This is a genomic window from Streptomyces showdoensis (assembly GCF_039535475.1).
Lineage (GTDB): Bacteria > Actinomycetota > Actinomycetes > Streptomycetales > Streptomycetaceae > Streptomyces > Streptomyces showdoensis.
Genome location: NZ_BAAAXG010000026.1, coordinates 3,109,519 through 3,167,189, shown reverse-complemented (window position 1 = coordinate 3,167,189; position 57,671 = coordinate 3,109,519). Strand labels below are relative to the sequence as shown.

Annotated in this window: 39 protein-coding genes, 3 tRNA genes and 2 pseudogenes (2 of these 44 only partly in view); 22 read left to right on the top strand and 22 right to left on the bottom strand. The window is 71.8% G+C overall.

Features of this window, described 5'->3' with window-relative positions; translation table 11 throughout:
- Positions 1–589, bottom strand: partial view of an NAD(P)-dependent oxidoreductase gene (locus ABD981_RS27275; protein ID WP_123955159.1) — the 5' portion only. It extends 254 nt beyond the left edge of the window; the window shows 589 of its 843 coding nt (coding positions 1–589); its start codon is at positions 587–589; its stop codon lies beyond the left edge, outside the window.
- A 49-nt stretch (positions 590–638) separates the two neighbouring features.
- Here ABD981_RS27275 and ABD981_RS27270 point away from each other — a divergent pair, with 49 nt between their 5' ends.
- Positions 639–1,595, top strand: coding sequence for a LysR family transcriptional regulator (locus ABD981_RS27270; RefSeq protein WP_046911607.1), 957 nt, complete (start codon positions 639–641; stop codon positions 1,593–1,595).
- A 52-nt stretch (positions 1,596–1,647) separates the two neighbouring features.
- Positions 1,648–2,370, top strand: coding sequence for a carbon-nitrogen hydrolase family protein (locus ABD981_RS27265; RefSeq protein ID WP_046911618.1), 723 nt, complete (start codon positions 1,648–1,650; stop codon positions 2,368–2,370).
- A gap of 162 nt (positions 2,371–2,532) precedes the next feature.
- Here ABD981_RS27265 and ABD981_RS27260 read toward each other — a convergent pair whose 3' ends face one another.
- Positions 2,533–4,722 carry a M4 family metallopeptidase gene (locus ABD981_RS27260; RefSeq protein ID WP_240495466.1) on the bottom strand — a complete coding sequence of 730 codons (2,190 nt, stop codon included), beginning with the start codon at positions 4,720–4,722 and terminating at the stop codon, positions 2,533–2,535.
- A gap of 157 nt (positions 4,723–4,879) precedes the next feature.
- Here ABD981_RS27260 and ABD981_RS27255 point away from each other — a divergent pair, with 157 nt between their 5' ends.
- Entirely contained in the window at positions 4,880–5,839 is a 960-nt protein-coding gene (locus ABD981_RS27255) for a LysR family transcriptional regulator (RefSeq protein ID WP_046911606.1), read from the top strand.
- An 18-nt stretch (positions 5,840–5,857) separates the two neighbouring features.
- Here the strand turns inward: ABD981_RS27255 and ABD981_RS27250 are convergent, their stop codons facing one another.
- Positions 5,858–6,670 (bottom strand): EI24 domain-containing protein, encoded by an 813-nt coding sequence (locus ABD981_RS27250; protein WP_123955162.1) that lies wholly within the window; start codon positions 6,668–6,670, stop codon positions 5,858–5,860.
- Between the two features lie 108 nt (positions 6,671–6,778).
- Between ABD981_RS27250 and ABD981_RS27245 the strand changes: the two are divergent.
- Positions 6,779–9,281 (top strand): annotated as a pseudogene (locus ABD981_RS27245) (M14 family zinc carboxypeptidase).
- Between the two features lie 79 nt (positions 9,282–9,360).
- Here ABD981_RS27245 and ABD981_RS27240 read toward each other — a convergent pair.
- Positions 9,361–9,783: an organic hydroperoxide resistance protein gene (locus ABD981_RS27240; protein WP_046911604.1), complete on the bottom strand. Its 423-nt coding sequence runs from the start codon at positions 9,781–9,783 to the stop codon at positions 9,361–9,363.
- A 63-nt stretch (positions 9,784–9,846) separates the two neighbouring features.
- Positions 9,847–10,866 (bottom strand): NADP-dependent oxidoreductase, encoded by a 1,020-nt coding sequence (locus tag ABD981_RS27235; RefSeq protein WP_046911603.1) that lies wholly within the window; start codon positions 10,864–10,866, stop codon positions 9,847–9,849.
- A gap of 89 nt (positions 10,867–10,955) precedes the next feature.
- Between ABD981_RS27235 and ABD981_RS27230 the strand changes: the two genes are divergently transcribed.
- A complete protein-coding gene (locus tag ABD981_RS27230) occupies positions 10,956–11,384 on the top strand; it encodes a MarR family winged helix-turn-helix transcriptional regulator (protein ID WP_046911602.1) in 429 nt (142 codons plus the stop codon).
- 182 nt (positions 11,385–11,566) lie between these two features.
- On the opposite strand, the gene ABD981_RS27225 is transcribed toward ABD981_RS27230, so the two are convergent.
- Positions 11,567–12,391: an SCO2400 family protein gene (locus ABD981_RS27225; RefSeq protein ID WP_046911601.1), complete on the bottom strand. Its 825-nt coding sequence runs from the start codon at positions 12,389–12,391 to the stop codon at positions 11,567–11,569.
- A 122-nt stretch (positions 12,392–12,513) separates the two neighbouring features.
- Here ABD981_RS27225 and ABD981_RS27220 point away from each other — a divergent pair, with 122 nt between their 5' ends.
- The 6 genes from ABD981_RS27220 to ABD981_RS27195 all read left to right on the top strand — a co-directional run bounded on the left by ABD981_RS27220 (position 12,514) and on the right by ABD981_RS27195 (position 20,030).
- Positions 12,514–13,083, top strand: coding sequence for a hypothetical protein (locus ABD981_RS27220; RefSeq protein WP_046911600.1), 570 nt, complete (start codon positions 12,514–12,516; stop codon positions 13,081–13,083).
- Positions 13,084–13,238: 155 nt separating this feature from the next.
- Positions 13,239–14,282, top strand: a complete 1,044-nt coding sequence (gene mreB, locus ABD981_RS27215; RefSeq protein WP_046911599.1) for a rod shape-determining protein — start codon at positions 13,239–13,241, stop codon at positions 14,280–14,282.
- A 34-nt stretch (positions 14,283–14,316) separates the two neighbouring features.
- Complete coding sequence (locus tag ABD981_RS27210) at positions 14,317–15,894, top strand: GAF domain-containing protein (RefSeq protein ID WP_382748333.1); 1,578 nt, start codon at positions 14,317–14,319, stop codon at positions 15,892–15,894.
- Positions 15,895–15,998: 104 nt separating this feature from the next.
- Complete coding sequence (locus ABD981_RS27205) at positions 15,999–17,183, top strand: MFS transporter (RefSeq protein ID WP_046911615.1); 1,185 nt, start codon at positions 15,999–16,001, stop codon at positions 17,181–17,183.
- A gap of 20 nt (positions 17,184–17,203) precedes the next feature.
- Positions 17,204–18,658, top strand: a complete 1,455-nt coding sequence (locus tag ABD981_RS27200; RefSeq protein WP_046911598.1) for an acyl-CoA synthetase — start codon at positions 17,204–17,206, stop codon at positions 18,656–18,658.
- Positions 18,651–20,030 (top strand): carboxyl transferase domain-containing protein, encoded by a 1,380-nt coding sequence (locus ABD981_RS27195; protein ID WP_046911597.1) that lies wholly within the window; start codon positions 18,651–18,653, stop codon positions 20,028–20,030. Before ABD981_RS27200 ends, ABD981_RS27195 begins: the two co-directional genes overlap by 8 nt.
- A gap of 19 nt (positions 20,031–20,049) precedes the next feature.
- Here ABD981_RS27195 and ABD981_RS27190 read toward each other — a convergent pair whose 3' ends face one another.
- The 5 genes from ABD981_RS27190 to ABD981_RS27170 form a co-directional block, all read right to left on the bottom strand.
- Positions 20,050–20,226 (bottom strand): hypothetical protein, encoded by a 177-nt coding sequence (locus ABD981_RS27190; protein ID WP_165591031.1) that lies wholly within the window; start codon positions 20,224–20,226, stop codon positions 20,050–20,052.
- A 115-nt stretch (positions 20,227–20,341) separates the two neighbouring features.
- A complete protein-coding gene (locus ABD981_RS27185) occupies positions 20,342–24,010 on the bottom strand; it encodes a S8 family serine peptidase (RefSeq protein WP_123955158.1) in 3,669 nt (1,222 codons plus the stop codon).
- Between the two features lie 316 nt (positions 24,011–24,326).
- Positions 24,327–25,577 carry an MFS transporter gene (locus ABD981_RS27180; protein WP_205628100.1) on the bottom strand — a complete coding sequence of 417 codons (1,251 nt, stop codon included), beginning with the start codon at positions 25,575–25,577 and terminating at the stop codon, positions 24,327–24,329.
- Positions 25,574–26,032: a GNAT family N-acetyltransferase gene (locus ABD981_RS27175; RefSeq protein ID WP_046905724.1), complete on the bottom strand. Its 459-nt coding sequence runs from the start codon at positions 26,030–26,032 to the stop codon at positions 25,574–25,576. The genes ABD981_RS27180 and ABD981_RS27175 overlap by 4 nt, the downstream gene beginning before the upstream one ends.
- A gap of 76 nt (positions 26,033–26,108) precedes the next feature.
- Positions 26,109–29,507: an AfsR/SARP family transcriptional regulator gene (locus ABD981_RS27170; protein WP_123954117.1), complete on the bottom strand. Its 3,399-nt coding sequence runs from the start codon at positions 29,505–29,507 to the stop codon at positions 26,109–26,111.
- Between the two features lie 156 nt (positions 29,508–29,663).
- Here ABD981_RS27170 and ABD981_RS27165 point away from each other — a divergent pair, with 156 nt between their 5' ends.
- A complete protein-coding gene (locus ABD981_RS27165; protein ID WP_046905723.1) occupies positions 29,664–30,317 on the top strand; it encodes an NAD(P)H oxidoreductase in 654 nt (217 codons plus the stop codon).
- Between the two features lie 100 nt (positions 30,318–30,417).
- Here ABD981_RS27165 and ABD981_RS27160 read toward each other — a convergent pair whose 3' ends face one another.
- The gene (locus ABD981_RS27160; RefSeq protein ID WP_123954116.1) at positions 30,418–30,906 is read right to left on the bottom strand and encodes a MarR family winged helix-turn-helix transcriptional regulator; all 489 of its coding nucleotides are present in this window, start codon (positions 30,904–30,906) and stop codon (positions 30,418–30,420) included.
- 119 nt (positions 30,907–31,025) lie between these two features.
- On the opposite strand from ABD981_RS27160, the gene ABD981_RS27155 reads away from it, so the two are divergent.
- The 3 genes and pseudogenes from ABD981_RS27155 to ABD981_RS38955 all read left to right on the top strand — a co-directional run bounded on the left by ABD981_RS27155 (position 31,026) and on the right by ABD981_RS38955 (position 35,314).
- The gene (locus tag ABD981_RS27155) at positions 31,026–31,442 is read left to right on the top strand and encodes an organic hydroperoxide resistance protein (protein ID WP_046905721.1); all 417 of its coding nucleotides are present in this window, start codon (positions 31,026–31,028) and stop codon (positions 31,440–31,442) included.
- A 242-nt stretch (positions 31,443–31,684) separates the two neighbouring features.
- Positions 31,685–33,742 (top strand): phosphocholine-specific phospholipase C, encoded by a 2,058-nt coding sequence (locus ABD981_RS27150; protein WP_046905720.1) that lies wholly within the window; start codon positions 31,685–31,687, stop codon positions 33,740–33,742.
- Between the two features lie 257 nt (positions 33,743–33,999).
- Positions 34,000–35,314, top strand: a pseudogene (locus tag ABD981_RS38955) (tyrosine-type recombinase/integrase).
- A gap of 134 nt (positions 35,315–35,448) precedes the next feature.
- Here the strand turns inward: ABD981_RS38955 and ABD981_RS27130 are convergent.
- Both ABD981_RS27130 and ABD981_RS27125 read right to left on the bottom strand, forming a co-directional pair.
- Positions 35,449–35,769, bottom strand: coding sequence for a hypothetical protein (locus ABD981_RS27130; RefSeq protein WP_131723811.1), 321 nt, complete (start codon positions 35,767–35,769; stop codon positions 35,449–35,451).
- A gap of 124 nt (positions 35,770–35,893) precedes the next feature.
- Positions 35,894–42,568: a polymorphic toxin-type HINT domain-containing protein gene (locus ABD981_RS27125; RefSeq protein WP_131723810.1), complete on the bottom strand. Its 6,675-nt coding sequence runs from the start codon at positions 42,566–42,568 to the stop codon at positions 35,894–35,896.
- A 516-nt stretch (positions 42,569–43,084) separates the two neighbouring features.
- Between ABD981_RS27125 and ABD981_RS27120 the strand changes: the two genes are divergently transcribed.
- Positions 43,085–46,843 carry an FG-GAP-like repeat-containing protein gene (locus tag ABD981_RS27120; protein ID WP_165590881.1) on the top strand — a complete coding sequence of 1,253 codons (3,759 nt, stop codon included), beginning with the start codon at positions 43,085–43,087 and terminating at the stop codon, positions 46,841–46,843.
- Here ABD981_RS27120 and ABD981_RS27115 read toward each other — a convergent pair.
- A complete protein-coding gene (locus ABD981_RS27115; RefSeq protein WP_338058621.1) occupies positions 46,831–47,145 on the bottom strand; it encodes a hypothetical protein in 315 nt (104 codons plus the stop codon). The two genes, ABD981_RS27120 and ABD981_RS27115, sit on opposite strands and share 13 nt — an antisense overlap.
- 350 nt (positions 47,146–47,495) lie before the next feature.
- On the opposite strand from ABD981_RS27115, the gene ABD981_RS27110 reads away from it, so the two are divergent.
- On the top strand, positions 47,496–47,804 hold the full coding sequence (locus tag ABD981_RS27110; RefSeq protein ID WP_046905717.1) for a hypothetical protein: 309 nt from the start codon (positions 47,496–47,498) through the stop codon (positions 47,802–47,804).
- On the opposite strand, the gene ABD981_RS27105 is transcribed toward ABD981_RS27110, so the two are convergent.
- From ABD981_RS27105 to ABD981_RS27095, 3 genes are all read right to left on the bottom strand, one after another.
- Positions 47,776–48,575 (bottom strand): IS5 family transposase gene (locus ABD981_RS27105; RefSeq protein ID WP_165590883.1). Its coding sequence is split into 2 segments (ribosomal slippage): positions 47,776–48,236 and positions 48,236–48,575, totalling 801 coding nucleotides; the frame shifts between segments, so codons are not numbered across the junction. The genes ABD981_RS27110 and ABD981_RS27105 overlap by 29 nt on opposite strands.
- A 260-nt stretch (positions 48,576–48,835) precedes the next feature.
- The gene (locus ABD981_RS27100; RefSeq protein WP_131723809.1) at positions 48,836–49,270 is read right to left on the bottom strand and encodes a barstar family protein; all 435 of its coding nucleotides are present in this window, start codon (positions 49,268–49,270) and stop codon (positions 48,836–48,838) included.
- Positions 49,271–49,317: 47 nt separating this feature from the next.
- Positions 49,318–50,046 carry a hypothetical protein gene (locus ABD981_RS27095; protein ID WP_131723808.1) on the bottom strand — a complete coding sequence of 243 codons (729 nt, stop codon included), beginning with the start codon at positions 50,044–50,046 and terminating at the stop codon, positions 49,318–49,320.
- Between the two features lie 143 nt (positions 50,047–50,189).
- Here ABD981_RS27095 and ABD981_RS27090 point away from each other — a divergent pair, with 143 nt between their 5' ends.
- Positions 50,190–50,684 (top strand): hypothetical protein, encoded by a 495-nt coding sequence (locus ABD981_RS27090; RefSeq protein WP_123954112.1) that lies wholly within the window; start codon positions 50,190–50,192, stop codon positions 50,682–50,684.
- 116 nt (positions 50,685–50,800) lie between these two features.
- Here ABD981_RS27090 and ABD981_RS27085 read toward each other — a convergent pair.
- From ABD981_RS27085 to ABD981_RS27075, 3 genes are all read right to left on the bottom strand, one after another.
- Positions 50,801–50,877, bottom strand: a tRNA-Ile gene (locus ABD981_RS27085).
- Positions 50,878–51,043: 166 nt separating this feature from the next.
- Positions 51,044–51,116 (bottom strand) — tRNA-Asn (locus ABD981_RS27080).
- Between the two features lie 5 nt (positions 51,117–51,121).
- Positions 51,122–51,194, bottom strand: a tRNA-Asn gene (locus tag ABD981_RS27075).
- Positions 51,195–51,331: 137 nt separating this feature from the next.
- Between ABD981_RS27075 and ABD981_RS27070 the strand changes: the two genes are divergently transcribed.
- The 4 genes from ABD981_RS27070 to ABD981_RS27055 all read left to right on the top strand — a co-directional run bounded on the left by ABD981_RS27070 (position 51,332) and on the right by ABD981_RS27055 (position 56,910).
- Complete coding sequence (locus tag ABD981_RS27070) at positions 51,332–51,616, top strand: hypothetical protein (protein ID WP_046905713.1); 285 nt, start codon at positions 51,332–51,334, stop codon at positions 51,614–51,616.
- Positions 51,617–51,653: 37 nt separating this feature from the next.
- Positions 51,654–53,093, top strand: coding sequence for an FGGY family carbohydrate kinase (locus tag ABD981_RS27065; RefSeq protein ID WP_046905712.1), 1,440 nt, complete (start codon positions 51,654–51,656; stop codon positions 53,091–53,093).
- A gap of 158 nt (positions 53,094–53,251) precedes the next feature.
- A complete protein-coding gene (locus ABD981_RS27060) occupies positions 53,252–54,985 on the top strand; it encodes an ABC transporter ATP-binding protein (RefSeq protein WP_046905711.1) in 1,734 nt (577 codons plus the stop codon).
- Positions 54,985–56,910: an ABC transporter ATP-binding protein gene (locus ABD981_RS27055; RefSeq protein WP_046905710.1), complete on the top strand. Its 1,926-nt coding sequence runs from the start codon at positions 54,985–54,987 to the stop codon at positions 56,908–56,910. The genes ABD981_RS27060 and ABD981_RS27055 overlap by 1 nt, the downstream gene beginning before the upstream one ends.
- 63 nt (positions 56,911–56,973) lie before the next feature.
- Here ABD981_RS27055 and ABD981_RS27050 read toward each other — a convergent pair whose 3' ends face one another.
- Positions 56,974–57,671, bottom strand: partial view of an RNA polymerase sigma factor gene (locus ABD981_RS27050; protein WP_420865730.1) — the 3' portion only. Its footprint extends 385 nt past the window's final position; the window shows 698 of its 1,083 coding nt (coding positions 386–1,083); its start codon lies off the right edge, out of view; its stop codon occupies positions 56,974–56,976.

Below are 57,671 nucleotides of genomic sequence, written 5' to 3'. Positions count from 1 at the left end.
CGACCAGGGCGACCCCGCCGATGGCCGCGTTGATGAGCACCAGCTTGAGGGCGGCCCCGGTACCCGGGCCGCCGCAGGCCGTGACGGAGCCGAGCAGCTCCAGGACCTCCGCGACGGGCCCGGTGTCGCCGCCCGCGAGGACGAGCAGCTCGCCCGTCGCGGCCCGGTCGACGCTGCCCATGACCGGCGCGTCGATCAGGGTGACGCCCTCGGGCAGCCGCGCGGCGAGGGCGCGCACGGTGTCGGGGCCGACGGTCGAGGTGTCGATCCAGTGCGTGCCGGGGCGCAGGGCCGGGATCATCGCGTCGGCGACGGCGAGCGCGGCGGCCGGGTCGGCCAGCATGGTGACGACGACGTCGGCGTCCGCCACCGCCTCGGCGGGCCCGGTGGCGCGCACGGCCCCGGCGGCGACGAGCCCGTCGGCCTTGGCGGCGGTGCGGTTCCAGACGGTCAGCGGGTGACCGGCGTCGAGGAGGCGGCGGGCCATGGGCAGGCCCATGGAGCCGAGGCCGAGGAAGGCGATCCCGCGGCGGGCGGCGGGCGTGCCGTGCGGGGTGTCCGTACCGTGCGTGGTGTCCGTGGTGTTCATGGCCTCGACGCTAGGCGGGCCCATCCCATGCGACAAGCGAATGTCTAGCATGGCTGCCATGCCCTCTCCTCATGGCTTGTACGAGATCTTCCTCGCCGTCGCCGAGCACGGCTCCTTCACCGCAGCCGCCCGCGCCCTCGGCTACACCCAGTCCGCCGTCTCCCGCCAGATCCAGGCCCTGGAGGACGAGACGGGCGCCGCCCTCTTCGAGCGGCTGCCGCGCGGGGTGCGGCTCAGCGAGGCAGGCCGGGTGCTGCTGCCGCACGCGGAGGCGGTCCGGGACCGGCTGGCCGTCGCCCGCACCGAACTCGCGGCGCTGCGCACCCTGGACGGCGGGCTGCTGCGGCTCGGCGCCTTCTCCAGCGCGGGCGCCGCCCTGGTCCCCCGGGCGCAGGCGGTGTTCCGGGTGCGGCACCCGGGGGTCGTGGTGACCCGGGTCGAGGGGCCCTCGGTCAAGCACCTGGCGCTGGTCGCGGCCGGAGAGGAGGACCTGGCGGTGGTCAGCCCGGCCGCCGGCGGGGCGGCGCCCGAGGGGGTGACGCTCCACCACCTCTTGGACGAACCGATGCTGGTGGCGCTGGCCGCCGGGCATCCGTGCGCGGGCCGGCGGGCGGTCCGGCTCGCGGAGCTGGTCGACGAGGAGTGGATCGTCGGCAACGAGCGCCTGGAGGACACGCTGTTCCGGCCCGCCGTCGCCGCCGGGCTCCGGCCCCGCACGGGCCTGATCGCCCACGACTGGATCGCGAAGCTGGGCGCGGTCGCGGCGGGCCTCGGCATCACCCTTGTACCGGCGCTGGCGGCGGCCTCGGTGCGGCGTGACGTGGCGCTGGTGACGATCCATCCGGACGACGTACCGCAGCGGCGGATCTGCGCGGCGACCCCCGCGGTCCCGACGGCGGCGGCGAGCGCCTTCCTGGCGCTGCTGCGTGCGACGGCGGCGGAACCGGCGGCCGAGTGGGCGGCGGAGCGGGCGGCGGAGCCGGCGCCCGCCGAGCACGACGGTTAACACCCTCAACCGCCTGTTGCTCCTTACCGAGGGAGGCGGGATGATGGCGGCCATGATCGTCGCAGCCACCCAGTTCGCCCCGGTCGCCGGGGACATCGCCGCCAACGTCCGTACCGCCGCCGGACTCGTCCGGGCCGCGGGGGCCGAGGGGGCCAGGGTCGTCGTCTTCGCCGAGCTGGCCCTCACCGGCTACGAGCCGAGCCTGATCCGGGACACCCCGGGCCTGGTGCTCACCGAGGACGACCCGCGCCTCGACCCGCTGCGGGAGGCCTGCCGGGAGGCGTCGGCCGCGGCCGTCGTCAACGGGCCCGTGCGCACCGACTCGGGGCGCCCGGCCATCACCACGCTGGTGATCGGCCCGGACGGCTCCCTGCTGACCCGCTACGACAAGCGGCACCTGTACGGGATCGAGGCGGAGGTCTTCGCGCCCGGCACCGCCGACGGGCGCTTCGCGCTGGACGGCGTCCGGTTCGCGACCGCCACCTGCTACGACAACCGCTTCCCGGAGCTGGCCGAGCGGGCGGCCGCCGACGGCTGCGCGGTCTACCTGGCGAGTTCGGTGCTCGACGCGGCCAACGACTCGTTCGAGAAGGTCTATCCGGTGCGGGCCCGGGACTTCGGCCTGCACGTGGTCCTGGGCAACGTGCTCGGCGCCAACGAGGACGGCGTCGGCGCCGGACGCGCCGGGGCCTGGGCCCCGGACGGGCGCCGGATCGCCGACGCGGGCGGCGAGGAGCCGGGGTACGCGCTGGCGGAGGTGCCGGACGCCCGGTGACGGGGAGGTACCGGGCGTCCGGAGACGGGAAGGTCCGGACGTCGGGGAAGACGTCCGGGACCCGGTGAACGGAAAGACCGGACGGCCGGTGATCGTGGTCACCGGCCGTCCGGCGCGGGGCACCGCCGCGGAACCCCCGGTCCGTGACGGCGCCCCGTCCCCTTACGGGGCGCTCAGGCCCAGCGTGTACGCGCCGGAGCCGCTGTAGGCGTGGACCACATAGCGGTAGTAGCCCGCGGTGCCGTTGTAGGTGACGTCCTCATCGGCGCTCTCCGTGCCGCCGACCGCGACGTCCGCCCAGGCCGACCCGTTCCACTTCTGCAGGTACAGGTCGAAGTCGGCACCGGCCGGGCCGCGCAGGCAGCCCACGTGGGTGCCGGAGGTGGCCGAGTAGTAGTACGAGCCGTTCGGCTGGGCCTGGGCCTGGCCGGCGGCGAGGGTGCCCTGGTACGTGTACTCGGCGTTGTCGCAGCCGGTGGGCGGCGTGGTGCTGCCGACCGACAGCTGGTAGGTCACCGTGTGGGTGACCGAGCCGGTGCCGGTGACGGTGATCGGGTAGGTGCCGTTGGCGGTGCCGGCCGCGGCCTGCACGGTCATCGTCGAGGAGCCGCCCGAGGTCACCGAGGACGGGCTGAAGGAGACGGTGACCCCGCTCGGGGCGCCGCTCGCGGAGAGCTGCACGGACTGCGCGCTGCCGCCGGTGGTGCTGGTGTTCACCGTGGCGGTGACCGAGGCGCCCGGCTGGACCGAGCCGGAGGCCGGGTTCAGGGCCAGCGAGAAGTCCGGGGTGGTGGTGCCGCCACAGTCGGTCTCACCGGACTGGGCGGGGACGCCGATCGCGTTCCAGGCCGCCTTCACCGCGTTGCACTCGGCGCTGCCGTAGGTGTTCTTGGCGGTGGAGAGGGTCGCCTTGCGGGCGGCGAGGTGGTTCCAGGAGGAGGTCTTCATGAGCAGGGCGCCCATGAAGATCTTGCCGGCCTTCTGGATGCCGATGCCGGTCACCGAGGAGGGGCCGCCGGAACAGATGGGGCTGGAGGGCTTGCCGCCGCCCGGGTTGGAGCCCTCGGCGAGCAGGTAGAACCAGTGGTTCTGCGGGCCGGCCGCCGCGTGCACCTCGGTGCCCGAGTTCAACTGGGGGTAGCAGTTGGGGTCGTTGTTGGCGAGTGAGGGGTTGTACATGTAGCGGATCGGCTTGTTGTCGCCGAGGAAGTTCAGCTTCTCGCCGACCGTGTAGTCGGGGGTGTCGTTCGGGTTGTTGGCGAAGTGCTCGGTGAGAGCGCCGAATATGTCCCCGGTGGACTCGTTCATCCCGCCGTTCTCGTTGGACGAGCCGGAGCCGCCCGGAGTCCGGTCGAAGATCTCGTGGCCGTACTCGTGGGCCACCACGTCGATGCCGGTGAGCTGCATCGTGCCGTTCTGGTTGCGGCCGTACGTGGTCTTCGTGCCGTCGTAGTAGGCGTTGACCTCGGTCAGACCGGCGCGGGCCGGGACCATGCCGCCCTGCCCGTTCTGGCCGTTGTAGCCGAACCACTGCTTGACCATGTCGTGCTCGCGCTGGGCCGCGTACATGATGTCGACGCAGGCGGTCACCAGGTCGTTGGCGGTGCCGTTGCCCCAGGGCGAGGAGCCGGTGTAGGCGCTGCCGTTCTGGCCGCCGCACTTGAAGCCGGAGCGGTTCGGGTCGGTCATCGAGCTCGCGGCGGTGTCGATGGTGACGTTGCCGTTGTGGTAGCCGCGCCCGTCGGCGTGCAGGATCTTGTCCGTGGCGCGGGCGACGGCGCCGGTGCGGGCGTCGACGTAGGTGTCGAGCGAGCTCGGCCGGTCCTTGGCGGTGCGGCCGACGACCAGGGTGTGCCAGGTGAGGACCGGCTTGTTCCCCTTGAGGAGGACGGTCAGCTCGGGGGTGCTCGCGCTCTCGACCGAGGCGAGCTGGCCGCGGGCGGTGGCGAGCGCGGCGGCGGAGCTCACGGTGGCCTTGGTGGAGAGCCGGATGGCCGGGGCGGGCGCGGAGGTGACGTCACGGACCTTGCCGGCGCTGTCGGAGAGGACGACGGCGTCGCCGCCGGCCACCGGGATCCCCTTGTAGGTGCGCTGGTACGTGGCGTAGTACAGGCCACCGGACCAGGGGGTGACGGCGGTACGGACGAGTTCCTCGTCCACGCCGTGGCGCAGTCCGTCGAGCCCGCTGTCGGCGGCCTTGTCGGCGGCGGCCAGCGCGAGGGACTTGCCGTGCCCGGGCGGTACGGGCTGCGGCGCCGGGGTCACGGCGGTGGCGGTGCCCGCGAGGGTGCCCGCGAGGCTCGCCGTCAGCGCGAGCGCCGCTACGGCCGCCGAGATTCTGCTGGGGTGCACGTCTGCTCCGATCAGTGTGGGGGGAGACGGTGGGACGCCCGAGTATGTGCGTGGACATGGCAAGTCCGGGACATCACAGCGGTCATAAGACGCGCGTTATGGATCCGACCCCGCCGAACCCTGCCGTCCGCCCGCATCCACTGCGTACGCTGCTGAAATGCAGCTGGAGTTGAGGCATCTCGAAGCCGTCTGCCGGATAGCGGAAGCGGGCAGTCTGGGGCGCGCGGCGGTCCGCCTCGGCGTCTCGCAGCCCGCGCTCTCCGCGCAGCTGCGGCGCATCGAACGGGCCGCGGGCGGCGAGCTGTTCGTCCGCGGGCGGCACGGGGTGGACCCCACCCCGCTGGGCGAGTTCGTGCTGTCCAAGGCACGCCGGGTGCTCGGCGAGATGGACGCGCTCGCGGCCGGCGCCCGGGCCGCCGAGCCGCATCCGACCCTGCGGCTCGGGTGCATCCTGCTGGTCCTGGTGGACGGCCTGCTCGGGCGCCTCGACCGGGAGATGGAGGGGCAGGAGATCGCGGTCAGCATCGAGCACTCGGTGACGACGCTCAGCCGGATGCTCGGCGCCGGGCAGTACGACGCCATCGTGTACGGGGAGTGCAACGACCACGAGGTGCCGCTCCCCGAGGGCACGGCGGCCCGCACGCTGATCCCGAAGGAACCGTTCTGCGTGCGGATGTCCGCCTCCCACCCGCTGGCCTCACGGGAGCGGGTGGAGCTCGCGGACCTGGCGGGCGAGACCTGGATGACGATGGTGGAGGACGACGACGGCGGCCCGGAGGCGCTGGTCGGGGCCTGCCAGAAGGCCGGCTTCACCCCGACGCTGCGCTACCGGATCGCCGACCGCAAGATGCACTACGACCTGATCGCGGCCGGCCGCGCGATCTCCGTGAGCCAGCCGACGGCACCGCCCGCCGAGGGCACCGTGCTGCGCCCGCTGGCCGGCGACCCGATCACGGGCCGCATCCGGCTCGCCTGGAACCGGGCGGCGGTCTCCGAGCGCCGGGCCGGGCTCCTGTACCGCGCGGCGGGCCTCGCGTATCTGGCGAACGTCCCCAACAACGCCTTCCTCCAGGCCTGGTGGGAGGCGCGCCCGGAGCTGCACCCGGTGCTGGACTGAGGGGAGCCGGCGGCACGCTCAGGCGCCGGAGGCGGCCCCTTCGGCGGGCCGGTGCGCGCGGCCCTCGCCGCCGTCGCCCTCGTCGTCGCCGGCCGTCTCGCCGTTCAGGTCGCGGGCCATCAGGGTGGCGCCGGCGACCGCGCCCGGCATCAGCAGGACGGCGACGAACGGGACGAGGAAGGCGAGGGTGAGGGGGACGCCGAAGCCGAGGGCGGCCATCCGGCGGCGGCGCAACAGGCCCAGCCGCTCCTTGAGTTCGACGCCGCGGCGCTGGAGCGCGACCGCGGTCAGCTCCTCGGTGAGGAAGAAGCCGGAGACGCAGAAGCCGATCGCGGGGACGACCGTCTGGCCCACCACCGGGATGAACCCGGCCGCGAAGAGCAGGACGCCGTAGAGCGCCACCCGGGCCAGCACCCGCAGGCTGTCGCGGGCCGAGATCCACAGGTCCTTCCAGAGCGGCAGCCCGGACTCGGGCGCGTCGCCGCCCTGGCTGCGGTCGACCTCCTCGGACAGCGACTCGTAGAAGGGCTGGCCGACCAGGAGCGTGACGGCGGTGAAGGTGATCACCGCGAGGAAGAGCCCGAGCGCGAAGACCAGGAAGGTCAGCGTGCCCCGGAACACGCCCTGCCACGGCGAGCCCCAGTCGTCGGCGAAGGGGGTGGCCCAGGCCGTCAGGTCGTCGGCCCCGTAGAAGAGGCCGACGAGCGCCCCCACGTAGAGGACGAAGGTCACGAGCCCCGGCAGCAGCCCGAACCCGAACCACCGCCCGTGCCGGCCGACCCACTTCTGACCTTGCAGCAGGTAACCGAATCCCGCCCCGAAATCGCGCATGGTGATCACCCTAACGGCGGTCGGCCCGAGGCCCTCTTGTTGTTCCCGAGTTGAGACGGTAGACCCCTCCGTAATGATCACCGGGCCCAGTCACGGAGGTTCGCACGCATGGCACGACCCCGTTCCGTCCTGATCGCCACGACCTGCGCCGCGCTCGGAGCGCTGGTCCTCACCTCGCTCCCGGCGAGCGCGGCGCCGCCGGGCCCGCCGGGGCCGAGGCCCCTTCCCGTACGGGAGGACGGCGGGCCGGAGTCCGCGGCGGCGCGGCTGCCGCGGGCACCCGTCGCCGCGGAACCGGTCGCCGCCCTGCGCGCGGACGCCGGCTATCCGCGCCGCACGGCCCTGACCGTGCCGCCGGTGGACCCGGCCGACAGGTCGCTGAAGCTGGGGCTCGCCCCGTACCACGCGCTCGCTCCGCGGCTCAACGCCCTGCAGCGGGTGGGCGACCGGGTGAGCGTCGAGGTCGCCGGGCGCTCGGCCGGCGGGCACGAGCTGTACCTGGTGACCGTCACCGCGCCGGAGTCCGCGTCGCAGGCCCGCGAGCAGGAGCGGATGCGCGAGCGGATCGAGAACGCGCCCGCCGCGGCGGCGAAGGACCCCCGGATCAAGGCCGCGTACAAGACGCCGGTGTTCATCAACAACAACATCCACGGCAACGAGTGGGAGGGCACGGACGCGGCCCTGAAGCTCATCGAGGAGCTGGCCCGCGCCACCGACCGCAAGACCGCCGGGCTGCTCGCGCACACCCGGATCTACCTCAACGTGACGGCCAATCCGGACGGGCGGATCGCCGGCACCCGCGCCAACGCCGACGGCTTCGACCTCAACCGCGACTTCGTGACCGCCTCCCAGCCGGAGGCGCGGGCGATCCGGCGGATCGCCATCGACAAGCAGCCGGCCGTGATGCTGGACCTGCACGGCTACGTCAACGGCACCCTGATCGAGCCGACCACCCCTCCGCACGGCGAGAACTACGAGTACGACCTGTTCCTGAAGAACTCCTACGCCAACGCGCTCGGCATGGAGAAGGCCGTCAACGGCCTCGGCTACACCCCGGCGAAGGACGGCGTGGAGCCCGCGGTCATCCCGTTCCGGGACATGCCGGAGGGCTGGGACGACTGGCCGCCGATCTTCACCCCGCAGTACATGCCGTTCCAGGGCGCGGTGGCCGCGCACACCATCGAGTTCCCCATGGCGGTGAACAACGAGGAGTACGACACGCTGCCGGTGACGGAGCTGCGCCGCCGCTCGGCGATCAACGTGGCCGTCGCGGGCGCGGCGATGCGGGCCGCCCTGGACTACACGGACGCGCACCGGGCCTCGGTGCTCGCGGACCAGATCGAGACCTTCCGGCGGGCCGCGGCGGGCGAGCCGCAGCGCCCGGTGTCGGAGAAGACCGTGCCCGGGGTGCCGGGGATCGGCCCGGAGGACGTCTACACGACCACGTTCCCGCGGGCGTACGTGATCCCGGCCGGCCGGTCCCAGCGGTCGGCGGTCGCGGCGGCGCGGCTGGTGGACCACCTGGTCGCCAACGACGTGCGGGTCGGGCGGGCGAAGGACGGCTCGTACGTGGTGGACCTGCGCCAGCCCAAGCGGGGCATCGCCAACGTGATCCTGGCGGACGGCCGGGACATCAGCGCGGACGTGTCGACGATGTACGACATCTCCGGGTGGAGCCTCGGGCTGCTGTGGGGCGCGACGGTGCGCAGGGTGGAGCGCGGCCCGGTGCCGGCCGTGGTGCGCACGGTGCACGCGGCGGCGCCGACCGGTTCCGTGGCACCGCACGGGGACCTGCTGCTGCGGCTGGACGACCCCAAGGAGCTGGTGGCGGTGAACGCGCTGCTGGCACGGGGGGGTCGCGGTGCGCCGGACGGCGGGCGGGGCGGCGGTCGTGCCGGGTTCGGCGCGCAAGGCCGCCCGGGAGCTCGCGGAGCGGTACGGGGTGGTGTTCCGGGCCACGAAGGAGCGGGGCGCGGCGCCGCTGGCGCGGACCCGGGTGGTGGCCTCGGCGTCGGCGGGCGAGCTGTTCGCGCTGCGGGAGATGGGCTTCGCGGTGGTGCCGGTCTCGGCGGAGCGCCTGAACGCGGGCTTCCGCTGGGCGGCCGGGGACGTGCTGTACGTGTCGCGCGGGCTGGACTGGGCGGAGCTGTCCCCGGCGGCGCGGGCGGCGCTGCGGGCGAGCCGGGCGGGCGTGGTCGCCGTCGGGGCGGACGGGGCCGCGTTCAACGCGGCGGCGGGGCTGCTGGCGGCCACGGCCGTCGCGGGCAACGCGGACGCGAACGGAGTGGTGGCGGTCCGCGGCGCGGGCTCCCCGCTGACCTCGGGCGCCCCGGGGCACGCCTTCGTCTACGCGCCGCTGTGGTTCACCGGGCTCGGGGCGGGGGTGCGGACGGACCTGTCGTACGCGCCGGTCGCGCCGCTGGTCTCGGGGCACTGGCGGGCCGGGGCGGACGGCCGGGGCGGTCCGGCGGACGCGGCCGGGCGGGCCGCGGTGGTCAGCGGCCGGGCCGGGTACGGCGCGCCGGTGGTGCTGATCGGCACCGAGCCGCTGTTCCGTGACCACCCGAAGGGCTCGTTCGCCCTGGTGGGACGGGCTCTGCTGGCCCGCTGACGCGGCGCGCGGGAACGCGTGGAAGAGGGCCGCACCTCGGTCGGTCGGGGTGCGGCCCCCTCACTACGGTATCCCGTGATCAGACCGCGAGCTCCACCGTGATGTTGCCGCGGGTCGCCTTGGAGTACGGGCAGACCTGGTGAGCCTTCTCGATCAGGCTCTTGGCGGTCTCGGCGTCCACGTTCGGAATGGTCGCCGAGATCTTCACGATGATGCCGAAGCCCTCGTCGTTCTTGCCGATGCCCACCTCGGCGGTGACCGTCGAGCCGGACACGTCCGCGTTCTCGTTGCGGGCGACGACGCCCAGGGCGCCCTGGAAGCAGGCGCTGTACCCGGCGGCGAAGAGCTGCTCGGGGTTGGTGCCGGCGCCGGAGCCGCCCATGGCCTTGGGCGGGTTCACGACGACGTCGAGCTGGCCGTCGTCGGTGGCCACCCGGCCGTCGCGGCCGTTCTCGGCGGTCGCGACGGCGGTGTACAGGACATCGGAGTGCTGGATGGACATGCTGATGTCTTCCTTCTTCGTTCGCCGCGACTCGCGCCCACGATCGCGACGGCTGAGGGAAGACTAACGGGTCAGCGAGACGATCATCTTTCCGGTGTTCTCGCCGCGGAGCAGGCCGAGGAAGCCGTCCACGCCGTTCTCGATGCCCTCGACGAAGGTCTCGCCGTACTTCAGCTCGCCGGAGCGCAGCCAGCCGCCGACCTCCTGGACGAACTGCTGCTGCATCCCGTAGTGGTCGCCGACGAGGACGCCCTGGAGGCGGAGCCGCTTGCCGATGATCATGGCCATGTTGCGCGGGCCGGGGACCGGCTCGGTGTCGTTGTACTGCGCGATCATGCCGCAGATGGTGGCGCGGCCGTGCACGTTGAGCGAGGAGATCGCGGCTTCCAGGTGGTCGCCGCCGACGTTGTCGAAGTAGACGTCGATGCCGTCCGGGGCGGCCTCGCGGAGCTGGTCCTTGACCGGGCCGTTCTTGTAGTTGAAGGCGGCGTCGAAGCCGAGCTCCTCGACGAGCCACTTGACCTTCTCGTCGGAGCCGGCCGAGCCGATCACCCGGGAGGCGCCCTTGAGCTTCGCCATCTGGCCGACCTGGCTGCCGACGGCGCCGGCCGCGCCGGAGACGAAGACGGCGTCGCCCTCCTTGAAGGAGGCCACGTCGAAGAGGCCGGCGTAGGCGGTGAGGCCGGTCATGCCGAGCACGCCGAGGTAGGTGGAGAGCGGGGCGAGCTCCGGGTCGACCTTGGTGGCGTGCTGGGCGGGCACCTCCGCGTACTCGCGCCAGCCGAGGCCGTGCAGCACGTGGTCGCCGACGGCGAAGCCCTCGGCGTTGGAGGCGACGACCTCGCCGACCGCACCGCCGTCCATGGGGTGGTCCAGCGCGAACGGGGGAATGTAGGACTTGACCTCGTTCATGCGGCCGCGCATGTACGGGTCGACGGAGAAGTGCAGGTTGCGCACGAGGACACGGCCCTCGGCGGGCTCGGCGACCGGGGTCTCGCGCAGGGCGAAGTCCGCGGGCACGGGCCAGCCGTGCGGACGGGAGACGAGGTGCCACTCACGGCTGGACGCGGGCAGTGCGGACATCGGCTGAGCCTCCTAGAAATGCTTCATGAACTGAAACAACCATGCGCCTCAATATTTCATGTTGTCAAGTATCGGAGTACGATGAACCCATGCCCACCAGACGCACGGACCCTCTGACGCTGGAAGTCGTGGAGCTCATCGGCACGGTCGTGGCGCGCTACCACGACGAGTACGAGGAGGCCGCCGCCCAGCACGCCCTCACCGGCGCCCAGGCCCGCGTCCTCGGCCTGCTCTCGCTGGAGCCGACACCCATGCGGAAGATCGCCGAGAAGCTCAAGTGCGAGCCGTCCAACGTGACGGGGATCATCGACCGCCTGGAGTCCCGCGGCCTCGCCGAGCGCCGCCCCGACCCCGCCGACCGCCGGGTCAAGGTGGCCGCCCCCACCGAGGAGGGCCGCGACGTCGCCCGCCGCCTGCGCGAGTCGCTGCACTTCGCCCGCGAGCCGCTCGGCGAGCTGACCGAGGCCGAGCGCACACTCCTGCGCGACCTCCTGAGGCGGATGCTCGGCACGGCGTAAGCGCACGACGTCAGCGCACGGCGTAAGCGCACGACGTCAGCGCACGGCGTAAGCGCACGACGTCAGCGCACGGCGTCAGCGCACGGCGTCACCGCACGACGTCAGCGCACGACGTCAGTGCACGGCGTCACCGCACCGCGGGGCCGCGCGGCGCACCGCACCGCGGGGCCGCCCGCACCGCCTTACACGCACCACCACAGGAAGCGGGTGCACGTCGGCGTCGGGCTCGGCGAGGAGCTGGGCGTCGCGCTCGGCGTTCCCGTGCCCGTGGTCGGCGCCGGGCCGCTCGCCGTGGGCGAGGCGCTGCCGGAGGCCGTGGCGGAGGGCGTGCCGCCCGGGGCCGGGGAGCCGGTGGACGTCCGCGGCGAGGGGCCGCCGGACCCGTCCCCCGAGCCCGTACCGGAGCCGGAGCCCGTTCCCGTACCGCCGGCGGGCGCGCCGGAGTCACCGGAGCCGCCGGAGCCCCCGCCGGCAGCGCCGTCGTCGCCCGGGCCCTGCGAGGCGTGGCCCGTGGGCGTCGGGCCCGCGGAGTCGGGCTGCTCGACCGTGCCGGGGTCCTCGGACCGCCCGGTGCTCTCCGAAGGGGTGGGCACGGCGGGATCGAGGGGGGTCTCGACGACCTCCTCCTCCCGCACGGCGGTGGCCGCGCCGCCCCCGTCGGGCTCCAGGGCCAGGCGCGCCATGCTCAGCGCCCCCGCCGCGAGCACCAGCCCCAGCGTGCCGAGCAGGACCGTCCGTCCCCGCCGCGAGCGCGCCCGGCGGCCGCCCTTGCCCGCGCCCCGCGCACCCCGGCGCGCCGCGGCCCGCCCCCGAGCGGGGCGCGGCGGCTCCAGGAGGTCGAGCTCGAAGGCGTCGCCGAACTCCGGCTCGGCGGCCGGCGGGGGAACGTACGCCGGCTCGGCGATCGGATGGGGGGCGCGGTACCGCAGCTCCTCGGCGGGGGTCCCGCAGCCGGCACAGGCCAGGGCGCCGTTGAGATGCCGTCGGCACTGGTGGCAGTAGTCCATGGCGCCCGCAGGCTATGCGCCCCATGGACACGACAGATAGCCACGGACGTGAGGATCCTGTGAGGAAACCGCAGGTCGTGGGCGTGCCGTCGCTAATCTCCCCCTTCGGGCAGGATGGGCGCATGACCCCTGCCGCCCCCTTTGGACCGTACGAGTTCCAGCTCGTCCTGCTCCGCCGGATGGCCGACCACCAGCCGGGGCTCGTCGAGGACGCGCTGCGCGAGCTGGGCGCCACCCACGGCGTGATGCGCGAGGCGAACAAGCGCTGGCAGGCGCGGGCGCACGCCCCGCGCGGACCGGGCGAACTCGACCGCTACCGCGCCGCACTGGGCGAACCCGAGGCGCGCCTGGCGATCCCGGGCTTCCCCGCCGGCCACCAGGCCTGGACGTGGCCGGTGCCGCTCTGGCCCGAGCTGCGGTTCACGGTCGCCGTCGGCCCGCGCCGCGCCGTCTGGTCCCGGGCGCTGACCAGGGCGCCGGGCGCCCCCGTACCCGAACTGGGCACCGCGGCCGACCTGCTGCCGTGGCGGTGCACGATCGACGAGGTCTACGCCGCCTTCCGGGACGCCCGGGCCCGCGAGCAGGTCTCCCCCGCGCTCACCCGGCTCGACTTCACGCTGCCCGACGGGTCCGCGTGCGCGGCCGAGTTCGCCTGGGGGCTGCTCCAGCGGCTGCTGCCGGTGGAGCCCTGACCCGGCCTGACCCCGTGTCACCGACCCCCGGCGCCGCTCCACCCCCGGGCGGCGCAGCCCAACGCGCGCCCGGGCCGGGGCGGCAGCACGATGCGAACAGGACCGCGCTCCGCGCACCCCTCGCCCGTGCCAGCACCGCACTCCGGAGGAACGCCGTGACCGTCAGCCTTGAGCAGCTGCGCCGCTGCCATGTCGCCGTCGACCTGGGAGCAGCCCGCACCCGGGTCTTCGTCAAGGGCGCCGGACTCGTCGTCGACGAGCCGTCCGTCGCCGCCGTGAACACCCGCACCGGAGCGCTGATCGCCGTCGGCGCCCTCGCCGAGAAGATGACCGGCCGCACCCCGGACTACATCCGGGTGGTCCGCCCGGTCTCCGGCGGCACCGTCGTCGACATCGAGATGGCCCAGCGGATGCTCCGTCACCTGCTCGGCGACAAGCTCCGCCGCCAGCTGCGCCGCAAGCCGCGGCTGCGCGCCGCCGCCTGCACCCCGCACGACAGCGACCCGCTCGCCCAGCGCGCCGCCGTGGAGACCCTGGTCGGCCTCGGCGCCCGCCGGGTCGAACTGGTCGACACCCTGATCGCGGCGGCCGTGGGCTGCGGACTCCCGGTGGAGCAGCCCACCGCGACCATGATCATGGTGTGCGGGGCCGCCACCACCCAGGTCGCCGTGCTCTCGCTCGGCGCCATCGTCACCGCCGAACGCGTCCCGGTCGGCGGCGACGCCATCGACCACGCGGTCATCCAGCACCTGCGCCACCAGCACGAGCTGATGCTGCCCAGCCAGTCGGTGCGCCCGCTGCAAGTGGCCCTGCACGGCAACGGCCTGACGCTCCAGGGGCCGACCTACACCGAGATCCACGGCCGGGACGTGGCCACCGGCCTGGCCCGTTCGGTGACCGTCGACACCGCCGCCGTGCGGGAGGCCATCCAGACCCCGCTGACCGCCGTGCTCGACGTCATCGGCAAGGTGCTCCGCGACTGCCCGCCCGACCTGGTGGCCGACCTCGCGGACCGCGGCATCATGATGGTCGGCGGCAGCGCCCTGCTGCCGGGCCTCGACCAGATGCTGCGCGAGGCCACCGGGATGCCGGTGCACATCGCCGAGCGGCCCGACATCTGCGCCGTGCTGGGTCTGGGGGCGATGCTGGAGGGCAAGATCCAGCCGCTCGTCCTCGACCCGCTGGCCGAAAGCGAATAGTCGGCGGGCGGGTGTTTTGTACGACAATGAACCCATGTCGATCATGGACGAGCAGGGGGACGGGCGGGGCGACGGGCACGGCGCGCACGCCGACGGGCCCGCCGACGCCTCCCCGGTCCCCCGGCTGCCCATGCTGCTCGAAGCCGTCCTCGGCGTCGGCAGCGAACTGGAGCTGCGCTCCACCCTCCAGCACCTCGTGGAGACCGCGACCCAGCTGACCGGGGCCCGCTACGGGGCGCTCGGGGTCGTCGACCCCGAGCGCCGGACCGTGACCGAGCTGTACACCTCCGGCCTCAGCGAGGAGCAGCGGGGGCGCATCGGCCGGCTCCCCGACGGGCACACCGGGCTGGTCGGCGTGCTCGTCCAGGAGGCCCGGTCGGTGCGGCTCGACGACGCGGCCGCCGACCCGCGCTCCGCCGGCGTGCCCGAGGGGCACCCGGAGACGAACGCCTTCCTCGGCGTGCCCATCCGGGTGCACACCGAGGTGTTCGGCAACCTCTACCTCACCGAGAAGCGCGAGGGCCCCTTCACCGAGGAGGACCACAGCCTGCTGCGCGTCCTCGCCTCCCAGGCGGGCATCGCGATCGGCAACGCCCGGCTGTACGAGACGGCCCGGCAGCGCGAGCGGTGGATCGAGGGCGCCGCCGCCGTCACCACGGCGCTGCTCGCCGGCGAACCCGCCGAGAACGCCCTGATGACCGTCGCCGAGCGGGCCAGGCTGCTCGCCGACGCCTCCGCCGGCGTGGTGCTCCAGCCCACCGAGGAGGGCGGCATGGAGATCGTCGCCGCCTCGACCACCGACGACCCCGGCGACCTGGTCGGCACCACGATCGCCCCCGGCTCCCCCGTCCTGGTCCAGCTGCTCGGCGGCGAGCCCGTCTTCATCGAGGACTCGTCGACCGACCCCCGGATGACCACCCACGTCCGCAGCCGCTTCGGGCCCTCGATGATGCTGCCGCTGCAGAGCGGCGGGAAGCTCATCGGCACCCTCGCCCTGCCCCGGCGGCGCGGCGGCCGCCCGTACACGGCGGTGGACCGGCTGCTCGCCGCCCAGTTCGCCTCCCAGGCGGCCCTCGCCCTGGTGCTCGCCGACGCCCAGCACAACCGGGAGCGGCTCGCCGTCTACGAGGACCGCGACCGGATCGCCCGCGACCTGCACGACCTGGTCGTCCAGCGCCTGTTCGCCACCGAGATGATGCTGGAGTCGACCCGGCGCCGGGCGGGCGAGTCCTCCGACGAGAACGCGCTCCTCGGACGGGCGGTCGACGAGCTGGACTCGACGATCCAGGAGGTCCGCACGACCATCTTCGCGCTCCAGCAGCCGCCGGCGGACGCCCCGACCTCGTTCCGCGGCCGGGTGCTGCGGGAGACCGGCGGCGCGGCGGCGCTGCTCGGCTTCCAGCCCTCCGTCCACTTCTCCGGCGCGGTCGACACCCTCGCCGACGAGAGCTCCGCCGACCGGCTGCTCGGCGCCCTGCGCGGGGCGCTCGCCGCCGCCCACCGCCGCCCCGGCGTCCGGGCCGTCACGGTGGAGGTGACGGCCGGCGAGGCCGGACTGCGCCTCCACGTGGAGGACGACGGCACCCCGCCCACGACGCTCGACTGGCCCTGACCCGTACGGCGTACCCCCGCGCGCCCCGCCGCCCTCTCCGGATCTTGACTGGGAGCGTGGACACCGAAGCGAAGATCCCCGCGGCCGCCTACCGCAACCTGGCCATGGCGACCATCGGCTTCACCCTCACCTTCTGGGCCTGGGACCTGATCGCCCCGCTCGCCAGCTGGTACGGGGACCGGCTCTCCCTCAGCTCCTTCGAGCAGTCGCTGCTCGTCGCCGTCCCCGTCCTGGTCGGCTCGCTGGGCCGGATCCCGGCGGGGGCGCTCACCGACCGGTACGGCGCGCGGCGCATGTTCCCGCTGGCGGCGGCGCTGACCATCGTGCCCGTGCTGCTCCTGACCGTGGTCAAGGACTCGTACGGCCTGATGCTGGCCGTCGGCTTCCTGCTCGGCCTCGGCGGCACCACCTTCGCCATCGGCATCCCGCTGGTGAACTCCTGGTTCCCGCCGGCCAAGCGCGGCTTCGCCCTCGGGGTCTTCGGGATGGGCATGGGCGGCGTGGCGCTCTCCGGCTACTTCACCCCGCGGATCGCGAAGCACGGCGAGAACCTGCCCTTCCTCGTGGTGGCCGTCGCCCTCGCCGTGTACGCCGTGCTCGCCGCCCTGCTCATCACCGACCGCCCCGACCGGCCGGTCCCCTCCGCCTCCCTCGCCCACCGCCTCGGCGAGGCCGGGCGGCTGCGGGTCACCTGGGAGCTGTCGGCGCTCTACGCGATCGGCTTCGGCGGCATCGTCGCCTTCGGCGTCTACCTGCCGACGTACCTGAAGACCTGGTACGAGCTCGACCCGACCGACGCGGGCACCAAGGCCGCCGGATTCGCCCTGGTGACGGTGGTGTTCCGGCCCATCGGCGGCTGGCTCTCGGACCGGATCCACCCCGCCCTGGTGACCTCCGCGGCGCTCGGCGTCGTCGCGCTCCTCGCGATCGTCCAGGCCTTCGACCCGCCCCTGAACCCCGGCGGCACCACCGCCCTGCTCCTGATGGCCGCGGGCCTCGGCACCGCGAGCGGCTCCGTCTTCGCCCTCGTCTCCCAGGTCACCCCGCAGGCCCAGGTCGGCAGCGTCACCGGCATCGTCGGCGCGACGGGCGGCCTGGGCGGCTTCGTCCCGCCGCTGGTCATGGGCGCCATCTACAGCGCCAAGGGCTCGTACTCGATCGGCTTCATGCTGCTGTCCGACCTGGCCCTGGCGGGCTGCGTCTACGCGTACGGCCGCATGCGGAACGTCCGGCCCGAGGGCGAAGGACCGCGGCCCGAGGTGAGCAAGGTCGCAGCGCGCCGCCCCTGACGCCTGGGCAGAATGCCACCATGAGCGCCCTGTTGCCCGCCCTGGCGGCCGCCTCCGACCGGCCCGCCCTGCGCTTCGGCGCGGACACGCTGACCTACCGGGAGCTGGCCGGCGCCGCCGGAGCCCTGGCGGAACGGATCCGCGACGCCGGCCGCGTGGCCGTGTGGGCCACGCCCACCGCGGAGACGGCCGTCGCCGTGGTGGCGGCCCTCCTCGCCGGCGTCCCGGCCGTCCCCCTCAACCCGCGGATCGGCTCGCGCGAACTGGTCCACATCCTCGACGACAGCCGTCCCGGCATGCTGCTGGCGGGCGGCCGGGACCTGCCGCCCGAGGCGGCGGTCCTGCCCAGGATCGACGTCGACGTCCGGGCGGCCGGCCGCCCCGCGCGGCCGGCCGCGGAGGACCCGGAATCCCCCGCCCTGATCGTCTACACCTCCGGGACCACCGGCCCGCCCAAGGGCGTGGTGCTCTCCCGCCGGGCCGTCGCCGCCTCCCTCGACACCCTGGAGGAGGCCTGGAAGTGGACCGGGGACGACGTGCTCGTGCACGCCCTCCCCCTCTTCCACGTGCACGGCCTGATCCTGGGCATCCTCGGCCCGCTGCGCCGCGGCGGCGAGGTCCGGCACCTGGGCGCGTTCTCCGTCGAGGGGGTGGCGAAGGAACTCGGCGACGGCGGGGGCACGATGCTGTTCGGCGTCCCGACCATGTACCACCGCATCGCCGAGGCGCTCCCCCACGACCCCGCCCTGGTCCGGGCGCTGGCCGGCGCCCGGCTCCTCGTCTCCGGCTCGGCCGCGCTGCCCGTGCACGACCACGAGCGGATCACGGCGGCGACGGAGCGGACGGTGATCGAGCGCTACGGCATGACCGAGACGCTCATGAACACCTCGGTCCCCGTCGGCTCGCCCCCGCGCCCCGGCTCGGTCGGACCGCCGCTGCGCGGGGTGGAGCTGCGCCTGGCGGAGGAGGACGGCTCGGTCCTGGACGCCCGGGACGGCGAGACGGTCGGCGAGATCCAGGTGAAGGGCCCGAACCTCTTCACCGCCTATCTGAACCGCCCCGACGCCACCGCGGCGGCCTTCACCGACGACGGCTGGTTCCGCACGGGCGACATGGCGGTGCGGGAGGCCGACGGCTACCTCCGGATCGTCGGCCGCAAGGCGACCGACCTCATCAAGAGCGGCGGCTACAAGATCGGCGCGGGCGAGATCGAGAACGCGCTGCTCGAACACCCCGGGGTCCGCGAGGCGGCCGTCACCGGCGAACCCGACCCCGACCTCGGCGAGCGGATCGTGGCCTGGGTGGTCCCCGCCGACCCGGCCCGCCCCCCGGCGCCCGAGGCGCTGGCCGCCCACGTCGCGACCCTGCTCGCCCCGCACAAGCGCCCGCGCGAGGTCCGCTTCCTCCCGGAGCTGCCCCGCAACGACATGGGCAAGATCCTCAAGAAGGCCCTCCCCGGGACGCCCGATGCCTGAACGGCTCACGGCCCGCCGGACGATCGCCCTGGTCACCGACGACTTCATGCCCGCGTCCGGTCCCCCGCCCGCCCAGGCGCCGGACGGCCCCCTCGCCTGGAGCGGCTACGACGCGTCCCGCGCCCGCGCCGCCGAGCGCACCGGCGAGGACGAGTCCGTCCTGTACGGCACGGCGACCGTGGGCGGGCACCCCTGCGTGCTCGTCGCCTTCGAGTTCGGCTTCCTCGGCGGCTCCCTCGGCCGGACGGCCGGGGACCGCCTGGTCGCCGCCTACCGCGCGGCGGCCGAGCGCCGGCTGCCCCTGGTCTCCCTGGTGGCGACCGGCGGCAGCCGCATGCAGGAGGGCATGGTCGCGCTGACCCAGCTCCAGCGGGTGGCCGCCGCGGCGGTCGGCCTCCGGAGGGCGGGCGTGGCCCATGTGACGGTGCTCCGCGACCCGTCGACGGGTGGCGGCTGGGCCACGGTGGGCGCGGGCGCCGACGTGGTCCTGGCCCTCCCCTCCGCCCAGGTCGCCTTCGCCGGCTCCCGGGTCCGCCCGGCGGACGCCGACCCGGCCGCGTACACGGCCGAGGACCAGCACGCCCACGGCCACGTGGACGCCCTGGTCCCCCCGGAACGCCTCCGGGGGACGCTGGCCCGGTGGCTGCGCCTGCTGAGCCCGGCCGGCGCCCCCGGCGAGCCGCCGGAACCGCCCCGCGCCCTGGGCTCCCCGGCCCTCCCCGCGTCGGGCTGGGACGCCGTGCACCGGGCCCGCGGCACGGACCGCCCGAGGGCCACGGCGTACCTGGACGCGTACTTCACCGAACGGGCCGTGATCCGGGGCGACCGGGCGGGCGGCGTGGACCCGGGCGTGGAGTGCGGCTTCGGCCTGCGCGACGGACGGGTGATCGCGTACGCGGCCCAGCACAACGGAGCGACCCGCCCGGCCGGGTTCCGCACGGCGGCCCGCCTGATCAGGCTGGCCGACCGGCTGGGCATCCCGGTCCTGACCCTGATCGACACTCCGGGCGCGGCCAACGACGCCGAGGCCGAACGGGCGGGCGCCGGACCGGCCATCGCGGAGGCGTTCACGGCGATCGCGGAGGCCCGCACCCCCGTCACGTCCCTCCTGGTCGGCGAAGGCGGCTCGGGCGGCGCGCTGGCGCTGGCGGCCCCCGGCAACACCTGGACCGTCCCCGACGGCTACTTCTCCGTCATCGCCCCCGAGCTCGCCGCGCAGATCCTCAAACGCGAGCCGGACCGCGTCCCCGAGACCGCGGAGCACCTCCGGATCCGCCCCCAGGACCTGGTGGAACTGGGCGTCGTGCGCGGGATCGTGCCCCCGTCCCCGTCCCCCGGACAGCACGAAGCCCCCTCGCGAGGAGGGGGCTAAGCGCCGGTACAGGTGACGATCAGCCGTTGTCGCCCGTGCAGATGCTGAAGTCCTCACAGACGACGACGGTGTGGTCCACGACCGTCACCACGTTGGTACCGTCGCCCTCGTCGCCGTACCCGTGGGCGAGGGCCGTGCCCGAACCCGAGAGGACGACGGCGGCGGCCAGAGCGGCCGTGGCGATGAACTTGCGCATGAAAACCTCCTGACGAGCGGAGTTGCTCGACCGGAGCCTCTCGGGGGCATAGGCCCACGGCAAGCGCACGCGCCCTGTCCCGGGTGCGGGATGACCCGTTCGGGCGGCGCACTCGCTACTTCACGCCCACCGCCCGGATGATCTCCTGCGTGACGGATCCGCCCCGGTCGTCCCGGGCCCCGGCCCGCAGCGAGACGGACCTGGCGCCGCGCGGAACCCGCAGTTCACCGCGGAGCGAGCGGTCGAGCCCGACCGGGGTCCAGGTGGCCCCCTCGTCGTAGGAGACCGCGAGCGAACCGCCGCCGATGCGACCGGTGCCGGTCGCGCCCTTCACGTACTCGGCGAAGATCCGCACGGGCACCCGGGACCCCGCCCGGACGTCGCCGACGAGGTCGGTGGGCAGGTCGAAGCCGAGGTTGATCAGCGGCAGGTAGGTGACCCGGTCCCCCGGGGTCTCGGCGGACCGGAAGGTCCACTCGGCGTGCCCCTTGGTGCCGAGCCGCCAGCGCGCCGGGTCGAGGGCGGTGTCGGTGACGACCTTGTACGCGGCCTCCTCGGCCGGCGCGTCCCAGGCGTAGGCGCCGGAGCTCTGCTTGCGGTCGACGCGGACGCCGTTCACGTACACCTCGGTGTACTGGGTCATGGAGTCGTCGCCCCACACATTGCCGAAGCCGGTGTGGTCGGACCCGGAGTCGCCCCAGCCCGGGGTGTTGAACCGCAGGTCGTTGCCGCTGCGCTGCTGGCCCCAGCCGAGACCGGTGCCGAGCCAGGGGTGCCAGACCGGCTTGAACCACTCCAGCTCGGTCTCGCCGCCGCCCCGGTAGACGGACTGGCCGCCGCGCTGCTCCAGGGAGTCGCCGAGGTCGACGGACTCGTGCCAGCGCTGTCCGGTGCCGGTGGAGACGTAGTCGGTGCGCTCGGTGGGGAAGGCGATCCACTCCTTGAAGCCGAAGCCGATCCGGAAGGTGTCGGTGAGGGAGTACCGGAACTCGCCGCCGAGCTCCTTGCGGGCCGTCGGCATGTGGAACGTGGACCGGATGGTGGCCAGTTCCTTGCGCCCGGGCCGGAACACCAGGTCGGTGCCGATGGCGCCGGGGTGCCCCTCGGAGAGGTCGTACGTGTACGGGGTGAAGCGGGTGCCGGTCAGCTCCAGCGCCGTCCCGCGGCGGGCGGCGGCCGCGAGCGTGCCGGCGTCGGCGGTGTTCAGGGTGGCGACGGCGAGCGGCCGGTCCTCGTAGTCGGCGGTGCCGAACCAGGCCATCAGGCGGCCGGGCCGGTCGTCGGTGACGAACAGGGCCTTCGCGCCCGCGTCCTGGGCGGTCTGGGCGAGCGCGACCGTGTCGGCGCCCTCGGTGCGGCGGACCAGGACGGCCTTGCCGGCGACGTCCTTGCCGGCGTACTCGGCGGCGGTGCCGGTGCCCGCGTCGACGACGCGGAGCCGGTGGCGGCCCTCCAGGAGGGTGGCGCCTGCCTGCGCGGTGACGTCGGAGAGCCGGGCGCCGCCCGCCGAGGCCTCCAGCATCGGCTTGCCGAGCCGCCAGACCGTCCGGTACTCGAAGCTGCCGGTGGCGGGCTTCGCGGTGGGCGCGGCGAAGATCGAGTCGTAGGCGGCCGGGACCTGGACGGCGCCGCCGTAGGAGGCCCCGTTGGCCTGCCGGTCGAACTCCATCAGGAGCTGCCGGGTCTCGGTGCGCCGCTCCACCTCGGCGCGGATCTCGCGCAGCCGCCGCCCGTCGAGGGTGATCTCGCGGTCGCGGTCGAGGGCGATCTCGGGCTCGGTGAGGAAGCCGAGGCCGAGGGAGTCCTTCCCGTGCGAGCCGCGCACGTCGAGGAAGGTGTCGACGGTGTACGTGCCGGGCTTCAGGCGCAGCCGGAGGGTGCCGGACTCGTCGACGGCGGCCGGGAAGGGGTCGCTGTCGGCGGTCAGCCGCTGCACGCCGAGGTGGGCCGGGGCGGGGCGGCCGTCGCGGTCCTTGACGTGGACGGTGAGGGTGTAGCGCTCCTCCTCCTTGACCAGGCCGAGCGCGGTGTGGGCCACGACGGTGCCGCCGGTGCGCGCGGTGATCCGGCCGGAGCTGGTGCCGACGGGGGCCTTGGTGCCGTCGCCGGTGACGGTGGTCGCGGCGGTGCCGTGGGCCGGGACGGTGAGGGCGGCGTCGGCGAGGACGGCGGTGCCGTCGGGCATGCCCTCGACGGCGAGGTCGAGGCGGACGGGCGCGTCGGAGGAGTTGGTGTAGGTGACGGTCCTCGTCACGGGCTTGTTCGCCTCGTAGGGCCAGGAGGAGAAGCCCAGGTCGGCGGAGCCGGTGGCGGTGACGTTAGCGGAGATCGCGGCGGCGACGTCGACGCGGCCGGCGCCGAGGTCGTAGGCGGAGTCGGCGAGCGTCTTGGAGCTGGACATGAGGGCGTTCTTGAGCTGGGCGCCGGTCCAGTCGGGGTGCTTCTCGGCGAGCAGGGCGGCGACGCCGGCGACGTGCGGGGTCGCCATCGACGTGCCGCTCATGGAGGTGTAGAGGCCGCTGCCCGGGAGGAGTCGGGAGCGGGCGGCGAGGATGCCGACGCCGGGGGCGGAGAGGTCGGGCTTGAGGCCCTGGTCCCCGTAGCGGGGGCCCTTGCTGGTGAAGTAGGCGGCCTCGTCGGCGGAGTCGACGGCGCCGACGGTGAGCGCGGAGTCGGCGGCGCCGGGCGAGCCGATGGAGCCGGGGGCGCCGGAGTTGCCGGCGGCGATGACGAAGAGCGCGCCGGTCTCGGCGGACAGCGCGTTCACGGCCTGGGCCATGGGGTCGGTGCCGTCGCTGGCCTCCTGCGAGCCGAGGCTCATCGACACGATCTTCGCGTCGACGTCCCGGGCGGCCCACTCCATGCCGGCGATGATCTGCGACTCGCTGCCGGAGCCCTCGTCGCTGAGGACCTTGCCGACGGCGAGGGCGGCACCGGGGGCGACGCCCTGTTCCTTGCCGGCGGAGCCCGCGCCGCTGCCGCCGACGGTGGAGGCGACGTGGGTGCCGTGGCCGTTGCGGTCGGCGACCTCCTGGCCCTCGATGAAGGAGCGGGTCTCGCCGACCCGTCCGGCGAGGTCGGGGTGTCCGGCGTCGACGCCGGTGTCGAGGACGGCGACCTTGACGCCCTTGCCGGTGAGACCGGCCGCCCAGGCCTCGGGGCTGCCGATCTGGGCGTTGGAGTCGGCCATGGCGGCGGTCACCCTGGCGTCCAGCCAGACCTTGACGGGGCCCGCGGACCGCCGGGCGGGGGCGGTGAACTCGCGCCAGAAGGCGCCCGGTTCGGCGAGGGTGACGGCGGCGCCGCCGATGCTGGGCAGCGCGCGGACCGTCTCGGTGCCGCGCGGGGCGACGGCGGCGGCGCGGGCGCCCCTGCCGCCCCCGTGGGTGACGATCAGCGGGAGTTCGCCGGTGATGCCCTGCTCGACGAGGCCGGTGACGTCGAAGAGGCGCCGGTCGAGGACCCCGGACTCCAGGTAGGGCCGGGCCTCGTCGGGTATGACGGTGACCCTGCCGTTCACGGTCTCGCTGCGAACGGCCCCGGTGGCGCCCGGGGCCCGCTCGACGGTGACGGTGCGCCGCCCGTCGCCGAGTTCGGTGAGGGTGACGCGGTCACCGGTGACGAGGGTGACGGTGGCGGAGGCGGACGCCGCGGCGCTCCGGAAGGTGTCCGGCACGGCGGGTTGCGCAGCCCCGGCGGGGGTCTGGCCCACCGTGAGCAGCACCAGGGAGAGCCCTGCGGCGAGCAGGCCGGCTGCCCTTCCTCCTGCGGAAGGTCTGATCACGACACACTCCTCGGGCGCCCGGGGGAAGGGGTGGTTCCGGGCGTCGCGAGGAGTCTGGTCCGCGGGGCGGGAGTTGACCCTCGCCGCGGCTGGCGGCTATGTGCCGTGGCGGCCAACCGCCAGTTCGGACAAGGGGGCTGTACGCGCCGACCCGGACGGACGGGACGGCGGGACCGTCCGCGCCGGACCGGGCCGCCGGGGCCGTGCCGGGCGTGGCCGGTCACGCCGGACCGGGCCGCGCGAGCCGTGCGCGCCGGGCCGGGCAGGGCCTGGCCGCGCCGGGGCCGCCCGCTCCGGACCCGGCCGCCGGGGCCGCTCAGGCCGTGGGGTTCTCCGCGTCGTACCGCCGGAAGCCCTTCGCGTACAGGGCGAGGAGACCGATCGCGAGGACGCAGGCGAGGCCGCCGCCGGTGACGGCCACGGCCGGGGAGGTGAGGTCGGCGACGGAGCCGGCGAGGAAGTCGCCGAGCCGCGGGCCGCCCGCGACGACCACGATGAACACGCCCTGCAGCCGCCCGCGCATCTCGTCGGGGGCGGCGACCTGCATCATCGTGTTGCGGAAGATCATCGAGACGGTGTCGGCGTACCCGGCGACGGCGAGCAGCAGCAGCCCGAGCCAGAGGTTGCGGGTGAGGCCGAAGGCGGCGATGGCGGTCCCCCAGGCCGCCACGGAGAGCAGGATCGCCTGCCCGTGGTGCCGGATCCGCCCCTGCCAGCCGGACAGCACCCCGCCCAGCAGCGCGCCGAACGCCGGTGCGGCGACCAGGAGTCCGGTGGTGCCGGCGTCCCCGCCGAACCAGAGGACGGCGACGGCCGGGAACAGCGCGCGCGGGTGGGCGAGGATCATCGCGCAGAAGTCGGAGAAGAAGGTCATGCGCAGGTTGGGGCGGGTGGCGAGGAAGCGCAGCCCGTCGAGGACGGAGGCCCGCTTGGCGCCCGTGCGGTCCGGCAGCATCTTCGGCAGCCGCCACATCGCGTAGAGGGAGGCGGCGAAGGCGAGGACGTCGATGGTGTACGCGGCCTGGTAGCCGGCGAGTCCGACGATGAGGCCGCCGAGGCTGGGGCCGACGAGGGTGCCGAAGGTCGTGGTCATCGCGTTGAGCGCGTTGGCGGCGCGCAGCTGCTCGGGGGGCAGCAGGCGGGGGATCATCGAGCTGCGGGCGGGCGCGTTGAGCGCGGCGCAGACGGCCTGGAGGGCGACGATCCCGTACAGGAACCAGACGTTGCGGAACCCGGCGAAGGCGGCCGCGGCGAGGGCGGCGGAGAGCACGGCGGAGCCGCCGGCCGAGGCGAGGCCCAGCTTGCGCCGGTCGACGGTGTCGGCGATGGCGCCGCCGTACAGGCCGAAGACCACCAGCGGGATGAGCGCGAAGAGCCCGACCAGGCCGGCCGAGAACGTCGAGCGGGTGATGGCGTAGACCTGGAGCGAGACGGCCAGGGTCGTCATGCCCTGGCCGACCCAGGTGACGCTGTTGCCGAGCCAGAGCCGGCGGTAGTGGACGGAGGTCCGCAGCGGGGTGAGATCGGCGAAGACCCGGGGCCGTTCGGGGGCCTGGACCTCGCTCACGCGACGTCGGCCGTGATGTCGTACCGGAGCTCGGGGCGCGCCCAGTGGATGCGGCCGGAGGGCGGGATCGTGCCGGTGCGGCGGGCGCCGGTGCGCAGGTAGAAGTCCTCGGCGGGCGGATGGGCGACGACCCGGACCGAGCCGAGCCCGGCGGCCCGCGCCTCCCCGAGCATGTGCTCCACGAGCAGCCGCCCGACCCCGCGCCCCTGGGCCTCGTCGGCGACGAAGGCGAGGTCGAGCTCCGCCTCGTCGAGGAGCAGCGCGTAGAAGCCGAGCACCTTGCCGTGGGCGTCGACGGCGACGTACACGGGGTGGTGCTCGACGTACGGCCCGCCGACGACGTACCCGTCGACCATGGCGGCGTAGTCGCCCCGGTAGGCGCCGGACTTCCGGACGAGTTGGGTGAGGCGCTTGGCGTCGTCCGCCGTGGCACGCCTGAGGGTGATGTCGACCATGGGGCGAGTATAGGGGCGTTGACGGGATTGGCTCCTTACATTTATGTGAAGCTTGAAGGGAGGGGAGCCCACGGGCTCAGCCGGACCCCTCACCGGCTCCCGACGCCGCCCCCGCCCCCTCGCACACGGACGGTGCCGGGACCAGGAGCGCCCCGGCACCGGGGCGGGCGGGCAGCACGCCGCCGCGCCGGAAGGCCGTGCCGAAGTCCGCCTCGCCGAGGGCCGCGCGGGCCGCCGTCCCCGTGCGGTCGACGTCGCCGCGTTCCGCCGGAGGCAGCGGCGCGCCCGTGGCCCGGCGGAGCTCCGCCGCCGCGCCGAGGAGCAGCGCGGCGGACCGGGCCCGGCCCGCCGGGACCTGCGCCGAGGCCAGGCCCTCCAGGGCCAGCGCGACCGCCCGCGGGTCACCGGAGGCGGCCGCCCTCGCGTACCCCCGCTCCTGCAGCGCCAGGGCCTCCGCCGTCTCGCCGCGGGCCAGCGCGACGAAGCCCAGCTCGGCCAGGACCAGCGCGTTGGCGCAGTCGAGGCCGACCTCGCGGTGCCAGTCGAGGACCTCCCGCAGATGCCCCTCGGCCTCCTCCGCCCGGCCCTCGCGGCGCGCGCCGAGCCCGAGCCCGAGCACCGCGTTGATCTCGCCCGCGCGGAAGCCGACCTCGACGGCCCGTTCCCGGGCGGCCGAGTGGTAGGCCCGCGCCTCCGCCAGGTCCCCGCGCAGCAGCGCCGTGCGGCCGATCCCGGTGAGCAGATCGGGCAGCTCGGTGGTGAGTCCGAGGCCCTCCGCCTCGGCCAGCGCGGCCCGCTTGAGGCCGTCGGCCCGCTCGTACCGCCCGCGGATCTCGGCGACGGCCGCCCGCGGGTACACCGTCCAGAGCCGGGAACAGGCGTCGCCCACCTCGGCGAAGAGCGCGTCCGCCCGCTCGGCGTCCGCCTCCGCGCCCGTCACGTCGCCGCCGAGCAGCCGCTGCACGGAGCGGTCCGCGAGCGCCGCGGCCTCGCCCCACCGGTCGCCGGCCGCGCGGAACCCGTCGAGCGCCGCGCCGGTCAGGCCGCCGCCCTCCGGCCGGCCGCCGGTGCCGCAGAGCGCGTGCGCGAGGAACCAGCGGGCCCACGGCCGGCCGGCCGGATCGCCCACCGCGTCGAACCCGGCGAGCACCTCGGCGATCCGCCGCTGCCGGTCGGCCCCGTCGCCGCCCATGATGGCGAGACCGGTGCGCCAGACGGCCACGCGGGCACGGAGGGCGGGGAGACCGGGGAAGGCGGGGAAGGCGGGGAGGTCGGGGACTGCAGGGAGGTCCGGGAGGGCGGGGAGGCCGGGGAAGGCGGGGAGGTCCGGGAGGTCGGGGTACGCGGAAGGAGGAGGGGCGGCCTGTGGTTCCCCGGCCGACCGCAGCGCGGCGGTCGCCGAACGCAGGGCCTCGCCGAGCCGCCCGCGCATGATCCAGTACCAGGCGAGACCGTCGACGATGCGCAGCGCGGCCCCGGCGGCCGCCGCATCGGCCCCCTCCGCCGGCGCCCGCTCCAGCGCCCGCTCCAGGGCCGCCCGCAGGTTCGGCGTCTCCGCGTCGAGGCGGCCGAGCCAGGCGCGCTGGTCCGGACCGTGGAGGGCGGGGCGGGCGGCCTCGGCGAGGCGGGTGTAGTACGCGAGGTGGCGGGCCCGCACGGCGTCCCGCTCGCCCGCGTCCGCCAGCCGCTCCAGGCAGTACGCGGCGACCGACTCAAGCAGCCGGTAGCGCGGCCCGCCCTCGCCGTCGACGGCCACCACCAGCGAACGGTCCACCAGCCTCACCAGCAGCCCGAGCACCTCCCCGGCGGCCACGCCCCCGCCCGCGCAGACCTCTTCGGCGGCCGGCAGGGTGCAGCCCTCCGCGTGGACGGCGAGCCGGCGCAGCACGACCCGCTCCGGTCCGCTCAGCAGGTCCCAGCTCCAGTCGATGACCGCGCGCAGGGTCTGCTGCCGGGCGGGCGCGCCCCGCTGCCCCGCGTCGAGCAGCCGGAACCGGTCGTCGAGCCGTTCCAGGAGCCCGTTCACCCCGAGGGCCCTGACCCGGGTCGCGGCCAGTTCCAGGGCGAGCGGGATGCCGTCGAGGCGGCGGCAGATGCCCCGGACCGCCTCCCGGGAGGCGTCGTCGAGGACGAAGCCGGGCGCGGAGGCGGCGGCCCGGGCGGCGAACAACTCGACCGCGCCCTCCGCGTCGAGCGGCTCGACCGCCCAGAGCGTCTCGCCCGCCAGCGCCAGGGGCTCCTGGCCGGTGGCGAGCACGGTGAGGCCGGGCGCGGTGCGCAGCAGCAGTTCGACGAGGGCTGCGGCCTCGTCGACGACGTGCTCGCAGTTGTCGAGGACGAGCAGCGTCCGCCGGCCGCGCAGTACCTGGGCGAGCCGCTCCCCCGCGCCGGGCGGGCGCCGCCCCTCGGGCCCGGCCCCGCGGACCCCGTCGTCGCGCAGTTCGAGCGCGGCGGCCACGACCTCGGCCAGCTCCCCGCCCGCCCCCGCGAACTCGACGAGCCAGACCCCGTCGGCGTACTCCGCGCCGAGCCCGCCGGCCGCCTCCAGGGCCAGCCGGGTCTTCCCGACGCCGCCGGGCCCGGTGAGCGTGACGAGCCGGCGCTCCCGCAGCAGCTCCCGCACCTCGGCGACGGCCGCGTCCCGCCCGACGATCCCGGTGAGCGGTACGGGGAGGTTGCCGCGCGCGGGGCCGGGTGCGGCCCGTTCCGCCGCGGCCGACAGCGCGGGGTCCTGGCGGAGCATCGCGGCGTGCAGGGCGGCGAGTTCGGGGCTGGGGTCGAGCCCCAGGTCCTCGGCGAGGAGGGCGCGCAGCTCCTCGTAACCGGCCAGCGCCTCGCTCTGGCGCCCCGCGCGGTACAGGGCCTTCAGCTGCACGGCCCGCAGCCGCTCGCGCAGCGGGTGGCGGGCGACGAGCTCACCCAACTCCCCCGCCAGGGCGTGGTGTTCGCCCACCTCCAGGCGCGCCTCGGCGAGCGTCTCCCGCACGACGAGCCGCTCCTCCTCAAGGCGCTCGGCGGTGGCCCGCACGAACGGCTCCGCGACCCCGTCGGCGAGGTCGGCGAAGGCCGGTCCGCGCCACAACTCCAGCGCCTCGGAGAGGAGTTCGATCCGCCGACGCGGATCCTCCGCGACCCGGGCGGCGCCGGAGAGCCCGGCGAACCGCTCCGCGTCCAGGGCCCCTTCGGGGACGAGGAGCGCGTAGCCGGGGGCGCGGGTGACGACGAGCTCCCGCCCGCCGGGCTCGGCCTCCTCCAGGGCGCGCCGCAGCTGGGAGACCTTGGCCTGGAGGGCGCGCGGCGGGTTGCCGGGCGGCTCCTCGCCCCACAGGGCGTCGACCAGCCGGTGCACGGCGACCGGCCGGCCGGCCTCGGCGAGCAGGACGGCGAGCAGGGCGCGCACCTTGAGCTCCGGGACCCGGACCGGCCGCCCGTCCGCCGTCCGTACGGCCGTCTCCCCCAGCACCCCGAATCGCATGCGGCCACCGTAACCCGGCGCCCAGGGCCCCTGATCAGGACGCGGACCGGCCCGAACAGAACCCGAGCAGGACCCGAACACCCGGCGAGGAGAGTCGCCGAAGAACGACGCAGCACGCACCGCCTCACGGCACCCACTCCGGAAGGACCCGCCCCCATGACCACCCTCGCCTCTCCCGCCTCCCCCCGCCACACCCTCCTCGTCCTCACCCATCCCCGCCCGGACTCGCTCACGGCGCAGGTCGCCGCCCGGCTGCGCGCCCGGCTGGAGGGCGCCGGCGGCACCGTCGACGTGATGGACCTGTACGCCGAGGGCTTCGACCCGGCACTCCGGCCGCAGGACGAGCCGGACTGGACCGACCGGGAGAAGACGTACTCGCCGGAGGTCCACGCGCACATGGACCGCATCCTGGCGGCCGACGACGTCCTGGTGGTGTTCCCCGTGTGGTGGTTCGGCCCGCCGGCCATGCTGAAGGGCTGGATCGACCGCGTGTGGAACTACGGCTTCGCCTACGGCCGCAGCCGTCCGCGGCTGGCGGCCAAGCGGATGGTGTGGCTGCCGCTGATGGGGGCGACGGCCGCGGAGATCGGGGAACTCGGCATGACGGACATCCTCGACCGCACCCTCCGGCACGGGATCTCCGCGTACTGCGGGATCGAGGACTCCACGGTGAGCACCCTGTACGGCACGGAGCTGTCCGGCCTGGCCCCGGAGGCGCGGCCGGCCCGGGTGGCGGAGCTGCTGACGGAGGCGGAGGCGGCGCTCGACGCGACGCTGGGCACGCCGAAGGAGGCGGCCAGGGTCGGCTAGCGCCCGCGGTACGCGCGGGTCACCGGCGGGACCACCGTCCGACAGGGGCGAGTCACCGGCTCACCGGCGGGCGACCCCGCTCACCCGCCGGCGGCCCGGCTCACAGGCAGGCGGTGAGGTCGTCCGGGTCGACGCTGTCGAGCCGGACGGCCAGGGCGTTGAGGCGGTCGCGGAGTCCGACGATCTCCTCCAGTTCGAGCCCGGTGGCGGCGGCGATGCGGCGCGGCACGCCGAGGGCCCGCTCGCGCAGGGCGGCGCCGTCGCCGGTGACGCGGACGGTGACGGACCGCTCGTCCTCGGCGCTGCGGCGCCGCTCGACGTATCCGGCCGCCTCCAGCCGCTTGAGCAGCGGGGACAGGGTCCCGGAGTCGAGCCGGAGCCGCTCGCCGATGCCCTTGACGGGCAGCTCGCCGTGCTCCCAGAGGACGAGCATCACCAGGTACTGGGGGTAGGTGAGCCCGAGCTCCTTGAGCGCGCCGCGGTAGACGCCGTTGAAGGCGCGGGTGGCGGCGTGCAGGGAGAAGCAGATCTGGTTGTCGAGCCGGAGGAAGTCCTCGTCGGCGGGTGCGTCGGTGGTGCGTCCGTCCATGGGACCCAGGGTACGGGAGACCCGCATCACACGCGATTAAGTTGTGCACAACTGAATAGCGCGCTACAAATATGAGGGCAGCACGCCGCAGACCCTGGACAGAACGGACGGGAACACCCATGGACGCGATCTACACCGCAGTCGCCACCGCCAACGGCCGCGAGGGCCGCGCCGTCAGCTCCGACGGCCACCTGGACCTCCCCCTCGCCCACCCGGCGGCCCTCGGCGGCAACGGCCAGGGCACCAACCCGGAGCAGCTCTTCGCCGCCGGCTACGCGGCCTGCTTCGCGAGCGCGATGGGCGTGGTGGCCCGCCAGGAGAAGATCGACATCGCGGACGCCTCGATCACCGCCGAGGTCTCCATCGGCAAGGACCCGTCCGACGGCGGCTTCGGCCTGGCCGTCGTGATGCGCGCGGAGTTCCCGGACCACCTGCAGGGCGAGGCCGGCACGGCCCTCCTGGAGAAGACCCACGCCTTCTGCCCGTACTCGAAGGCGACGCGGGGCAACATCAAGGTCGAGCTCGTCGTCGAGTAGGACCGCCCTCCACCCCCTGTTCGCAAGTGAACGCCCTCTGTGCGCTTTTCGCGCATGGAGGGCGTTCGCATGTGGTCGTTCATGTGGAGACACGGGGGATTCGCCTGCCGTACGGCGGGCAGTCATGGGACGGCCGCCGGGCGGTGGTTCGGGGGCGCTCTCCTTGGGGCGCCCCGCGCCGGTGCCCGTCGGCCGGCGCGTCCCCACCCCGTCCATCCCCACCCTCGGAGGACAACTCCCCCATGGCTGACCTCAACCGCCGCCGCTTCCTGCAACTCGCGGGCGGCACCGCCGCGTTCACCATGCTGTCCGACAGCATCGCCCGCGCCGCCTCCATACCGGCGCAGGGATCGACCGGCACGATCCAGGACATCGAGCACATCGTCGTCCTGATGCAGGAGAATCGTTCCTTCGACCACTATTTCGGTGCGATGAAGGGCGTTCGGGGCTTCGGTGACCCGCGCCCCGTCACGCTGCCCAGCGGCAAGTCCGTCTGGAACCAGTCGGACGGCAGCAAGGTGACCCTGCCCTTCCGGCCGACCAGCGACAAGCTGGGGATGGAGTACCTCCAGGGCCTGAACCACGACTGGCAGGGCGGCCAGAGCGCCTTCAACAAGGGCAAGTACGACAACTGGATCCCGGCCAAGACCAAGGCCACGATGGCGCACCTCACCCGTGAGGACATCCCGTTCCACTACGCGCTCGCCGACGCCTTCACCATCTGCGACGCGTACCACTGTTCGTTCATCGGCGCGACCGACCCCAACCGCTACTACATGTGGACGGGTTACGTCGGCAACGACGGCACGGGCGGCGGCCCGGTCCTCAACAACGCCGAGGCGGGCTACGGCTGGACCACCTACCCGGAGCGCCTGCAGGCGGCCGGGGTCTCCTGGAAGATCTACCAGGACATCGGCGACGGCCTGAACGCGGCCGGCTCGTGGGGCTGGATCAACGACGCCTTCCGCGGCAACTACGGCGACAACTCGCTCCTCTACTTCAACACCTACCGCAACGCGCAGCCGGGCAACCCGCTCTACGACAAGGCCCGCACCGGCACGAACGCGAAGGCGGGCGAGGGCTACTTCGACAGGCTCCGGGCCGACGTCCAGTCCGGGAGCCTCCCGCAGATCTCCTGGATCGCCGCCCCCGAGGCCTTCTCGGAGCACGCCAACTGGCCCTCGAACTACGGCGCCTGGTACATCTCGCAGGTCCTGGACGCGCTGACCTCGAACCCGGACGTGTGGGCGAAGACGGCCCTGTTCATCACGTACGACGAGAACGACGGCTTCTTCGACCACGTGGTCCCGCCGTACGCCCCGGGCTCGGCCGCGCAGGGCCTCTCGACGACCCCCACCGCCCTCGACTACTTCGGCGGCAAGACGGGCTACGCGGCCGGCCCCTACGGCCTGGGCCCGCGCGTCCCGATGATCGTCGTCTCCCCGTGGTCCACCGGCGGCTACACCTGCTCCGAGACCTTCGACCACACCTCGGTCATCCGCTTCATGGAGTCCCGCTTCGGCGTCCGCGAGCCCAACATCTCGCCCTGGCGCCGCGCGGTCTGCGGCGACCTGACCTCGGCCTTCGACTTCACGCGCACCCAGACCCGGCAGCCCACGCTCCCGCCCACCGCGGGCTACTACCCCCCGGACAAGAACCGCCACTCCGACTTCCTGGCCACCGCCCCGGCCGTAGGCACGATGCCCCGCCAGGAACCGGGCAGCAAGCCCACCCGCCCCCTGAAGTACGCCCCGTACGTGGACGGCGCGGCGGACGTCTCGGCCGGCACCTACCGCCTGACCTTCAGCGGCGGCCCGTCGGCGGGCGCCCAGTTCTACGTGACCTCGGCGAACCGCACGGACGCCCCGTGGACGTACACGGCGGAAGCCAACAAGTCCATCGCGGACACCTGGAACACCAAGTACAGCAAGACCCTCACGGACCTCACGGTCCACGGCCCCAACGGCTTCCTCCGCCGCTTCCGCTCCCCCGGCAAGACGGCGACCCCGGAGATCACGGCCCGCCACAACCCGACGACGGGCAACCTGGACCTGACCTTCACGAACCCGACGGCCACGGACGCGACCCTCACGATCACCTCCGCCTACGCGGGCGCCCCGCAGACCGTGACGGTCCCGAAGAACTCGACGGTCACCCGCACCCTGGACCTGACCGCCTCCGCCCGCTGGTACGACGTGACGATCACGTCCTCGTCGAACACGGACTTCCTCCGCCGCCTGGCGGGCCACGTGGAAACGGGCGCGACGGGCGTCTCGGACCCTGGGATCCTGACGTACTGATCGTCCCCGTCTCACTGCTCGGCAGGGGCCATCACAGCAAACCTCCGTGGCGCCTCCCAGCTAAGCATCACGAGGGCGGCCCCGACAGACACGCACCCGTCGGGGCCGCCGTTTCGCGAACCCTTTCTGCCCGGCATCATTGGCCGTCGGGATCCGCAGGACCACCCACACCAGCCTGGCGACTACCCATTCCGAGGGCGTCAACCACCGTCCAGGGGCGCACAAAGCCGCAGGGAGCTGGCTGCCGAGTCCACCGCATCCGCGCCAACCGGGGGCGGAACCGTCTCCAACGCAAAGACAGCCGTTGGGAACCCGTCGGATACACCCTCGCCCCAGGCAGCACCCGCAAACGCGTCCGCGTCTACTGCAGCACGCGGAGTGAAGCCGCCGACAAACTCGCCGAGAAGATCGCCAACAGCAACCGCGGTCTCCCTGTCGCCACCGCCGACAGCACCGTCGGCGACTATCTGACCTACTGGCTCGGCAGCGTCGCCGTCCACCGGCTCCGCGAGAACACCCACACCCGCTACGCCGCCTGCGTCCGCCTCCACCTCATCCCCGGCCTCGGCACCAAGAAGATCGCCCGCCTCACCGCCAAGGACGTACGCACCTTCCTCGACCGGCTCCGCACCACCTGCCAGTGCTGCACCCAGGGCCTGGACACCGAACGAAATCGGTGCTGCGCCATCGGCGAGTGCTGCCAGAAGCAGTTGTCCCCTTCGACGGTGATGTACGTGCACTCGGTCCTCAAGTCCGCCCTCGAACACGCTGTCCGCGAAGACGAACTGACCCGCAACATCGCCCCCTGCCCCTCGGAGGGAGGGCCGGGGTCTGGGGCAGAGCCCCAGAACAGTCTGCTGCTGCGGGTTGTTGCGCGCCCGGACCGGCGGGGTCGTCGCCAAGCGGGGCGGAGACAGGAGCGGGCGGCGGCCCCGCAGGGCCGGAGCGCGCGCGGGCCGCGTCAGCGGGCCGCCTTGATCAAGTAAAGAAACTCTGAACAGCTCACCGCGTGCTGCGTCGCGTGCTGCGCCTCCGCCAGGTGCGGCCGGTTCAGCGTCGACGTCTGCCTTCGTTCAGCCGGTCGTGTAGGCGCTGGGCCTTGGCTACGGTCTCTTCGGGGCTGTAGTTGCCGCTGAGGCGCTTGCGTTGCTCCATGACGGCGCGCATCGCGTCACGGTGGGCGGTGGCTGCTTCGAACTCGGTGCCGGCCTTGGCGAACCGTTCCTCGGCGGCGGCAAGTTCCGCAGTTACCTCATCGTCGCTCTTTCCACTGAGCCACACCGCTTCCTCGTCCGCCCGGCGCTGAGCCGCCATCTCCTCCAGCCCCTCGTTGTAGCGCTTGAGGAACTGATCGCGTGGGCTGAGCTGGCAGACGAAGAAGGCGTCGAACTCGTCGTGATCAAGGAACTCCTCGGCCACGCCCACATCGGCGTCACCGCCACCGTCTACGCCCACGTCCGGCTCCGCCTCCAGCGCGACGCCATCGACACCCTCAGCACCGCCCTTGACGGTGCAGTCAGGGACGAGTCGACCCGCGACAACCTGCCGCTGTGCGGAACTACCGTCCACTGACGTTGCCGTCAACTACTGCCGTCACCCACCGCAAAAGCCCCGCCAGGACGTACCTGACGGGGCTTCAATTTTGCTGGCTGTCCAGCGCGAGAGTTGCGGGATGGGAATGCGTGAGTAACCCGACGAATCGAGACTTACTTTGTCGGCATCAGAGGGCTCTCAGCGTCGAACTCGAACGTCTCCATCGCGGCGTCGATCGGAAACTCGGAGTGGTCTCGCCAAACGCGTGCGATAGAGACGAGAAGATTCCACGAGGCATTTGCGTGCTCAGCTACTGCAGCGCCGCTAGAGGGAGAGGCCCGAAAATAGCGAACGGCAGCAACCTGTTTGTCGGCAACCAGACGCAGGGCGGCCACAGTGCGACGCGCCTCTTCTTGCAGCGCATCGGCATCCGAGATTCTTGCATATACGAACGAGACCAGACGTGCAATCTGACCCTCGGTAATCCGCTCCATCCAATACTCCAAACAGTGATGGGCGCCTGACGTGCGCGTGAGGTCGGACAGAATAATCCGGCCGACCTCACACAGAACACAACGATCAATTCATCCGGCGAAGCCAGGTGAATCTCTCACGAGATTAGCATCCCGGAGTGTAAACTCTGATGTTTCGGTAGTTGTGATTGTCCACCCAGCCGACGTCACCGTGGCGGTTCACGAGAATCCGATATCTATTCTCGCCGTCACCCATGTCGTAGATCAATGCCGCATCATTGGCACCCGGAGATGAAGGGCCCCACTTTCGCGCGTGCGCGCCAGGGGTTGGGTTGTTGCGGCCCGTTCTTACCTCAAACCTGTCAGGGCCCGTACGATCACCATTCAGCCTTGGCTGCGCTTGCCCGGCCAGGATTTCTGCAATGCGCTGCTGGATGATACCCGGAACTTCGGGCCCATTGCCCCCGGCATTGTGCACCAGCACTGGCGTCGCCCCCGCCAGCACATAGTACGTATGCAGCCCATCAACCGTGAGGTTGTAAGTACGCGTACGGCGCGTGAAGGGCCGGTTCGCCGTGATGGCGACTTCGGCACCGGCGTCCGTCCGCAGCGTCATCCCAGGCGCCAGGTGTTCGGCCTTAACCCACCGCCTCTCCGACACCGACCAGAACGGGTGCTCGTATGTGGCCGTGACATGTTCTGGGCCCGTAGGCGTCGCTATGGTCAGATCATTGAATAGCTTGTCGCCATCAGTGACGATGAGCCGCGTTACCTTGCGCGCACCTGTTTCCCCCGAGTACGGATCGGTCGCCAGCACCTCGTCGCCGACGACGATCTTTTCGATGTCCTTGGTGGAACCGTCGGCCATCTGGACATCTGTGCCCGCGAGGAAACACCTTCCGCACCCGGCGCCCTTGGAGATCTTGCCGCCCGAGCGACCGCTCGGAGAGCCGGGGATGCGCGAGCCGCCCTCGAACGCGCCGGTCTCCTGGGCCACAGCTATCAGGCGCTGGATCTCGACTTCTCGGAAGATCTCCTGCAACACAGGCGGACACGAGTAGGAGCCACGACCCCAGCAGGAATTGGCAGCCGCGGCCATCAGGTCCTGCTCGCTCGGGTCCCACCCCGTGAAGTGGGTGATGTTCCGCTTGTAGATCTGCCTCCACTCGGCGTATCGCTTCGTTCCGAGGTGCTTCCTGGCGGTTGTGCTGATGAAGTCCTCGGTCTGGTTCACCGGATTGGTGTTGGCGGCAGCGTCGTTCACCGTGGGCTCGCCGCCCACGCTGTGGCGTGGCCTGCCGTCCCCCTGCCCCGACTTTCCGTCCTCCCGCTCCGTGTGCCCCGTCCCGTCGTCCAGCCCGAGGCCAGTCGGGTCGGAGAAGGCGACCGGGTTGTTGGCCGCGTAGCTGTAGCCCGACAGGGTCTGGAGCTTCTCGAGTTCGAGGAGGGGGTCGACGCTGATGAAGCGGCCCGTGACCGGGTCGTACTCGCGGGCGCCGATGTGGACGAGGCTCGTGTCCGCGTCGTTCGTGCCGCCGACGAAGCCCTTGTCGCCGAGCCAGTCGGTGGGCTGGGTGCCCCGCGGGCCGCCGAAGATGGTGGTCTTGCGGCGGGTGACCACCTGCGGTGCGTCGTGGGCGATCTGGGTGGTGCTGGTGCCGTTCTGGTCGGCCAGCACGAAGGTGAGCTTGCCGCCCTTCAGCACGGCGTAGTCACCGTAGTAGCGGGTGCCCGTGACCTTGTCGTTCTTGTCCTTGTGCAGCTCGTTGCCGCCAGGCAGGTACAGCGTCGTACCGGTCGAGTCGCGGCGGAGCAGGCGCGCCCCGGCCGTGTCGTAGAGGTACTCGGTCGTGTCGGTGACCTTCGTCGTGGACTTGAGGTGCCCCTCGTCGTCCCAGTCGAAGGTCTCCAGGTCCGCGTCCCCGATCTTCCGGGTCGCGGTGTTGCCGGCCTTGTCGTACGTGTAGGCGTCCGTACGCGCGGTCCCGCCCGTCTGCGTCACCGAGGGCAGATCGTGCTTGCCCTTGGCCGGATCCGCGTAGGTGCGGGTCGTGTCCTCCGTCGGACCGGTCGGCGTCTTGTGCTGGACCTCCGTCTTGCGGTTGCCGACCGCGTCGTACGTGTAGCTGGTCCAGTACGCGTCCTGGCCGCCGACCACCGCGTCCGACGGAGCCGCCGCGCAGTCCGTGCCCGTGTTGGTCCACGCCTCCGTGATCCGGCGCAGGGCGTCGGTCTGGAAGCACTGGGTGTCGGTGGTACGCGCCGCGTCCTGGCCGTAGGCCGCGGCGACCTTGGTGATGTTGCCGGCCGGGTCGTAGGTGTAGGCGGTGTCCTCGATGCGCTGGGGCGCCGTGTCCCGGTCGGTGTACGAACGGGTCAGGTTGCCCGTGTGCTCGTCGTACTCGTTGCTCGTCCACACATGGCGGCCGAACTCGCTGTACTCGGTCCGGGTCGGGTGCCCGTAGTGGTCGTACGTGACCTTCGAGATCAGCGCGTGGTCATCGGAGTTGACCGTGTCGAGCAGACCCGTCACCGACGTGTAGCCGGTGCTGACCATCTCGTACGGCAGATCGGCCATCGCCGGCTGCTCGACGTCCGTCACCTGGCCGGTGTTCGGGTTGTACGTCGTGAACCACTCGTACGTGCCCGCCAGCCCCGTCTCCGTCGCGGGAACCGTGAACTTCGTCAGACCGGGCTGGTCGAGGCCGTTGTAGCTGCTGGTCTCGGTGACCCAGGCGTTGCCGTCCTCGTCGTACCGTGTCGCCTTCGCGGGCAGGCCCTTCGAGCCCGTCGCGTCGTACGTCCACTCAGCGAGGGGCTTCGCCCCCTTCTTCAGAGTCGTGGGACGGCCCAGAGCGTCATAGTCCGTGTGCAGCTTGATGTCACGCGCGTCGGTGACGTCGGTCGCCCGGTCGCCCACGTCGAAGTCCGTGTGCGCGTTGCCCTTGTCGGGGTCCTTGATGTCGGTCTGCCGACCACGGACATCGTAACCGTACGACCACTCCGCCCCGCTCGCGTCCGTGACCTTCTCGATCCGACCGCGCTTGTCGTACGCATAGGACAGGGACTGCGACGCCGTCCGCGCGGCGTTCGTGTACTCCTTCACCTCCGTGGTTCGCCCCAGCGCGTCCACCACGGTGGTGGTCGCCGTGCCGCCGGCCGGCGGGACGACGGTGGTCGTGTCCCCCGTGTACGTCGTCGTCGTGCGCTTGGTCTCGACCGTGTACCGCTTGGCGATCACCGCGGTGACGCGTCCGGCGCCGTCGTACAGCGTCTCGGTCGAGGACGGGTACATGGTCTGCTGGCCGGTGACCAGGTTGGGCTCCGGGATCCCGGTCGCGTAGTAGCTGCCGGAATCGGCGACGGCCTCGCCGCGCGAGTTGTAGAACTGCTCGGTGATGAGCCGTCCGGCGCGGTCCGGGGAGTCCTGCTGCGTCTGGAGGGTGCGCAGCAGACCGTCCTGGAAGCTGTAGCCGGTCTTGTACTTGTTGTCCTGGCTCAGCGACTGGGTGGTCGTGACGATCGGCCCGTTGGTGCGGACCAGGTAGCTGAACTGGAAGTTCGGCGACGTGGGGTAGGTGGCCTGGGAACGCGTCGGCAGCCACGCCTTGGTGATGCGGCCGAGTGGGTCGTAGGCCATCGACTTCACCTTGCCGTTGGCATCGGTGATCTTGGTCGGCTGGCCGCGCCGGGGGTCGAGGACGGTCGTGACCTTGTGCAGGAGCGGGTTGGTCACGGCCGTACCGGTCGGCACCTCGCCCGTGGGCGGAGTGAAGTCCGTACGGGTCACGGCGCCGTACGCGTCGGCGGCGGCGAGCTGGCGGCCGTACACGTCGAAGCAGAGCTGCTTGCCGTCTGCCCCGCAGGTGCTGGGCACGGAGGACGTGACGTCGTAGCCGTCACCCTTGCCGTTGATGCGGTCGACCTTGGTCACCAGACCCTTGGTCGGGGCCTCGCCCAGGGCCTTGCCGTCGTAGTACGTACGGACGTCGTCGACGATGTCGTCGGGCTTGGAGACCGGCATCGCGCAGGCCACGGCGTAGGTCTCGGCCCGCGCGACCTTGTCCAGGATGGCCGAGGAACCCGTACGGGCGTAGGTGAGCTCGGTGCACTTCTCGTCGCCGGCCCGCGCAGTGTCGCCGAGGTCGGTGATGGTCTTGACCAGCCCGTACTCGTCGAAGCCGTGCACCGTGCGGGTCGTCCGCTCGCCGCCGGTGACGGCGGTGCGCGTCTCTTCGCCTTCGGTGCCCGTCATGAACGCCTCGAGGTCGGGAAGCCCCGGACGGGTACGGGCCGCCGTGGCACTCGGCGAGATCCAGGGGGTGTACGAGGTGGAGCCGACGAACGCGCCGCCGTCACCGTTGTACGTGACCCGCTCCCGCGGCATTCCGGCGAACGGCTTCCGGTCGGTCACGGAGACGCCGGCGGTGTTCTTCACCGCCGCTCCTGCGATCCCGCGGAAGTAGCGGGTCTCGCTCAGCGTGCGGGGGTCGAGGCCGGCACCCTTGCGGGTCTGGACCAGGTAGTAGCCGCGCGGCTCCGAGTACTCCCGGTACTCCGCCTTGGTGAACTCGTCCTCGTTCTTGGCCCACTCGGCGCCGCCGACGTAGCTGTACTCGGTGGTCACATCCGGGGTGGCCGAGACGTTGTCGCCCTCCACCACACGGCTGACGACATAGGAGTTGAACCAGTCCTGCTTCGGTGTGGATCCCTCGGCCTCCCACTTGACGGGGAAGCAGCGCGTACCGTTCGTCGCGTCCAGCGGCGGCAGCGTGGTGTTCGTGCAGTCCGGGGCGTGGTACCAGATGCCGGTCGTTCCGCCGGTCTCCGTGGTGATCTTCGACATGCGGAGCCGGATGAACGGGGCCAGCCCGTCGCCCAGGTTGTCGACTCGGTTGGGCTTCTGCTCACCAGCGAAGGTGATCGGGGGCACGTCCGCGGTAGCGGCGCCGTCCTTGGCCTTGCGCCAGAGGCCGGCCAGCCACATGGGCTTGGAGATGCCGTCGCCCGACGGCGGGAAGGTCTGGGTCAGCTCCCAGCTGTCGACGTCCTTGTACGCCCCACCGGACAGGACCTGGGTGGCGATCGTCTTCAGGCGTACGTTCGACCAGAAGCTGGGCGAGATCTGCGACTTGCACTCCGTGGCCGAGTCCGCGCAGTACAGGTCGAACGGTGTGTCCGGCCACCTGGCGGAGTTCGCCGCGTCGAAGGTGCAGCTGGCGGCCTCGCAGCGGTCACCGGAGGTGAAGGTCACCCTCCCCATGGCCTTGGCAGCGTACGGCGATCCGTCCCGCAGGCCGTACTCGACGCGGTCCAGGTAGCCGCCCCGGTCGTAGGACGTCTTCGTCGACGCCCCGGTCGTCGGGTTGGTGTTACGGCCGTAGTTGTTCTTCTCCTTCTTCCAGAAGTACGCCATGGCGTTGCCGCGCGGGTCCACGACGTAGTCGAGGTTCCAGCGCCAGGCCTGCTGGCACCAGGCGGCGGCGAAGGAGGCGTTGTAGCAGGGCTCGCCCGCGTGGTTGCCGAAGACGGGCGCGTTCAGGGTGGAGTTGGTCTCCGGGTTGCCGGTCGCCCAGCCGGGCAGCCGGTTGCGGCCGAAGTAGTACTGGGTGCCGTCGAGCGTGGTGATCTTCCAGTACTCACCGGTGCCGCCCTCGCCCTTGGCACCCGCGGCACCCAGGTCGCCGTTGCTGGCTCCGGTCAGCTTCTCGATCTTCTCTCCGCCGTCGGAGACCGGGTGCCAGCCCTTGGTGGCGTCGTAGACGAGCTCCGTCGTCTTGCCGCCGAGCGAGAGGGTGGCGTTGTCGGTGTACCAGCACGGGTCGCCGACCTTGGCGGTGTTCGTCCCGCCGGTCTTGTCGTCCTCGCAGGACTTGTAGCGACGCTCGATGTAACCCGGCTCGTACGACCAGCCGTCGCCGATCCAGCCCGCCTGGTTGTTGCTCGCTGCCGTACGGCCGTCTACGGCCTGCGAGTTGTAGCCGAGGGTCACGTCGGGCTTGAGGCCGCCCGGTACCGCGGGCGTGCCCACCGGATAGCTCCAGGTGAACGCGCCGGTGGCGCCGCCGGCGCTCCAGGCGCCCGAGGCCTCGAGGGAGGTTGCCTTGAAGGTGCCGGTGGGTCCGCTGGCACCGGCGGTCGCGGCCAGGACGGTCATCGCCGTCGGCGCGAGGGCCGTTGTGCCCTTCGCGGCAGGCACGGGAGCGACCGCGCTGAGCTTCTGGTTCTTCGTATCGTTCGTAGTCGCCAGCGGCTTCGCCACCCGGCAGGCGGCCTTGTCCGGCGTGGTCAGCGCACAGGCCGGCAGCTGCACCAGCTTGAGCCGGGCCCCCCAGTCACCGCCGTAGGCGTCCTTGAAGGCCGCGTAGTCGACCGTGACGCGGGCCCGCCCGCCGGCCGCCACCCCGTCGGCCCTGCCGACGGACAGCAGAAGTCCGTCAACTCCGGCCTTCTGGGCTTTCGCCCGCGGCTCGACCGAGATCCTGGCCCGGGTCAGCGGGGCGGCCTTCGAAGCCTTCTCCGCGACGGCCGTCACCGTCACCGGCAGCGGGGTGCCGACCGCCGCGGACTTGGGGAGCAGTGCCCCCGCCCCCTCGACCGGCACGGTCTGTGCCCCGGCGGCCGGCCACACGGCACGCGCAGCCGCCTTGGCCGCCGCGTCGTTCGGCCGCTTGACGTCGTCGCCGGCGCCCAGGGGCACGACGGGCACCGGCTTCGGCTGCTTCAGGCCCGGCAGCGAGGTGCTGAGACCGGGCCCTTCCGTAAGCGCGACGGATGTCGACGGCAGCAGCCCCACCGCCATCACCGCGGACAATGCCACGGCCCATCCGCGCGTGCGGATTCTATTCACTTACCCCCCAATTACTGAATGCCATTAACCCCACGGCACCCTAACAGGGAGGTCGCGAAGTAATGCAGCAAGAATAATTTTCGACATTGAATACACTTGTCCACAAAGGCCTCAAACCACCCAATGTCTCGCAGCTGTCCCATAGAGTCCCAGGTCGACGGGGATAGGGGCGTGCCGTCCGGGCGCGCCGCGAGGTGTCACATAAGCCCGCCTTTACACCTCAAACACACCATGCCCACCGCGCCTCCCCGAAGAATTGATCAGGCACTTGTCACTCCCCGCCTGTAGAGTCGGCGCCGATTTCGAAGCAACAAGTTGGGGGAGGGGCGGGGCATGTTCGCGCCAAATCGATTGCTTTTCAGACAGGGGTGGGTAAGCCACCTCACGCGGGGGGTTCTGGCCGGGGCTCTACCTGTGCCCTTGACTGCTGCGCTCCCGGGGGGCGCGGCGGATAACGCTCTCCAGCCGGCCAGCTGGGTTGATCCGGTGACCACCGGAAGGGTCAGCGAAGAGGACTACGCCCTGGAACAGGCTGCCACCACCGGACAGCCCTTCGAGCTCGAGTCCGCCCGTACCGAGACGACCGACACCTGGGCCCAGCCCGACGGCAAGTGGATCGTCAAGCAGCACGGGACGTCCGTGCGGATGCTGCGCAACAACGCCTGGATCCCGACCGATCCCACACTGGAGTTCACCGCGGACGGTCAGGTCGCCTCGAAGGCGACCGCCATCACGGTGAGCTTCTCGGGGGGCGGCGACGGGCCGCTGCTGACCGGCGTCAAGGATGGTCGCACGCTGTCCCTGACGTGGCCGAAGCCACTGCCCAGGCCGGTTCTCGCCGAGAACGTCGCGACCTACGCCGAGGTGCTGCCTGGGGTCGATCTCCAGCTCAAGGCGGACGTCGAGGGTTTCTCGCAGCTGCTGGTCGTCAAGACCGCGCAGGCCGCTCAGAATCCCGAGCTGGCCGCCCTTCGTTTCAAGCTGGACACCGTCGGCCTCGATGTTGCCACCGACCCGGACACCGGCAGTGTGACGGCGGTCAACCCGGCCGACCAGGTCGTCTTCACCAGTCCGTCGCCCATGATGTGGGACTCTACGACGGTGTCCTCTGGCACCACCCCTGCCGCTCGTACAGCCTTCAGTGCCAGCGCGGCCGATGAGGGCGCTGCGGATGACGCGTTCGAGCCGGCGCCTGGCGCCCAGGACGCCCTCATGCCCACGACCGTCACGGGCGACAGTCTGGAGATCAAGCCCGACCAGCAGCTCCTGACGGGCGCCGACACTCAGTACCCCGTCTTCATCGACCCGTCGTGGACCTGGGGCAAGCAGCAGAACTGGACGCGGGTTTACCGGAGTTATCCGAACACCTCCTTCTGGAACACCAAGGAGGTCGTCCGAGTCGGCTATGAGGACGACACCAAGGGCCTGTCCCGCTCGTTCTTCCAGCTGGACACCGATGAGATCGGCGGCTCCCAGGTCTTGAAGTCGACCTTCCGGATCAAGAACACCTGGTCGTGGCAGTGCGGCAAGAAGACGCCGGTGCAGATCTGGCACGTCGGCCCGATCTCGCCCAAGACAACGTGGAACAACCAGCCTGCGCGGATCGGGACTGATCCGCTGTTCACCGTCTACGACGAGAAAGGCTGGGGCCCTTGTGCCCCCGGCAACCTCGAGTTCGACGTGACCTCCAAGGTACGTGAGGCCGCTGCCAAGAACTGGGCGAGCCTCAATCTCGGGCTGTACGCGGGCGACGAGGGGGACACGAACGGCTGGAAGAAGTTCGATGCCAAGACCGCCGTCCTGGAGACCGAATACAACTTCCCGCCCAAGGCACCCACTGGCCTCGGCACCAACCCCCGCACCACGTGTGCCACGGGCGGCGCCATCCCCAACGTGCACGTGAGCCTGTTCGCGCGCGTCGACGACCGGGATGCCGGCAACCTCACGGCAGAGTTCCAGGTCTTCAAGTCCGGGACCACCACACCAGTCGTCGCAACGACCATCCCGGCTCTGAAGGGTCGAGTCGCGACCCTCGCCGTTCCCGACGCCTCGCTGCCGACCGGCGCCTACACCTGGAAGGTGCGCTCCAAGGATCAGGACAACGCCTACTCTCCCTGGTCGAGCACCTGCAAGTTCTCCGTCGATCGCACCGTGCCGGGAAACCCGCCGGGCATCACGTCGTACCTCTACCCGCCGGGCAACGACGGCTGGCCCGAGAACACCGGCTTCCGTGGCTCGCCCGGCCAGTTCTTCCTGACTCCTAACGGTGTTCCCGATGTGGACCACTACGTCTACGAGACGAGCTGGGGTGACCGCGGCGACGCCCCGGCGGTCAAGGACGATCCGGACACGAAGGACGTGGATGAGTCTCAGGTCCCCGTCACGCTGACTCCCAGGAGCGCCGGGCCTCACTTCGTCTACGCCTACAGCGTGGATGCGGCAGGCAACCGTTCCCCGAGCGCCAGCTATCTCATGTACGCCAACAGCAAGCGCACTGAGGACATTGCGAACGACTTGACCGGCGACGACTTCCGCGACATCTGGACCCTTGACTCCAACAACGGGCTGCTCACCTATGCCGGCTACGGCAATGGGCGGTTCTCCAAGGCCCTGGGCGGCGGAGTGACGGTCCAATCGGGTGGCCAGGTCGTGACCGGCGGCACATGGAACCAGAGCGGAACCAACGACCTCGTGTCCCTTGAACCCGACCCCAACGGCAACCAGGCGAAGAAGCTCTGGGTGTATCGCAATCTCGGCTACGGCGTGGTCGACAAGGACCCTGTGCAGCTCACCGTCCGGTGCACCCAGCCTGACGGCGTCAACTGCCCTACCAGCAACAATCACTGGTCCAACGCCGAACAGATCGTCTCGGCCGAAGTCAACGGGGACAGGGACGGAGACATCGACCTCCTGGTCAAGCAGGGGAAGCATCTGTGGGCGTACGTCACCCCCACTCACGGTGAAAAGCTCGCCATCCCCACCCTCGTCGGCGGCGACGACTGGGACCAGTTCACGGTGATCTCTCCCGGAGACACCAACGGCGACTCCGTACCCGATCTGTGGCTGCGCAACAATGTCACAGGCGACCTCTTCCGCACCTTGGGCAAGAAGGCAGAGGGCCGACTCGACCTCGCCACCTGGGGCGTCCCGAGCCAGCGCGTGAAGATCGGCTCAGGGCTCAAGGCCGCCGACTTCCCCACAATCTCTTCCTCGGGCGACTTCAATGCCGACGGCATAGCAGACCTCTGGGCACGCAAGGCCGACAACTCGGTGGTGGCCTGGCTCGGCAAGGTGCCCGGCGCCGATGGCAACGCCTTCGGTCCCGCCTACTCGGTCAACCAGGCCCTGCCGCCCGGTGTCGCGGGCGGAACCCCCGGTAAGTCGGACATGAACGGAGACATGAAGGCGGACCTGGTCGTCCACAACACCAACGGCACCGTTTCCGTGCACCGCCAGACCTTCGGTACCGACTCGAAGCCGAAGTTCGAAGACACCGGCACGGCTGTCAGCTGGGGCTGGAATTGGTACCGCGGTGGCAAGGACGATCTCGGAGCGAAGCAGGGACTGCTCTACTTCGCCGACATCAACGGCGACGGCACCAAGGACCTCGTCTCCCACGGGACCGACGGCAGGATCATCGTCCGCCGCAACGACCGGGCCGGGACCGGATTCGACACCGGCACCTTGATGAGCGCCAAGTGGGGCAACTTCCTCGGACAGCCGGAGGAGCCCGGCCGCCTGTATTTCGCAGATGTCACCGGTGACAACAAGGCCGACCTCATCGTCCACGACAAGCTCGGAGACGTGAGCGTCCGCAAGAACATGGGCACCTACTTCGACAGCGGCACCATCATGACCCAGCATTGGTCCAACTTCCTGGGTCAACCCGGCCAGGGCCGCCTCTACTTCGCCGATATCACCGGTGACAACAAGGCCGACCTCATCGTCCATGACACCGCCGGCAACGTCAGCGTCCGCAAGAACATGGGCACCTACTTCGACGCCGGCACCATCATGACCCAGTACTGGTCCAACTTCCTGGGCCAAGCCGGCCAGGGCCGCCTCTACTTCGCCGACGCGAACGCCGACGGAAAGGCGGACCTCGTCGTCCACGACATCTACGGTGACGTCAACATCCGCAAGAACATGGGCACCTACTTCGACGGAGGCAGCCCCAGCCCCTACAGCCAGGGCTGGGCCAGCTACCTCAGGCAGGACAAGCAAGGCGTGCTCTACTTCGGATAGCCGACGGGTTCGTAGCGAACGCCCCCTGCGCACTCCTGAAACGACAGCCGCCCCGGCACCGTACGCACGGTGCCGGGGCAGTGCCTCTTCTGTCGGCTCGCTCGCTTCTGGACGGCCCACCGGACTACTCCACCGACGGCGAGCGAGACGAGAATCGCGCCCCAGTCGATGACGTGCGGGAGCCCGGGGAAGAAGGCGAAGAAGCCGATCGACACGACGAGTCCCGCGAGAAACCCGACGACCCCGAGCCACCATCGGCGCGCCGCTGCCGCCTCATCCTGGCCCTGCTCGTTATCGATCATGTACGACTCACTTCGTGACGTGATGGCACTGGCTCACCCGACGCACCCCGTTGACGTGCAGATGCGCACACGTCTTGCCATAACGAGGGAGGGTCTGCAGGGAGTTGCTCCGCATGGGATCGATCTTGCACTCCTCTGGACGGGGGTCGACCCGATCGCGCCGGCATGCGCCTGCGACGCTCCCGGCACGACGGCTGCGGCGGCCATGGAGACGACGGCGAGAAGCCTGGACGCATAAGGGCTCATCTCGATTGGTGACTGTCGGTGTGGATAGTGGCTGGCAGAGCTACTGCGAGGGCTGTTGAATGCCCGGGTGAGTGACTACGTAACGCCCCTGGACGTCTGCCCATCTGGCAGTCGAGCACGAGGATGCGGAGACCCTGGCCGGGTTGCTGGCCGGTGGCGCTGATCCCGACGAGGTCTTCAGCAATATGACGCTGCTGACACACGCGATCGAGTCCGAGGGCCAAGGTTCCCTGCAGAGTGGCGAACCGTTGACCGTGCACACCACCGCTGTGCTGCTGGCTTTTGGGACGGATCCGTCGCTCGCCGATCCAGACGGCCGTATCCCGGTAGAGATGGCCGACTTCTACGACCACCACCCTGCGGTGAAGCTGTTGCAGGCCCACATCAGCAGGCGAGCCGGCGATAGCAGATGAGGGTGCAGGCGATGCTGCTGAAAGCGAGGAAGTGTTCGGCTTTGCGCTCGTAGCGGCGGTGGAGACGGCGGCAGCCGGCCAGCCAGGCCATGGTTCGTTCGATGGTCCAGCGGTGGCGGCCCAGCCGCTGCGAGGTCTCAATGCCCTTGCGGGCGATACGGTGGGAAATACCGCGTCCCCGTAACCATCGCCGCAGGTGAGAGTAGTCGTAGCCCTTATCGGCGTGGAGCCTGCCCGGCCTGCGCCGCCGTGGTCCGCGACGGGAGCGTATCGGCGGTACGCCCTGCACCAGCGGGATCAGGCCCTGGCTGTCGTGCAGATTCGCTGCCGAGATCCCGACGGACAAGGGCAGACCGGTCCGCTCGGTAATCAAGTGGATCTTCGAGCCGCATTTGCCCCGGTCGACAGGATTCGGACCCGTCAGATCCCCCTTTTCACGGCCCGCATGTTCACCGAGTCGATCGCGCACCGTGACCAGTCCAACTCACCACGGGATCCGAGTTCGTCGAGGACGAGGCGGTGGAGTTTGGCCCACACCCGGGCCTCCGTCCACTCGGCAAAACACCGGTGGGCCGTCGCTCCTGACGGCCCGAACGAAGCGGATGGCAACTGCTGCCACGTACAGCCTGAGGTGGCAACGAACACGATCGCGGCCAGCACCTCCCGGTCACCATGCCGGTGCCGGCCACCACCCTGAGGTCGCGAGGGCGCCTCAGGCACCACCCGCTGGAACAGCTCCCACAACTCATCCGGCACCAGCCGCTCAACGATCCCCACCACGAGCGACAGCCTACCGAGGGAACCAAATGAGATGACCTCTTAAGAGCTGACCATACGAAGGTCCTTCCAACGGAGTGGCCCTGACCATCCGGAAACCACCTCGATGCCCCTGTGGCTCTGAAAGAGCGACAGAGTTCATGACGGAGAGTGATCAACATCTCGCATGATGACCGCCCGTTGTCGACGCTGCGTCACGAGCCGCCCCCGGCGCCGTGCGTACGGTGCCGGGGGCGGCTGCGTCGGTCGCCGGACTACTCCAGGGATCGCCAGTCCTGTCCCCAGTAGAGGAACTCGAGCTGCCAGGCTCCCTCTCCCTCGGATGCGATCGTCTCCGTCGCGCCCTGGAGCTGCCACGAGGTGCGCACGAACAGGCGGAGATCCCGCTGCGCGAGCTCGTCCGCTCCGGTCAGGCAGACGGCGATCCGGTCAGGCCGCTCCTGGAACTCGCTGACCAGCAGGTCGAAGAAGCCGTCCCAGCCCCCATGGTAGAAGTCCGGGAAGCCGAGGGCACGGGCGACGGCCAGCGACGCCTCGCGCTCCGACCAAAGGCCGCTCACGTCGACGTGGCGCACCGTGAACCCGGCGCCGTTCAGCGCCTTCTCGTACCGGTCCCGGTCCCGCTCCCGGAGCAGATACGGCTCCCTGGCGGCCTCCGCGATCGCTCCGGAGACCGGACGCCACTTCATGCCACGCACCAACGCGCCCTCCCCTGTCGCCTGGAACGTCCCCAACCCTAGAAGATCTTCTTCCCTCCCTCGAAGAGCTTCTTGTGGTACATCGCGAAGTAGCCGCCGAGGTCCCCGCTGGTGACGCTGAAGCCCTGGACGGTCTCGTCGTCCGTCGTGAAGGCGCAGAACACCGTCTTCTCGTCGAGGACGGCGATGCTCAGCGCGTCCACCTGGGAGACGGCTCGGGTGTCGTGCAGCTGGATCGAGTGGAGCAGGTACTTCCCGTTCCTGACGCTCTTCGCCTGCTCGCGCTGCTCCTCCACCCAGGCGCGCATGGCGTCGGTCTGCGGTTCGGCCATGACCCGCAGGAGCGCGCGGTCCGAGCCGGCGTTGGCCCAGGCGACGCAGGCCTTGAAGTAGTCCTTGGCCGCCTTCTCGTTGCCGGGCGGAACGCGCCGGAAGTAGCTGGACCGCACCTCGTCGGTGGTGTCCTTGAGCGCGGTCTTCAGCGCTCCGTAGAACTCCCTCCCGTTCTTGTAGTGGGTGACCGAGGACGCGGACGCGATGATCGCGTCGACCTTCTCCTCCACGCTCTTCTGCTGCTTCTGGACGAGGTCGAGCCGCTGGAAGACCAGTCCGGCGAGGAGCAGGGCGGCCGGCGCCGCCCAGCCTTCGGCGGCCCAGGCCGCCGTGAACACGTTGCGGAGCGTGAGGACCGCGGCCCCGATGAGCGGGACCCACACGGTGACGACGGACGCCACCTTCTCCGCGGTGCGACTTACCTTCGCTTTCACCACAGACTCCCTACGGTGATCGGGCGATGGCTGCCCCGGGCGGCGTGAACCACGCGCGTAGCGGCCCCCGGGGCAGGGGTGTCCACACGCCAAGACGCCTGCGGCAGAAGGCGGGTTGCGGTGACCCCGTAGGGTGTGCGGTCGTGAGCGAATGGCAGATATCCGACGAGGCGGGCGGCGTGCTCGCCGCGCGCTGGTGGCAGTGGGCGTTGTCGGCGCCCGACGAGGTCAGCCCGGTCGCCGACGAGACCGGGGAGCACGCGGGGTGGCGGCAGCCCGAGGACCTGTGGTTTCTCGCGGGCACCTACGGCGGACGGGTCGTGCGGCGGTGCGAGCTGCCGGCCGGGCGGCGGGTGTTCTTCCCCGTGCTCAACATGCAGCACACCAAGCTGTTCTCGCGGAAGGCGATGAGCCTCGACGTCACGCGGGCGACCGCGCACCTCAACGGGGTTCCGCTCCCGCTGAAGGAGTTCGTCGCGCCGCCGTTCCGGGTGGGGCTGCGGATGCATCTGGCCTGGGGCCTGTGGGCGGGGCTCGCGCCGCTGACGCCGGGGCAGTACGTGCTGGAGATCAAGGGGGAGACGGCGGAGGGCTTCTGGGTCGACACGACCTACCACCTGACCGCCGTCGGCGGCTGAGCCCGACCCGTACGCACGTACATTCGGGGGATCTCGGCGTGTCGCTCTTGTGACGCGCATCACCGGGGGTGCACCGTGGACGCAGGGCTGGCAAAACCTTCCTGCGCCCACGGCAGTGGTGGGGCGGGTGGGACTCGAACCCACGGCCGACGGATTATGAGTCCGCTGCTCTAACCGGCTGAGCTACCGCCCCGAACACCACGGCGCGTACAAGTGTGCGCGCCGTCTGCCGCAGCATAGCCGCTCATACGATCTCCTGCTCCGGATGGTCGGCCATGCTCGATCAAGAAGACTCCGGGGGCGGTCCGGCGGTTCCCGGGGAAACGAAAAAGGACCCCGAAGGGTCCTCTTCCGCTCTGCTCCCCCGACTGGACTCGAACCAGTAACCCTCCGGTTAACAGCCGAATGCTCTGCCAATTGAGCTACAGGGGATCGCGCTCCCCCGACTGGACTCGAACCAGTAACCTGCCGGTTAACAGCCGGCTGCTCTGCCAATTGAGCTACAGGGGATTGCTGCGTTGCGACGAACGGATCCACCTCCGGCCTTGCCGGGGGGCGGTCGCTCGCTGCGAGACATAGATTAGCGCAAGCAGGGGGGTGCTCCGCCAATCGGTATCCCCAGGGCGCTCCAGGGAAGGGTCACAGCCGTGCGGTACAAGCTGATCTTCGTGGCGGGACTGGCCGTCGGGTTCGTGCTCGGGACCCGCGCCGGACGCGAGCAGTACGAGCGGATGAAGAAGTCCGCGCAGGCCGTCGCCCAGAACCCGGCCGTGCGCAACGCGGCCGAGTCCGCCGCCCAGACCGGGCGCCAGGTGGCCGGGAAGGCACTGCACGCGGTCGGCGACCAGGCGCAGCGGATCCGGTCGCGGCGCGACCACGACGGACGGTTCTCCGCGTTCGAGGAGGACGACTGGGGCACGAGCAACACCTGAACCCGGAACGGCCCCGCATGCGGCAGAATCATGTGCCATGGGGATAGTCGCCGGACTCGACAGCTCTTCGGACTCCACGCGCATCGTCGTCTGTGACGCCGATACCGGTGCCGTGCTGCGGCAGGGGCATGCCCCGCACCCCCTGGAACCCAAGGCCCCCGACGTCGACCCGCAGGCCTGGCTGCTCTCGCTCGGCGAGGCCGCCACCGGCGGCCTGCTCGAGGGCGTCGAGGCCATCGGGGTCGCCGCCCAGCAGCACGGTCTGGTCCCGCTCGACCCGCAGGGCGCCCTGGTGCGGCCCGCGCTGGTCGGCAACGACAAGCGGGCCCAGGTCGCCGCCGCCGACCTCGTGGAGGGGCTCGGGGGCCGATCCGCCTGGTCCGAGGCCGTCGGCGCGGTCCCGCACTCCGGGCTCCCGCTCGCCAAGCTGCGCTGGCTGGCCCGCAGCGAGCCCGAGCACGCCCAGCGCGTCGCGATGATCCTCCAGCCGCACGACTGGCTCGTCTGGCAGCTGCTCGGCCGCCCCGCGCGCCGCACCACCGACCGCGGCGCCGCCTCCGCCACCGGCTACTGGTCGGCCCGCAACGGCACGTACCGCCCCGACCTGGTCGAGCTGGCCCTCGGGCACCAGGCCGTCCTCCCCGAGGTGCTCGGGCCCGCCGAGGCCGCCGGCACCACGCCCGAGGGGCTGCTGATCTCCGCCGGCACCGGCGAGACCATGGCGGCCGCCCTCGGGCTCGGGCTCGGCCGCGGCGACGCCGTCGTCTCGCTCGGCGCCTCCGGCTCGGTCATGGCCGTCCACCACGAGGCGCTCTCCGACCCGGACGGCGCGATCACCTCCTTCGCCGACGCCACCGGCATGCACCTGCCGGTCGTGCACACCTCGAACGCCGTACGGGCGCTGCGCGGGACGGCCGAGATGCTCGGGGTGAAGTCGCTCGACGAGCTCTCCGCGCTCGCGCTCACCTCGACCCCCGGCTCCTCCGGACTGGTGCTGCTGCCCTATCTGGAGGGCGAGCGCACGCCGAACCTGCCGCACACCGCCGGCACCCTCGCCGGGCTGCGCCGCGAGTCGATGAAGCCCGAGCACCTGGCCCGCGCCGCCTTCGAGGGCATGCTCTGCTCCCTCGCCGACGCCATGGACGTGCTCCGCGGCCGGGGCGTCGAGGTGCGCCGGGTCTTCCTGCTCGGCGCGGCGGCGGGGCTGCCCGCCGTCCAGGCCATCGCGCCCCCGCTGTTCGGCGCGCAGGTCGTCGTCCCCCAGCCGGCCGACTACGCGGCGCTCGGCGCGGCCCGGCAGGCCGCCTGGGCGCTCGGCGTGTCCCGCGGCACGCTCTCCCCCTCCGCTCCCCCGGCCTGGCAGGGCGCCGCCGCCCAGGTCTTCGAGCCCGGCGAGGAGCTGGCCGTCGGCCAGGCCGTGCGCCAGCAGTACGTCGCCACCCGCGAGCAGATCCATCCGGGTGCCTTCGCCGGGTGAGGCGGCACGGGCTGACCGGGCTGACCGGGCGCGGACGAGCGGGTCGGCGGGGCGCTGTCCCGTCCGCCGCCCCCGCTTCGTAAAGACTTCCCCAGGGCTGCGGCGCGCCTCCAAAACCCACTCGTAACACCGCTGCGGCGCGGGCGATAGTAGAACCCGTGCTCATAAGACTTCTCCGAACCCACCTCCGGCCGTACCGAAAACCGATCGCCCTGCTCGTGGTGCTGCAGCTGCTGCAGACCAGCGCCACGCTCTACCTGCCGACCCTGAACGCCGACATCATCGACAACGGTGTCGTGAGCGGGGACACCGGCTACATCCTGCGGTTCGGCGCGCTGATGATCGGCGTGTCCGTGATCCAGGTCGTCTGCAACATCGGGGCCGTCTACTTCGGGGCGCGCACCGCCTCCGCGCTCGGGCGGGACGTGCGGGCCGCGGTCTTCGACCGGGTGCAGTCCTTCTCCTCCCGCGAGCTCGGGCAGTTCGGCGCGCCGTCGCTGATCACCCGGACCACCAACGACGTGCAGCAGGTCCAGATGCTGGTCCTGATGGCGTTCACGCTGATGGTCTCGGCGCCGATCATGTGCGTCGGCGGCATCGTCATGGCGCTCGGCCAGGACGTGCCGCTGTCGGCGGTGCTGCTCGCCGTCGTGCCGGTGCTCGGCATCGCCGTCTCGCTGATCGTGCGGAGGATGCGCCCGCTGTTCCGCACCATGCAGACCCGGCTCGACACCGTGAACCGGGTGCTGCGCGAGCAGATCACCGGCAACCGGGTGATCCGGGCCTTCGTGAAGGACGACTACGAGCGCGAGCGCTTCGCCGGCTCCAACGCCGAGCTGACCGAGGTGTCGATGTCCACCGGGCGGCTGATGGCGCTCATGTTCCCGACCGTGATGACGGTCGTGAACGTGTCGTCGATCGCCGTCGTCTGGTTCGGCGCGCACCGCATCGACAGCGGCGGGATGGAGATCGGCGCGCTGACCGCCTTCCTCGCCTATCTGATGCAGATCGTGATGGCCGTCATGATGGCCACCTTCATGTTCATGATGGTGCCGCGGGCCGAGGTGTGCGCCGAACGCATCGAGGAGGTCCTGGCGACCGAGTCCAGCGTGGTCCCGCCGGCCGCGCCGGTGACGAAGCTGCTGCGGCGCGGGCACCTGGAGGTCAGGAGCGCGGACTTCCGGTACCCGGGCGCCGAGGAGTCGGTGCTCAAGGACGTCGGGCTGGTCGCCCGGCCGGGCGAGACCACCGCGATCATCGGCTCCACCGGCAGCGGCAAGTCGACGCTGCTGGGGCTGGTGCCGCGGCTGTTCGACGTGACCGGCGGCGAGGTCCTCGTGGACGGCGTGGACGTGCGGGAGCTCGACCCGGCGCTGATGGCGCGGACGGTCGGCCTGGTCCCGCAGAAGCCGTACCTGTTCTCCGGGACGGTCGCGACCAACCTGCGGTACGGGAAGCCGGACGCGAGCGACGAGGAGCTGTGGCACGCCCTGGAGGTCGCCCAGGCCGCCGACTTCGTGCGGAAGCTGGAGGCCGGGCTGAACGCGCCGATCGCGCAGGGCGGCACGAACGTGTCCGGCGGGCAGCGGCAGCGGCTCGCCATCGCCCGCACGCTGGTGCAGAAGCCCGAGATCTATCTCTTCGACGACTCGTTCTCGGCGCTCGACTACGAGACGGACGCCCTGCTGCGGGCGGCGCTCTCGACGGAGACCTCCGACGCGACGGTGGTGATCGTCGCCCAGCGCGTGTCGACCATCCGGGACGCCGACCGGATCGTCGTCCTCGACGAGGGCCGGGTCGTGGGCACCGGACGGCACCACGAGCTGATGGCGGAGAACGAGACGTACCGGGAGATCGTGCTCTCCCAGCTGACCGAGGCGGAGGCGGCCTGATGGCGGGTCCACGTATGCCCATGGCCGGCGGTGGCCCCGACCAGCGCTCCATGGACTTCAAGGGCTCCGGGAAGCGGCTGCTGAAGCAGCTGGCTCCGGAGCGGAGCTCGCTGTGGCTGATGCTGGTCGCCGGCGTGCTGTCGGTGGCGGCCTCGGTGGTCGGGCCGAAGATCCTCGGCCGGGCGACCGACCTGGTCTTCGCGGGCGTGGTCGGGCGGCAGATGCCCGAGGGCGCCACGAAGGAGCAGGCGCTGGCCGCGCTGCGCGCCAAGGGCGACTCCGGGATGGCGGACATGCTGTCCGGGGTGGACTTCACCCCCGGCCAGGGCATCGACTTCACGGCGGTCGGCGAGGTCCTCGGTCTCGTGCTGGTCGTGTACGTGCTCGCGGGCCTGCTGATGCTGGTCTCGACCCGCATGTCGATCAAGGTGATCAACCGGACCGTGTACCGGATGCGCGAGGACGTCCAGACGAAGCTGGCGCGGCTGCCGCTGTCGTACTTCGACAAGGCCAAGCGCGGCGAGGTGCTGTCCCGGGCGACCAACGACATCGACAACGTCTCGCAGACCCTCCAGCAGTCGATGGGCCAGCTGATCAACTCGCTGCTGACCATCGTGGGCGTGCTGGCGATGATGTTCTGGATCTCGCCGCTGCTCGCCCTGGTGGCGCTGCTGACGGTGCCGCTGTCGGTCGTGGTGGCCACGAGGATCGGCAAGCGCTCGCAGCCGCACTTCGTGCAGCAGTGGAAGTCCACGGGCAAGCTCAACGCCCATGTGGAGGAGATGTACACCGGTCACACGCTGGTGAAGGTCTTCGGCCGCCAGGAGGAGTCCGGGAAGGACTTCCACGAGCAGAACGAGGCGCTGTACGAGGCCGGGTTCAAGGCCCAGTTCAACAGCGGCGTGATGCAGCCGGTGATGTTCTTCATCTCGAACATCAACTACGTCCTGGTCGCCGTGGTCGGCGGTCTGCGGGTCGCGAGCGGCACCCTGTCCATCGGTGACGTGCAGGCCTTCATCCAGTACTCCCGGCAGTTCTCGATGCCGCTGACCCAGGTCGCCTCCATGGCGAACCTGGTGCAGTCGGGCGTCGCCTCGGCCGAGCGGATCTTCGAGCTGCTGGACGCCGAGGAGCAGGCGCCGGACTCCCCGGTCGGCGAGCACCCGGTCGACCTCAAGGGCAAGGTCGCCCTGGAGGGCGTCTCCTTCCGCTACGAGGCGGACAAGCCGCTCATCGAGGACCTGTCGCTCGCGGTGGAGCCGGGTCAGACGGTCGCGATCGTCGGCCCGACCGGCGCCGGCAAGACCACCCTGGTCAACCTCCTCATGCGGTTCTACGAGGTGACCGGCGGCCGGATCACCCTCGACGGCGTCGACGTCTCGAAGATGGCCCGCGAGGAGCTGCGGGCCGGGATCGGCATGGTCCTCCAGGACACCTGGCTCTTCGGCGGCACCATCGCCGAGAACATCGCCTACGGCACGACGCGCGAGGTGAGCCGGGCGGAGATCGAGGCGGCGGCGCGGGCCGCGCACGCCGACCGCTTCATCCGCACCCTGCCCGAGGGCTACGACACCGTCATCGACGACGACGGCGCCGGCGTCAGCGCCGGTGAGAAGCAGCTGATCACCATCGCGCGGGCGTTCCTGTCCGACCCGGTGATCCTGGTCCTCGACGAGGCGACCAGCTCGGTCGACACCCGTACCGAGGTGCTGATCCAGAAGGCGATGGCGCGGCTCGCGCACGGGCGGACCAGCTTCGTGATCGCGCACCGGCTCTCCACCATCCGGGACGCCGACGTGATCCTGGTGATGGAGAACGGCTCGATCGTGGAGCAGGGCACCCACGAGGAGCTGCTGTCCTCGGGCGGCGCCTACGCCCGCCTGTACGCGGCGCAGTTCGCGCAGGCCGTGGCCGAAGTGGACTGATCCGCGGCCGTGCCGCAGGTTCCCGTGGCCCTGGGCGTCCGTCGGACGACCGGGGCCACGGGCCTAGTCGAGGTAGCCCCGCAGCTGGTCCGCGTAGGCGTGGTCCCGCAGTTTGTTGAGGGTCTTGGACTCGATCTGGCGGATGCGTTCGCGGGTCACGCCGAAGAGCTGTCCGATCTCCTCCAGGGTGCGGGGCCGGCCGTCGTCGAGGCCGTAGCGCAGCTGGACGACCTTGCGTTCGCGTTCGCCGAGGGTGGAGAGCACCGCTTCCAGGTGTTCGCGCAGCAGCAGGAAGGCGGCGGACTCCACGGGGGACGCGGCGTCGCCGTCCTCGATGAGGTCGCCGAGGGCGACGTCCTCCTCCTCGCCGACGGGGGCGTGCAGCGAGACCGGTTCCTGGGCGAGCCGCAGCACCTCGCCGACCCGTTCGGGGGCGAGGTCGAGCTGGGCGGCGACCTCCTCGGCGGTGGGCTCGTAGCCGCGTTCCTGGAGCATCCGGCGCTGGACCCGGACGACCCGGTTGATGAGCTCCACGACGTGCACGGGGACGCGGATGGTCCGGGCCTGGTCGGCGAGGGCCCGGGACATGGCCTGGCGGATCCACCAGGTCGCGTACGTGGAGAACTTGTAGCCGCGGGCGTAGTCGAACTTCTCGACGGCCCTGATCAGGCCGAGGTTGCCCTCCTGGACCAGGTCGAGCATGGTCAGGCCGCGGCCCACGTACCGCTTGGCCACGGAGACGACGAGCCGCAGGTTGGCCT

What these genes read in the sequence shown, in the direction of transcription:
- ABD981_RS27155 (WP_046905721.1), top strand. Translation starts at nt 31,026, where the DNA reads ATGGACGCGATCTACACCGCAGTCGCCACCGCCAACGGCCGCGAGGGC.
- ABD981_RS27115 (WP_338058621.1), bottom strand. Translation starts at nt 47,145, where the DNA reads ATGATCGATAACGAGCAGGGCCAGGATGAGGCGGCAGCGGCGCGCCGA.
- ABD981_RS27200 (WP_046911598.1), top strand. Translation starts at nt 17,204, where the DNA reads ATGAGCGCCCTGTTGCCCGCCCTGGCGGCCGCCTCCGACCGGCCCGCC.
- ABD981_RS27100 (WP_131723809.1), bottom strand. Translation starts at nt 49,270, where the DNA reads ATGAAGTGGCGTCCGGTCTCCGGAGCGATCGCGGAGGCCGCCAGGGAG.
- ABD981_RS27190 (WP_165591031.1), bottom strand. Translation starts at nt 20,226, where the DNA reads ATGCGCAAGTTCATCGCCACGGCCGCTCTGGCCGCCGCCGTCGTCCTC.
- ABD981_RS27250 (WP_123955162.1), bottom strand. Translation starts at nt 6,670, where the DNA reads ATGCGCGATTTCGGGGCGGGATTCGGTTACCTGCTGCAAGGTCAGAAG.
- ABD981_RS27170 (WP_123954117.1), bottom strand. Translation starts at nt 29,507, where the DNA reads ATGCGATTCGGGGTGCTGGGGGAGACGGCCGTACGGACGGCGGACGGG.
- ABD981_RS27055 (WP_046905710.1), top strand. Translation starts at nt 54,985, where the DNA reads ATGGCGGGTCCACGTATGCCCATGGCCGGCGGTGGCCCCGACCAGCGC.
- ABD981_RS27225 (WP_046911601.1), bottom strand. Translation starts at nt 12,391, where the DNA reads ATGGACTACTGCCACCAGTGCCGACGGCATCTCAACGGCGCCCTGGCC.
- ABD981_RS27065 (WP_046905712.1), top strand. Translation starts at nt 51,654, where the DNA reads ATGGGGATAGTCGCCGGACTCGACAGCTCTTCGGACTCCACGCGCATC.
- ABD981_RS27230 (WP_046911602.1), top strand. Translation starts at nt 10,956, where the DNA reads ATGCCCACCAGACGCACGGACCCTCTGACGCTGGAAGTCGTGGAGCTC.
- ABD981_RS27265 (WP_046911618.1), top strand. Translation starts at nt 1,648, where the DNA reads ATGATCGTCGCAGCCACCCAGTTCGCCCCGGTCGCCGGGGACATCGCC.
- ABD981_RS27165 (WP_046905723.1), top strand. Translation starts at nt 29,664, where the DNA reads ATGACCACCCTCGCCTCTCCCGCCTCCCCCCGCCACACCCTCCTCGTC.
- ABD981_RS27205 (WP_046911615.1), top strand. Translation starts at nt 15,999, where the DNA reads ATGGCGACCATCGGCTTCACCCTCACCTTCTGGGCCTGGGACCTGATC.
- ABD981_RS27220 (WP_046911600.1), top strand. Translation starts at nt 12,514, where the DNA reads ATGACCCCTGCCGCCCCCTTTGGACCGTACGAGTTCCAGCTCGTCCTG.
- ABD981_RS27235 (WP_046911603.1), bottom strand. Translation starts at nt 10,866, where the DNA reads ATGTCCGCACTGCCCGCGTCCAGCCGTGAGTGGCACCTCGTCTCCCGT.
- ABD981_RS27160 (WP_123954116.1), bottom strand. Translation starts at nt 30,906, where the DNA reads ATGGACGGACGCACCACCGACGCACCCGCCGACGAGGACTTCCTCCGG.
- ABD981_RS27210 (WP_382748333.1), top strand. Translation starts at nt 14,317, where the DNA reads ATGTCGATCATGGACGAGCAGGGGGACGGGCGGGGCGACGGGCACGGC.
- ABD981_RS27175 (WP_046905724.1), bottom strand. Translation starts at nt 26,032, where the DNA reads ATGGTCGACATCACCCTCAGGCGTGCCACGGCGGACGACGCCAAGCGC.
- ABD981_RS27270 (WP_046911607.1), top strand. Translation starts at nt 639, where the DNA reads ATGGCTGCCATGCCCTCTCCTCATGGCTTGTACGAGATCTTCCTCGCC.
- ABD981_RS27130 (WP_131723811.1), bottom strand. Translation starts at nt 35,769, where the DNA reads ATGGAGCGGATTACCGAGGGTCAGATTGCACGTCTGGTCTCGTTCGTA.
- ABD981_RS27240 (WP_046911604.1), bottom strand. Translation starts at nt 9,783, where the DNA reads ATGTCCATCCAGCACTCCGATGTCCTGTACACCGCCGTCGCGACCGCC.
- ABD981_RS27150 (WP_046905720.1), top strand. Translation starts at nt 31,685, where the DNA reads ATGGCTGACCTCAACCGCCGCCGCTTCCTGCAACTCGCGGGCGGCACC.
- ABD981_RS27195 (WP_046911597.1), top strand. Translation starts at nt 18,651, where the DNA reads ATGCCTGAACGGCTCACGGCCCGCCGGACGATCGCCCTGGTCACCGAC.
- ABD981_RS27255 (WP_046911606.1), top strand. Translation starts at nt 4,880, where the DNA reads ATGCAGCTGGAGTTGAGGCATCTCGAAGCCGTCTGCCGGATAGCGGAA.